Origin of the sequence: Pseudolactococcus raffinolactis NBRC 100932 (assembly GCF_001591765.1) — a bacterium.
Taxonomy (GTDB): domain Bacteria; phylum Bacillota; class Bacilli; order Lactobacillales; family Streptococcaceae; genus Pseudolactococcus; species Pseudolactococcus raffinolactis.
Map to the genome: position 1 here is coordinate 1 of NZ_BCVN01000013.1, position 42,446 is coordinate 42,446.

The following is a 42,446-nucleotide window of genomic DNA, read 5'->3' on the forward strand; positions in this document are numbered from 1 at the left end:
TTGGGTGGCTAACTTGGACTTGCAATTTGCCATCTTTTTTTGATCTATTTTTTTATTATTTTTTAAAAGTTTTTTTCAAACAAAAAGATATTATTTGTTATCTTAAAGATACAAAAAAACGACAAAGTCTTGCAATAGAAAGCTTTATCGTCTTATAGCAGTTATTCTTATTTTTAGCATAACTTATATTATATTTTTTTGACAACTTCTGCCAAACGCATAGAGTTACTGCCTTTTAGCAAGATTTGATCCATTGGTTTCAGGTCATCAAGCAGGGCTTGTGACAGATTTTCAAGTTCATCTTTTTCATCATCTTTTCGGAAATATTTAACCCTTTCAGGCGGGAAAATTTCCTGAGCCAACTGCGATAATGGTAACATATCTTGACCATAAAGATAGAGTAAATCCAACTTTTCAGGATTGAGTGCCGTGATCATGGCCGCATGGAGTCGGGCTGATTGCTCGCCCAGTTCTTTCATATCTGCCAAGACTGCAATTTTACGACCTTCAGGGTTGCGTTCAATCGTTTGGAAAGTTTCCAAAATCAGTCGCATGGCTGTTGGGTTGGCATTGTAGACATCTGATAAAATATCTGCTCCATTGCTTGCTTTAAGCCACTCTACTCGATTTTTGGTCAGGTTGAGACTAGCAAGCGCTACCTTAATATTTTTGGGTGACACCCCTTCTAAAGTCCCGATATAGGCTGCAATCATAGCATTAGTAGCATTAAATTTCCCAGGTACTGGGATTGTCAAGGTTTCATCTAGAAAATTAACCGTGAAGCTCAGGTGGTCTTTATGCTCATAAAGGGCTGTCAAATGAAGATCTGCGTCTGCACCGAAGCGCGTGATTTTCTGATTTTCAGGTAAATAGGCGTTGATAATTTTATCAGCTGGTGCAATGAGTTCACCGCCATTGACCAAGCCGTCGATAATCTGCATCTTGCCTTCAGCGATTTTCTCACGCGTGCCGAAAAACTCGAGGTGACTTTCGCCAATCAGCGTGATGACCGCCAGTTTTGGTTTGGCGAGGGTAGATAACAAGTGGATGTCGCCCATGTGATCCTGCCCCATTTCGAGCACCAGTTTTTCAGTGTCGTCGGGCATGTGGAGAACGGTGTAGGGCAGGCCAATTTCATTGTTGTAGTTGCCCTGAGTTTTGTAAGTTTTGTAGGTCGTCGCAAGAATTTGCGCAGTCATGTCTTTGGTCGTCGTCTTACCGTTGCTACCGGTGATCGCAATGACGTCGACCGCAGTTTTAGCCAGATAATAACGAGCCAAATCTTGAAAAGCCTGCTCTGTGTTGTCGACTAAAATGTGAGGAACAGCCACTTCTTGCTCTGAGAGCGTCACAACAGCACCATTTTCGAAAGCCGTCGGGATAAAATCGTGGCCATCACGCGCCCCCTTTAGGGGCAGGAAAATGTCGCCAGGCTGGATGAGTCGGCTGTCAAACTCGATATTGCCAAGCACATGATCCTCATATTTTGAGATGTCGTTTTGCGCCTTGACGGCATTTGCTACTTCATGTAGGGTTAAGTTCATAATTGCACCTGATTCTTTTTCATATCTATTATTTTATCAAAAAAATGCCGAGATTACTCGACATTTATCGTGTCAATATAAACCTGCTAGACAAAAGCTTTATTTTTTTGCATGATGTCTTTTGCCACTTCCAAACTAGGCATTTCAGCCAACTTAGAAGCGTTTAACAGATAGATTTTATCCGAATATTGATACACTTCTTCTAAGATGTGGCTGGTCAGCAAAACAATTTTTTCTTGGGAGATTGATTTTAGGTAGCCAAAAGCAAGTTTTCGCATGCCATAATCCATCCCGTTCATCAATTCATCGACGATGACTAAATCACTTGATATAGACAATGTCATGATAAAAGCGAAAATTTCTTTCATGCCAAGTGAATAGGTTTTGATTTTTTTATTGACAAAACTGTTTGCAGCAAAATCCTGAATCATTGCTGTCGCTTTTTCTTGCTCATCTTTTGACAAGGTTAAGATGTAGTCTTGTGCTGTCAAATTTTCATCAAAAATAGCTAGATTTGGTACATAAGCACTGCGATTAAACCCTGATATTTTCCCAGATTTCAACTTCATTTCACCATTGATAAGTGTAAATAGCGTCGATTTCCCTGCACCATTGCGCCCAATGATACCATACAATCCTTTTCTAGTGATGTCAAAGCTCAGATTTTCTAAATTACCGGCAACGATGTTGGAAAGTTTCATTTCTGTCATATTATTTTGTCCTATATAGCCATTTTTGATACAAAAGGTTTGTCAGTAGGTAGAAGATAAGGCTACAAATCAAGAGGTAGCCAGCACCGATCAACATACTATTAGTCCCAAATAAATATTTTTCATCTGGAAAAACAACGCTCACCCCAAACAAGTACTCAAAAGGCAAAAATTTGATAAAAGGTTTAAAAAGGTCTTTTTGATGGAGAAAATCATAGCCCACAATTAAAAGTAGCTCAATACCTACCACAACTAACGTTTTTTTGAAAATCACGGCAAGCAGTTGGCTAAGGGTAATGATAAAAAGGAGTGTCAAAACTAGAAAACCTAATGCCCATAAGTCAACTTGCCAATAAGGCGTTACCACTTGACTGAGTTGCCCGTAAGGATAGATCAAACTGCCCCAATTCCCACTCGTAATCCCTAGTACTAGATAATTGGCAATAATCGTAAGGAGAAGAAAACTTAAACTGATTAGAAAAGGGATGAGCAGATGATTTAAAGGTGTGCGAGATTTTGCTTGTCGAATCAACCGATAATAGCGAATTTTTTCTGTCTCAAATTTTTGGGCAAAAAAGTCACCAAACAATATGACTAGCAAAGACAAGGTCACGACAGATGTGAAGGAAACAAATGTCAAACTCATTTTTTCAAACGCACCCTCAACAGTAACGGCAGTCATTGGAAATGCTAACTTATGTTTCCTAAAATAGTCATAATATTTTTTTTGACCTTTCGCTGCTTGATAAAAATCCAGATTCTATTCCTTAAAGTCTTCAGAAATATTACCAACTTGCTCAATCTTCTTTTCCCAATACGTTTGATAATCTTTGTTAACGAAAGCATTTTTTTCAGCTTTTATGATCGCTAACTGCTTTTGATTAAAAGCTTGAAATGCCATATCTTTCGGATTATTTTTCAACTCTATTTCAAGTCTTCCGATGTCTTTTTCTAGTGAGTCCAAAGTTATTTGGTATTGAAACTCTCGCTTGAAATTAGTATTAAACATAGCAATCACAACAACAATCAAACCACAAACAATCAGATTCTTTTTATTAGCTATAAAACTCTTAAATTCTAATGTCATCATCCAATATTCCTTTTTCTAATCAGTCAATGCAACACCCTTACATCGTATCTCCCTAAAGTAAAGAATGTAGATATTTCATAGTATACCAAAAAATATTTATGTTTAGCTTTATTCTCTCATATTTCTCATTTTAAATAATTGTGAAATAGTATAATCTATGATTTTCAGATGACTTTAAATAATTTACAGAAAATATACATATTTTTTACATAACTATTCTTTCAATCATGTTAAACTATAAACAAGACGGCCATCTTAACCTATTCGAATGATCCAGGACAAAAAGGAGAATGCCAAATGGCAACTGATAAGACACGCACTGATGAACTTTCACAACAAGGTTTTAAACCAGAACAAATTGTTTTGACCATTATTATCCTACTTCTATTAATTGGTGCATTTTTCGATCGACCAATTTCACAAACCATCATGAATCAAGGATCTATTTTTGGCACCATTTTTCAAAACTATGGCCTTATTTTTCCAAGCATCGTTATTTTTATGGCATCACAAGTTTTCTTTTACCGCATTCAAAAAATTGAGACTAACATATTCGGCAAGTTTTCTGTCATGTTTTTAGCGCTAGTTGCCTGCATTTATGAAACTTGGCAAGCTGTTAAAATAGCATTGTTTTACACTGTTTCTTCACTTAATAATATCAAAAATAAAGCGCCAATCGGTGCAGCCAATAATGATGGTGGCGGTAAAGTGACTTTGCCAACTTGGTATATACCGACGCTATTTATCCTGACCATTATATTAGTTGCAATTGGCTGTGCGCTTTGTTATCAATGGCTTGCAACAAAAGACGAGATTGAAATGAAACATCTGACTTATGTTGCGTTAGCAGGTATTGTCGCTGTCTTTGCATCTGATACCTTGGTCAATAGTATGAAAGCTTTTTGGGGCCGTATGCGTCCTTACGAGATGAATGAAACTTGGTCAAATTTTACGTCTTGGCTACAAATCAACGGTGTTAATGGCCATAAGTCATTTCCTTCAGGACATTCTCAGGAAGGTTGGGTGGCACTTGTTTTGCCTTTGTTTGTCTCACCTCAACGTCCTACTAAACGCCGCAATACTTTCATTTTTGCAGTAGCATTTGGCTCATTAATGGCCTTATCTCGCGTAAGAGTCGGCGCCCATTTCCTAAGTGATGTCACCATGGGTTCTTTTATCTCTATTCTTGTGATCTATGTTCTTGCCCGCCTTTTGAACGAAAAATTAATGGGCGAATTCTTAACTTAAGACACACATCATCATCAAAAAAACCATTGCCAAAATGACAATGGTTTTTTATTTTCATGACGTGATACTCTGTGCTCTTGACAATACTTCCCATTTACGTTTAATCACTTTTTGATACCAATCAAAAGAGTCTATCTTGTTAGTAAGGAATTCCTTGCAAAAGGTTATTGCAAGAGACTCAAATCATCACCATTACTTGCGATAACGTCTTTGTACCAGTAGTAAGAATCTTTCGGGATGCGTTTCAATGAGCCTGTCATCGTTTCATCTTGGTCGACATAAACAAAGCCGTAGCGTTTTTGGTAGCCGTTGAGCCAGCTTAGGAGGTCTGTATAGCTCCAAGTGGTGTAACCGATGACGTCGACACCGTCAGAAATCGCTTCTTTGATGGCTAGGACGTGTTTTCTCAAGAAGTCGATACGATAATCATCGTGGACTTGACCGGCTTCTAGTTTGTCATATTCACCTAAGCCATTTTCCGTGATGAGAATTGGCAAGCGATAACGTGAGGCGATGCGGCGCAAGGCGATTCTTAACCCCACAGGGTCAATGGCCCAGTCCCAGTTTGTCGTTTCAAGAAAAGGATTGGTCACGCTTTTTTGTAGGCCAAGAATACCTGACGCTTTAGCCGTCCCTTTTTTCCCTGTCGTGTTCATTTGGTAGCTGTCTTTATTTTCAACACCACCATCAATCGGGTTCCAAGTATTCGTTCCGCTTTGATAGTAGTTCAAGCCCATAAAGTCAGGTTTGGCAGATTTGAGTAATTCAGCATCACCAGGTGCAAACTTAGGCGCCAGACCTCTTGCTTTCAAGTAATTCCAAGCAACGATTGGGTATTCACCGTAGGCATAAACGTCCATCCAGAAGTGTGCGCCCATTTCTTCAGCGTTTTCTGCTGCCAAAACATTTAAAGGATTTGAATCAAAAGCATACTGTGGTGAGTAGGCAAATGATGGGCCAATTTTACCAGCAATATTCATGTCATGGAATTTATTAATGACTGCCGCATTAGCTAAATTCGCATGGTGGTTGACTTGATAAAAGAGTTTCGGATCCTTTTTACCAGGTGGATGTGTGGCGATTTGCCACCCCATATGCGTAAAAATATTTTGCTCATTCAATGACACCCAATACTTCACGCGATCACCATAGGCTTTAAACAAAGTCTCAGCATAGTTCACAAAATCTGGAATGATTTGACGTGATTCCCAGCCACCATAGGCGTCCTGAAGGGCTTGCGGGAGATCCCAATGATAAATGGTCACCAAGGGTTCAATGCCATTGGCTAATAGATCGTCAATCAAATCGCTGTAGAATTTCAGACCTGCTTCATTGACTTGGCCTGTGCCGTTTGGAAAAATACGTGTCCAAGCGATCGAAAAACGATAAGCTTTCATGCCCATTTCAGCCATGAGCTTGACGTCTTCTTGATAACGGTGGTAATGGTCAACGGCAACATCGCCATTGGTGCCTTTAAAAGTCTTGCCTGGGATGCGAACAAAATCATCCCAGACTGATAAGCCTTTCCCGTCTTCATCGTAAGCGCCCTCTACTTGATAGGCTGCTGATGCACTTCCCCAAAGAAAGTCTTTGGGAAATGTGGCTAAATTTTTATGTTCCATGTAACTCCTTCGACATGCTTTGCAATTTAGAGATATAGTGATTTAAAGAAAAAGTCAATGATTTCATGACTTTTTCTGTAGCTTTCAATGTGTTGTATCCTATTATGATTCAATTGAGAATCGTGACGCTTAAACTTCTTCTTTTAAGCTGTTTGCTGCAACGACAAATGGGAACCAAATGGCGAATGTTGCTGCAAATGAGACAGCTGTTACAAGAATCGCACGCCAGTCAAAACCTGTCGCCATGAAAGCATTAAGAAATGGTGGTGTTACCCATGGCACTGACAAGACAACTGGTGAAACCAAGTGTAAGACTGTCGCAACATATCCGATCGTTACTGACACCATTGGTGCTAATAAAATTGGAATGAAGAAAAGTGAATTTAAGACCAATGGCATCCCGAACATAACAGGTTCATTGATATTGAAGATACCTGGTGCAACAGATAGTTTGGCAACTGTTTTATAGTCGTCACGTTTAGAGAACCAAAGGATGGCAACGATCAATGACAAAGTACCACACGTTCCACCGAAACTTGAATAAGCATCCCATGACCCGCGTACCCAAAGCGTCAGGAAATTTCCGTCGATCGCATGTGCTTTATCGATTGCACCTTTAGCCACAAGGTCATTAACACCTTGTAAGCCAACTTTATTGTAAACTTCCATATTGGCAAGTTGAAGTGGTCCCCAGATACTATCAAGTACAGGGCCTAGTACATTTGTACCATGAATACCAAAGAACCAGAAGAGTGAGACAAAGAAGGTAACAATTAATACTGAAACAAGTGATTGTGATAAGGCTTGGAATGGTTCAGCGATATATTTGCTGATCAAGAAGATCATATCGTTTCCAGTCCAGACTTTGATAAAGTAGTAAATGATTGAGACAGCATAAACTGAAACAATTGTTGGGACGATAGCCAAGAAAGCTTTAGATACTGCTGGTGGTACTGAATCAGGCATTTTAATTGTGATATCAGCAAGCATGAGTTTGGCGTAAATAACGACACCAAGCCCGCCCATAAGGATGACCGCAAAGTAGGCGCCTGAATCCATATGAGCGACTGAAATGCCCATTTTCCATGTTGCAATACCTTGTGCTGCAATATTATTGTTAACTGTTGTCATCGCTTTTTCAGAAAGACCCGCAGTTGCTAACGACAGAATATTGGGCAGACCTGAAATTAATGCGGCAACCCCAACGATCCCACCAGCAAGTTCATTGACTTTGTACGCTTTTGAAAGGTTGTAACCCCATGAAAAGGCAAAAATAAGACCGATAACTGTTAAAGTTCCCTGACTGACGACATTCGAGATGCCAGCAAGTTGTTCAAAGACTGGTGTATGTGAAAGTGTCCATGAGCCGTCAGATGCGCCACGTTGCACAAATTGTTGGACTGCAGCCGGTACTGTGCCAATCAGAACCGATACTAATGTTGCCATCGCCCCCACCATCGTCGCTGGCATCATACCAACGAATGAGTCACGTAGAGCAACTAAATGTTTTTGCGAACCGATTTTTGCCGCGACTGGAACGAGATGCTTCTCCAACCAATATTGTAATGCATTCATAAACTATTCTCCTTTTATTTCATCAACTGACTTGCTTTACATTTAAAAATGAACGAGTAGTCATCGTTTTCAAAGAAAAAACTAGAAGTATTTGGCAGCTCTGCCTTAACCACTACCGTTTTAAACCTTTAATCATTTTGTACGATTCAATGATTGCTTTCTCAAAATCAGCAAAAGAAAATACCATCATCAAATGGTCTTAGACGTGAACCATCATCTCCTACAGGAAATTCTAAAAAATATGACAGTAAGCGCTTACTTGTTCCTAGTATAAACTAGACGATGACAAAATGATATAGTTTTTAACCATGAAGAAACTTGTTACATAAGTTGAAACAAAATGGTTACTCCCCTCTAGAACTTGATTAACGATGTCGATAATTGTCACTGTTTTTACTAGAAATCGACAACATTTCAAAAAGCACATAAAAAAACGATCACACCCTTGAAATTCACATTCCCTAAGGTTTGTTATCGTTTATCTATCTAGTCTAAAATAATTATTGTGCCACCCGCACATGATGCGCCAAAATTTCAATCAATGCTAAAACAGGTAACTGTGTCGTCAAGATTAACTTGTTAATCGACTTGTTACTAGCATACTCGTCAATCATATAGTAGGAAAAATTTAAGTCTGACAACTTTGAAATCGTCGCGTTTTCATCATTTGTAATCGAAATAATTTTCACACCATTTTGCTTAAACTGCAGTACTCGTTCCATAATACCTTTATTCTCACCTGTAACAGATAAAACAATGAGGCAGGCATTTTGATAGGCACCATCCACAATAGGAAAATAAGGGTCCGTAATGGCGATTGCCTGAATACCAACGCTATTAAAATACCGATAACCATACTTGGTCAAAGCGCCACTGGTGCCAGCTCCCATAAATACTGTATAGGCACAGTCCTCAATCATCTGACATGCTTGCGCTAATTTTTTCTGAAAGGCCTCACCCGTCAAGCCTTTCAAAAAGGAATTAAGCTCCAAAAAATTAGCATAATAGCTCTCCAAAGAGGGTTCATAGTGATCAGCCTGCGTCATGTGGAATTTGAGTTCTGAAAAACCCGCAAATCCCAGATGCCGACAAAATCTAACGATGGTTGCTGCTGACACGTGCGTCATTTGAGCCAATTCCCGAATCGTCATCTTGCTGACTTCAGCCACATGGTCCATCAAAAAATTGTAAATTTGAAATTCTGTCTCGTTAAGTTTCTTAATTTTTTCAATATCAAACATGATATGTCCTTTCGCTCTTTCTTATAGGGACATATAAGACATCGTCTAAAATCCGCTTAATCGGCCAGCTTACTCTCCCGAATGTCAAAGGCTTCAAGCGCTAAGGCGACCAATTTTTCAATCAGATCAGAGTAAGCTAAGCCCATGTTTTCCCACAAGAGGGGGTACATCGAGAACTGCGTGAAACCTGGAATGGCATTAATTTCATTGAGGTAAATCTGTTGATCAGCCGTCATGAAGAAGTCACAGCGTGACAGGCCCATCCCAGCAACTGCTCGGTAGGCGATCTCCGCGTACTTTCGCATCGCAACCATGGTTTCTTCAGGAATACTAGCAGGAATCGCCATGGTAATCTGATTGTCGATATATTTGGCATTGTAATCATAAAAGGCCACATCTTTAACGACTTCACCCGGCAAGGTCGTCATTACATCAGAATTCCCGAGCACTGCCACTTCGATTTCACGCGCATCAAGTCCTTGCTCGATGAGAATGCGGCTGTCGAATTTTAGTGCTGCTTCTATGGCAGAACGTAAGTCAGATTCTGACGCGACCTTGGAGATGCCGACAGACGACCCCATATTGGCCGGTTTAACGAAGACTGGATAAGTCAAAGTCTCAGTCACTGCGGCAATTTTAGCGTCAAGTTCAGCTAAATCCGTTAAGGCAACATACGGTACTTGTGGTACACCGACAGACTCAAAGACATGTTTGGCCATGATTTTATCCATGGTCACACTCGCTGAAGTGATGTTCGGCCCCACATAAGGCATTTTGAGCACCTCAATAAACCCTTGGATTGATCCATCTTCTCCCATAGGACCGTGGAGGACAGGAAAGACAACCGCTCCCGTTTCATAAATACTGGCAGGTGATACGATATCAGCCGCAACAATCGTTGCGTTAGTCATCAACTTCGTTCCCTGAGCAGGCATCTCAGTGAAAACTTGCGTTTTGACAAACTCACCCGTTTGCGTGATGAAAAACGTCTTCACTACAAACTTATCGTAGTTGACCGCAAACATTACACTCTCCGCTGATAAAACCGATACCTCACGCTCAGCACTACGACCGCCATATAATAAAATCAAACTTTGTTTTGACATCTTGTCTCCTTGAAATAATGTAGTCAAATTTATTATATCACAAAAGCGATGGTGCGATTTAATAAAAATTTGAGATTAATGCGCTGAAAATGTCAGAACGATGATGACAGAGTAGCATAATTTTATAGGTGATCATCCTGATATGATAAAGACAGTATGTTAAACATTGTGGCAAAAAGAACAGTATGAAAAATAAAAAAAGCAAACCGTTTGCTTTTTTTATTTAGTGACTGAGAACTTTTGTTCCATCCACGTTTTTATATCGATTTTGTTTTTAGATTTCCTGCCGATTTTCGACAGCCTTACTGAGCGTGACTTCATCAGCATATTCGATATCACTGCCAACAGCAAGACCACGTGCTAGACGCGTCACCTTAATCCCAGCAGGCTTGATGATCCGTGCCAAATACATGGCAGTCGCTTCTCCATCACTTGTCGCATTGGTGGCGATAATCACCTCAGCGACCTGACTATCCATCAATCTGGTAATTAAGGTTTTAACATTGATATCATCTGGGCTGACACCATTCATGGGACTGATTGTCCCATGAAGGACATGGTAGAGACCGTTATATTCTCGGATCTTCTCCATCGCAAGGACATCCTTTGATTCCTCAACCACAAAGATGGTCGTTCGATCGCGCGATTCATCACTACAGATATTACAAGGATCCGCATCCGTCAGATTCCCGCAGATACTACAGAAATGGAGATCTCGTTTAGCCGACAAAAGATTAGCCGCAAACTGATTGACATCATCATCCGACATGCCAATCGTATAAAAGGCAAGTCGTGTTGCCGTTTTTTGACCAATTCCGGGTAATTTTGCATAAGACTCGATCAGCTTGGCAATTGGTTCTGGATAATAAGCCATATTTGAGCCTTTCATTTTAAAGGTTTATTTAAAACCGTACATTGAATGATAGAGATTAACAATATCTCTTGTGATATTCTGATTGGCATGCGTTGTTGTGCCGTCTGGTTTAATAACCGTATCCGGTACCATAACACCAATCGCGATTTGTGGGTTTTCAGATGGTGCATAAGCCACGACATTATTTACTGACAGATAAATTTGGTTGCCATTGGCATCGAGTTTATACGTCTCTGATGTTCCGGTTTTCGCATTAATGTTAACACTCGCATTGACCATAATATCTTTACCTGTGGCCATGCTACCGCCATGTGTTACTTGATACATCCCTTGTTGGAGCAAGCTTACATTCTCTAATGAAATATCTACAGTATTGAGAGACTTAGTCTCAATCGATTTAGTGAGTCCACCTAGAGAACCATCTGTATTACTATCATAGATGCCTTCCACCAAATACGGTGCAACACGTTTACCATCATTGGCAATGGTTGCGGCATATTGAGCCAACTGCAAGGGTGTATAGTTATCATACTGACCGAAACTTTCATCCAAGTAGTTGGCTGCCGTTTCGTCTTCACCTTTAAAACCTGGAACTTCACCAGGAATATCTAGCCCGGTCATAACGCCTAGACCAAACTCCCCATAGGTTTTACGGAATTTTTTAAAGGAATCCTCAAGTTTTGAGGTGTAGATTGTCATATTTGGATGGTAAGGTTGTCCCATAACATCTAAAGCAGTCTGAATCATATAGGTATTGGATGAATATTCCAAGGCCTGAACAGCAGAAATTGGCGTTGACATACCATTCGTAAACCAAGACTGCTTGACTTGTGAGCCTAGAATTTGAATCGGTTGATCATTCAAAACTTGGTTGCCAGATAATACACCATTTTGCCAACCAGCTGCAATCGTCCCCATTTTGACCACAGACCCTGGGATGAAGACGTTTTGAATCGTCCCCAATGCATCATCTGTTATTGCACCCGTTTTGAGATCATAGTTAATCCCACCAAGAGCATAAATGGCACCTGTGGTTGGATTCATAACAACGGCGTAAGCTCCTTCTGAATGACCACCAAAGCCTTCGGCTTGGAGTGCCGCAAAGTTATTCCTCAAAATATCCTGCACACCTTGCTGAAATTTTGAGTCAATGGTCAATTTCAAGTTCTTACCTTTTTCACCTGGTTTCAGGACTTTCTCACCAGTCACTTTACCATTTTTATCGACCATCACTTGTTTGACCGCATTGCTACCATGAAGCTCATCTTCATAGCCTTTTTCCAGATAAGAGGTGCCAACACGGTCATTACGGGAATAGCCTTTTTTCAGGTAGTCATCAAGATCTTCTGCAGGAATACCCGTTTTTTCACTGGTCACTGTCCCTAAAATACTGGTCAAAGGCGAGGCAACGTACTCACGTTCCCAAGTCGTACCGACAGAAATCCCTTTAAATGAACGTTCATTTTCGGCAATGGTCGCCTGTTGCTCAGCGGTGAAATTTCCTGAGGCAATAATTGTCGTTGCAAAATTAGACGTGGCATTCATCCGTTTGTAAAGCTTGGCAGCTAATTCTGTATCCGCATCATAGGTAATCTCTTCATCCGTCACTTTTTTGACGTATTTGGCATAGAGATCACCTTCAGATAATTTCTCACCCGTTTTCGAATTGATGCGTTCTTTGGCAGACAGGCGTTCTTGGACCTTGGCTAAATTCTCATGATCAGCTAAGAAAAAATCCTTTTTATCGCGCTCAGTTAAGGTATCAGTCTTGACAGATTCTGGAATCACACTGACAAGTTTAATCGCCACTTGGCGCATCTCTTCAGCTGTCATCGTATTACTGCGCGCAAAATTAATGGTCTGTACCGCCTGGTTAGATACCAAAGGTAGACCCTGAGCATCATAAATTTGGCCGCGCGCTGTGCCTTCAGTAACTGTTGACAAAGAACCTGATGTCGCTAATTTTTTATCATAAAAGCTTTTATTTGCAATTTGCATGTGATAAAGCCTGCCGACTAGAATCAAGAACAAGGCAAAAATAAAGAAAAACAAGACATTGACACGTTTTAAAATGGCTTTTGATGGATTCTCTAAGACTTTAGGAGATTTATTTTTTGAACTACTATTTTTCGATTTCATTACTTACCATTATACGATACTTTTGCCTAAAAAAAAACTGCCAACCTTGTTAAAAGTTGAGAGCTAATATTTACTTAAGTTGCAGCATGAGACTAGCCTTATTTAAATCAAAAAAAACACAGCATTTATACCGTGTTTTTAGAATAATTATTTGTCTTCTAAATAGTATTGAGCTGTTTTATTCAAGTTATCGTCGAATTCGAATACCAATGGTGGGAAGTTTGGAATTTCGAATTTCAAGATTTCTTCAGCGCTCATTTTGTTGATATGTTTTACAAGGGCACGGATTGAGTTACCGTGTGCACCAACGAAAACGTTTTTGCCGTCTTTAAGTGCTGGTGCAATTTTGTCTTCCCAGAAAGGCAAAGCACGTTCAAGTGTCAACTCAAGGTTTTCAGCATCTGGCACGATTGAATCTTCAAGATGTGAATAACGACGGTCACCGTGTGATGTGAATTCAGCATCATGCGCCATTGGATCTGGGCTCACGTTGTATGAACGACGCCAGATAAGGACTTGATCATCACCATATTGAACAGCTGCATCAGCTTTGTTAAGACCTGTCAAAGCACCGTAGTGGCGCTCGTTCAAACGCCAAGATTTTTCAACTGGTACCCAAAGTTGATCAGAATATTCAAGGACATAGTTAGTTGTTTTGATTGCACGTTTAAGAACTGACGTGAAAGCGATATCGAATTCGATACCAGCATTTTTAATCAATTCACCAGCTTTTTTAGCTTCTGCAACACCTTGCTCAGCAAGATCTACGTCAGCCCAACCAGTAAAGAGGTTCTTTTCGTTCCATTCAGACAAGCCGTGGCGTGCGAATACTAATTTTACCATGTTTTTAATTTCTCCTGTAAGATTTTGAGTTTTAGTCCTGTAGGGCTCTACCAAATTGTACTGATCTGACGATAAGACGTCTCAATACAAAGCAGCTACAGCAAACTAAAATTCAAATTATTTTAAAACAATACCCTATTATTTTACACTATTTTTGTGTGATTTACCACTATTTTTAAGTGCATTTTCATGATTTTTTCAACTTCTATCTCAAAACTTATTCTGTTCAAAATAATTTTCAAGACTGCGCTTATATGATTTGGCAACTTCTGACAAAAGCTGACCTTTTTTCTTGATAAAAATCAGTGTGTTGGCATTACCATCTTCTAATGGAATAACTCGGATACCGTGGACACTTTCTTTATCAATAAAGCCAGAACCTGTAGCATAGGCATCTGTACGTTCCAAAATACCATTGAGCGACGCACGATCTGTTACATTAAAGATCTTTGTATTTTCAAAGGTTTCAACCAAATCTTCTGAGTAGTAGAGAAACTGTTCATTTTCTTGCGTAAATCGCGCACGACTTAAATGTCTCAAGTCATCATTAGTCACAAAATCTTTAGTTGCTAAGGGATGAGATTGCCGGAGATAGATGTGCGTTTTAAAGGTCATCAACTCTTCAAACTCAAGATCCAGCTTATCTAACATCCGTGTAATGCCTAGGCGATTGTGATTATTTAAGTAAGCAATCCCAACATCGGACAGGCCATCTGAGACCTCACTTAAGATATTATAAGTTGTTGATTCAAAAAGTCGAATGTTTTTGATCTCTGGATTTTTTTCAGAAAACTCGACAGAGACGGGTGCCAAAAAATCATAATGCTGACTGGCAACAGAAAAACTGTGTTGCATGGTTGTTGGTGCTAGATACTTGGCTTCAAAGGTATCAAAATCACGTAGCACACTTTGAGCTTGTTCATAAAAACGCTCACCAGAAATCGTCAAACTAACTCCTGTATTCAAGCGCTCAAAAATCTTGAAGCCCAATTCAGTTTCAAGATCCTTAACAGCGATAGACATTGATGGTTGGCTGACATAGAGCTGTTCACTGGCTTCTCGAAAGGTACCCGTATTAGCGATTGCGACGACATATCTTAATTGCTTAATGTTCATTTTTACTCCAATAAAAAGTGTATAACATACATTATACACTTTTTTTTCATATTTATCTGACGAATCTGATGTATCAAAGGCATTAGCTAGTAGTTGTATCTGATGCTAGTTCAGCGATTTCTCTTTGTCTCTTCTTTGTCATTGCCTGTAAAATCAGTTGGTAAGATTTTTGGATCATGGTTTTGATCGTCTCATCGGACACTTGACCAGCTAGGTCAATCGAGTTCCAATGCACTTTATTCATATAATAGCCTGGTACGATTTCAGCATATTGTTCCCTTAACAATTCACCATCCTCTGGTTTTAATTTAACGGTTAATATTCGTTTGCCAGACTTATCTTGTCCTAACATCCCAAACATTTTATCATCTAGTAATAAACGCGTCGCACCCCACTCTGCTTTAAAATCTGTATGAGCCGACGAAAACGTCTCCGCATAAGTACAAATATCAGTTTCTTTCATCTTACCAAATTCCCTTCACCTTATTTTACGAAGTAGGGGTTTTTTGTTTCTGATTTTGCCATAGCTCACAGCTATATTTTTCACACCAGAGTTCAAAATCTGCTTCGTCAGACTTGGTTTTCTTGATGAAAATCTCATCCACTTCAACATTTAAAGCTTTGGCAATTTTAAATGCCAAATCTAGAGATGGATCATATTTATTATTTTCCACTGCATTAATTGACTGCCGAGTAGAGTGCGTCAAACGCGCCAAGTCTTCCTGAGAAAATTTCATCGCCTTGCGCAATTTCTTGATATTATTCTCCATGGAACCTCCTTCTTAAATCTATTTTTCGATGTGTCTTGTCAAACGACCTTTACATATTTTCATTGTAGTATAAATTCATGTTTTTGACAAGAAATTCAGTTTCATTTAGTAAAGCTATCAAAAAATAGATATTTCAGGCACTAGCCTGATTAATGTTCAAATAAAGCTAGATACTCTGGATAACCTTCTTGAACCAGTTCTGATTTCGGAATGAAACGAAGTGCTGCAGAGTTAATACAATAGCGCAAGCCACCAGCCTCTTTAGGGCCATCTTCAAAGACATGCCCAAGATGTGAATCTGCATCAGCAGATCTAACTTCTGTTCTAGGCATTCCGATAATAGAACGATCTAGTTTTTCTATGATTTCTAAGGCATCAATTGGTTGAGTAAAAGCAGGCCAGCCACAGCCAGCATCATATTTATCTGTTGATGAGAACAAGGGTTTGCCCGAAACGACATCAACAAAGATACCATCCTGCCACCAATCATCATACTTGCCAGTAAACGCACGTTCAGTTGCGGACTCCTGTGTGACAGCGTATTCCTCTTGTGTTAAGCGTTTCTTGAGTTCTTTTTGATCGTATTTTGACATATTGATACCCCTTTTCTACGATGTCACTTCAATTTAAATTCGTATAAAAATTAACGGCCTTTAGAGGCGGCTTTTACTGCCAAATTACCTAGGACTTGGCTGATGAAAACAATCACCAAAACAAAGACGAGTGATAAGAAAGTGATATCGCCACGCCCCCGCTGGTAACCTTGTTGCAAGGCCATAGAACCTAGTCCACCACCGCCGACTGTACCAGCCATGGCAGTTAAGCCGATGAGGTTGATCACCGTAAAGCTAGATGCTCGAATAATTGAGACGAGGCCTTCTTTTAAGTAAACACGGTATATAATGCCAAAATTTCCGACACCCATGGCACGCGCAGCTTCGACCACACCTGGGTCAACTTCGAGCAAGGCGTTTTGAATCTGACGGGCAAAAAACGGAATCGTACCAAGTACCAATGGTACTGTAACGGCCGCTGTCCCAACTGACGTTCCAACGATAAAACGTGTCACTGGCATAATTACAGCCAGTAAAATGATAAAAGGAATGGACCGGCCAATATTCACAAGCTTATCAAGAATCGAATAAATCAAACGTTGCGGCGTCAAACCATCCTCATCAGTCATCAATAAAATCACACCTAAAATCAATCCCAGAATACCGGCAATGATTCCTGTAACAAAGGTCATTTGAAGTGTTTCAAGCGTTGCTGTCCAAAAATCAGGCCACAACTCAGCTGCATTTGGAAAAAGTTGATTGATCATTTTGGCACCTCTGTTTCTTTTACTTCTGTGCGTTTGATTTCAGAAATTCGCACTTGTCGTTCTGCTAGGTAGGCAGTAATATCCTCAAGATCTGGCTCACTACCATTATCGCCTTCCAGCGTCACAATCATCGTTCCAATCGGTACATTTTGCAAAAATTCAATATTGCCATAGAGTATATCAGCAGTTACCGCAAAACGCTTGTAAAGTTCGATAATAACCGGTTCCGTCGCATTTGAAAATTTAAGCTCATAAACAGGTTGATCCGTATGCGCCAGAAGTTTTTTCTCAGCTTGCTCAACATGCGTCGCCGTTCTGATGAAATCACGTGTTAAATCAGCTTTAGGTTCATTGAAAATATCAATCACATCACCACGTTCAATGACACGACCATTTTCCATGACTGCCACTTTATTACAAATTTCCTTCACCACTTGCATTTCATGGGTAATGATGACAATGGTGATGCCAAGTTTTTGGTTTACTTCTTGGAGCAACTCTAGGATCGACAACGTTGTCTTTGGATCTAGGGCAGACGTTGCTTCATCGCAAAGCAAAATTTTGGGGTCATTTGCAAGCGCCCGAGCAATCGCCATACGCTGCTTTTGACCACCTGATAATTGACTTGGGTAGGCATCTTTTTTATCTAAAATGCCAACAAGTGCCAACAAGTGAGCTACTTTAACTTCAATTTCTTGTTTCGTTAAGCCTGACCCTTTTAAAGGAAAGGCAACGTTATCAGCAATCGTCCGTGATGCCATCAAATTGAAATGTTGGAAAATCATCCCAATCTTTTTTCGTTCTTCCCGTAAAGCACGGTTAGATAAGGCAACAAGATTTTTACCCTCGATGCTCACCTCGCCATGCGTTGGCTTTTGGAGTAGGTTGATCACCCGAACAAGTGTTGATTTCCCTGCACCAGAATAACCGACAATTCCATAGATATCTCCTTTGTCGACTTTCAGTGAGACATTATCAACCGCAACAACTTCACGATCTTTTTGTGTGAATTTTACACTAATATCATTTAAATTTATCATATCCATTATTTTACCATTTTCTGAGTGAATCTGTCGCCCTTTTTGATAGATGATTCCCTATTAATAACCTAGCAAAAAAGCCTGAGTATAAAACTCAAGCCTTAAGCATTAAAGGTGTAACAGTTTTACACGTTTTATTTTGCGCCTTCCCAAGCTGGGTAATCGTTTGTTTTTTCAATCAATTTCGCAATTTCTGGTGTTTGATAAGCTTTGACAATTTTCTTAAAGTCTTCTTTGTTTTTATCTTCTTTGCGAACAGCGATGATATTTTTGTAGAGATCACTTACTTTATCCAAGTGGTCAGTATCAATATAGATGGCTGATTTTTTAGGCGTTGTGTGTAGTTGGTCTGTCACATAGTTGGTATTGATGAAAGCTGCTGTCACATCTGGCAATGTTGCAACCAATTGATCTGCTTGAATTGGTTTGATCTCGATTTTAGTCTTGTAAGACTCGATATCTTTCACCTCAGGAGAATCAGGCGCATCTTTTTTGAGTTTGATGATATCAAGTGCTTCAAGCGCTTGAAGTGCACGACCGCCATTTGTTGGGTCATTTGGAATGGCAACTGTATCGCCATCTTTCAAGTCTTTTGGATCCTTAAGTTTTTCAGAATATAGACCAAATGGTGAAATCAAAGTATAACCAATATAAGTCAAATCTTTTTTGTTTTCTTTATTGTAGTTGTTCAAATAAGCCACATGTTGAAAGCTGTTCAAGTCAAGTGAGCCATCTGCAAGCGCTGGGTTTTCTTCTGTATAACCGCTAAATAATTTCACGTCAATTTTAATCTTATCAGCTTTCAATGAATCGCTGACTTTTTCCCAGATTTCTTTTTGTTGGTCACTTGCAACACCGACAACATAAGTTTTGACGCCATCTTTACTTGCGCCATCTTTTTTCGCACCACAGGCTGCGAGTGTTCCTATTGCAAAGACAGCGACAAGTCCTGTCAATACTTTTGTCCATTTTTTCATGTATCATTCCTCCAAAATTTGTTATTCAATTAGTTAACTAAAACTAGTATAACACTAACTTAGACATCTTCGTCTTACCAAATTTTTATAACAGACTTCAATTTTTTCTATATCAAATCTCTAAATAATTTCTCTTTATGGTTTGGATACTCTGAGTTAATCTGTCGGTTTCCAAGTTATTTAATGACGGTAAAACACGTTGCACAACACCATTTTCCAAAGTAAGTTCTGTTAATGTCGCATAATAACAGTTTTCTACTTCATCATAAGATGAAACTGGTAACAACTCTCTCGTGTCTGTTTTTAAAACACGAATGATGCGGGCTACGCTTGATGCAATGCCAAAAGCAGTATGATGTTTGGCTGCATAAATCTCCCAGCCTGTGCCTGTTGCTTGTTTTTCAATATCAGGCGTCACATTGAGGGCAACTTGGCTTTCCCCATGCTCGCCAATGACCAGGACATCTTCGCGTCCTGCTCTGTTCTTCAAACGATTGGTATCAATCAAAGTCCCACTTCCGATGACCTTTGCTTTATCAAAGCCAGTCAAATTAGCAAAGTAGAGGGCGATCACATCACAGGGGTTGGTGATAGAGATGACGAGGCCAGAAAAACCAGAGGCCTGTAATTTTGGGGCAATTGCCGCGACAATCTTCGAGGTCACGCGCAATTCCGCCAGGCGATCTGTTGCCGTTTCCAAGACGGTAATATCTCCTGCACAGAAAACGACGAGCGCTGCATCTACAAGTGCAGCATAGTCATTTTTCACTAGCTTAACGTCATGATCCAGATTTTTCACCGCATCGGATAACTCCAGATACTCCGCCTGAACCTTTGCTTCGTTGGTATCAATCAAGATTAGCGTCTCAGCTAACCCTTGCAAACAAAGCGTATAGGCTAGCGTTGCGCCAACATGACCCATTCCGATAATGCCTATTTTCATCTTATTTCCCCACTTTCATTCTATGCGCTCTAATATGCTCAATAATAGCGCTTGCATTTACCTTAGTATCATGATAAACTAATGATGTAAAAAATACAAACACAAGGGGTACCGCAAACGCGGTTGAGATTTACCCTCAGAACCTGATGCGGTTAATACCGCCGTAGGGATGTGTCAATTTGATGAAATGATCGAATGACTTCTGATGACCCCTCCTTGTGAAACTATAAGGAGATTTTTTTATGTCACAAACTCAAGTTTTCAGCATTCGCACCTTGGCTGAGGTAGCGATTGTCGCTGCGCTAGCTATGGCGCTCTCGCTCATCCCACTCCAAGTGGCCTGGTTCGAAATCAGCTTAGGGACGACGCTCATCGTCTTGATTTCACTCCGTCATGGGACACTGGTTGGTCTGATGACCGGCCTCATCTGGGGCTTGCTTCATTTCGCCCTCGGTACAGCTTACTTTCTCAGTGTGCCACAAGTCCTGATTGAGTACGTCCTAGCCTTCACTTTTGCAGGATTCGCAGGATTGGTACAGAAGCCTTTTGCCAAAACAGGTAAGAATCGCTATCTCATTTTCGCAGTTCTCATTGCTGCCTTTGCCAAATACTTTTGGCACTTTGTAGCCGGTGTTATCTTCTGGAGTGACTATGCTTGGAAAGGTTGGGGAGCGGTCAGCTACTCCTTGATCATTAACGGCGTCAGTGGTCTTTTGACAGCACTTGCTGCGATCATTATCCTCATTGCTGTTAAGAAAGCCTATCCTAAATTATTCAACTTCTAATCGAAAAGCGCTGCTCAGGCGCTTTTTTTATAGGCTTTTTTGTTATAATGGAAAGATACAAACTAAATTTAAGGTGGTAAACCATAACATGTCATGGATTATTAGACTCATTAAAGGTGTTGTCATAGCACTTGGCTTCATCTTACCTGGTGTTTCAGGTGGTGTCCTCGCAGCTATTTTAGGCATTTACGAACGGATGCTGTCCTTCCTCGCCCATATTCGCCGAAATTTCAAGGCAGATTTTCTTTATTTCCTACCTGTTGGAATCGGTGGGATTCTAGGGATTGGTCTGCTGTCTCGCCCGCTTGAATTTTTACTAGCTCACTACCAAGTCATCGTCCTTTGGGGCTTTGCTGGAGCTATCGTTGGGAGCTTACCTGCCCTTTGGCAGGAAGCTGAAAGCCGTTCTAAACGTGATAAGGTTGACTGGACTTGGTTGATTGGCACTTTTGTCATTAGCTTGATCATTTTATATACCTTACCCTATATCTTTGGAACTCTCCCTGCTAATTTTGCAACCTTTATCCTTGCAGGTGCATTGATCGCCTTGGGTGTCTTAGTGCCTGGCCTTTCGCCATCCAACCTACTCTTAATTCTAGGGCTTTACTCACCGATGTTGACGGGCTTCAAAAACTTTGATTTGGTCAATGTTTTCCTCCCGATTGCAATCGGCGGTATCCTTGCCATGCTGCTTTTTGCCAAAACCATGGAGCATCTCCTCGAGACTCAACATTCACGGGTCTTTCATTTCATTTTAGGAATTGTCGCCGCCTCTACCGTCCTCATCCTCGTGCCAAATCACCAGAGTGCTGAAAGTATCAGCTATGCCGGAAGTGGCGTACTGACTTTCGTGCTAGCAGCCATTTTCACAGTCCTCGGGCTGTGGTTAGGCCTATGGATGAGCCGACTTGAGGAGCGTTATAAATGAAAAAAGGAAAGTTGAAGAAAACTCTGGTCGAACAGATCTTGGATAAGGCAGGAATCGTGCATGAGCCACTTGCCTTAAATGCTTTAAAAGACGAGCTGCCGGATGGGATTTCTAAAGCGGATATTTATAAGACTTTAGCCTTGACCGGTAATAACGGGCCAGTGATCGGGATTCTCCCACTGACACAACATTTGTCCGAGAAGAAGCTGGCTAAAGTTTCTGGCAATAAAAAAGTCAGCATGATTGCTCAGAAAGACTTACAGAAAACGACTGGTTATATCCACGGCGCTAACAACCCTGTCGGTATTCACCAAAAGCACGCTTTCCCGATTTTTATTGATGAGGTTGCATTGAGCAAGTCATTCATGATCGTTTCTGCCGGTGAAGTCGGGCGGAGTATTCGGATTCAGCCACAAGTTTTAGCTGACTTTGTTCATGCAAGTTTTGTGGACATTTCAGAGTGAAGGCCAAGCCTTTTGACAAATGTTTTGAGGATTGCTATAATGACAATAGAAAACGAACATGTGCTGATTACACATGCTCCCAGTAGAACCGTTTAAGACGGTAGGCTGGTTTAAGTTGAGAATAACTGTCTAACCTGCTAAAGTTAAAAGACAGTTATTTTTTCTTGTCATTTTTATCCAGTTTCACAACCAAAGCGATCAATTCGATGGTATATAAATCAAAATCAATGATGATTTGAATCGCTTCAAACGCTGACAAATAGGCATCTCCTCTCCATAGATTTGCGTGCTTACTTGCATAAGCATCACCTCCATTCAAAGATAGCCACCATCTTAACTTTTCTACACTTTAATTGTCACATAAATAAGATTACGATACAAGCGCTAACATCCGTCAACTGTCATTGCCGACTTGTCAAATGACAGTTATTATTGTATACTTGAAAAATAGTTTAAGTTTACATTAAAATCTACTCTCCCATTATAGAAAGGAAGATGTCTCAAATGCTCATCATTTTTGGACATCAAACAACAAGCTATGACAAACAACAAAGTTCAACGTTTGGCGATTATCGCCATTTCGACTGCCTTCCTCGCAGTCGCAAGCCAATTGACTATTCCACTACCACTTGTCCCACTAACCCTTCAAACCCTTGCTGTTGGCATTATCGCTACACTCCTTAAACCTTTAGACAGCATTTTAGCGATCTGCCTTTATCTCGTTCTTGGCGCGATTGGTGTCCCTGTTTTTGCCGGTGGTGCTGCTGGTTTTGGTGTCATCCTTGGACCAACAGGTGGCTTCTTGATTGGCTTCTTGCTCCAATCCCAACAAGTTTCACTATTGGGTCAAACAGCTTTCATGGTGAAAAGCACACGAGGCAAACTCATTTTATATAGTGCTGCGAACATCATAGGCGCTGCTTGGTGTTTAGCTTTAGGAACAATCTGGCTATCACTCGTTGCTCGCCTATCCCTTCAAGTTGCCTTCAAATCTGGTTTCTTACCTTTCATCATCCCTGGACTTGTTAAAGCAATATTAGCAGCCTTTATCGGTTATGCCCTCCGTCGTGCCTTGAAAACCAATACCTATTTTGCGACTGCAACACCTGATAAATCATCAGATACTAAAGAACAAGCTTAAGTTCATTTTTCGTCAAATCCGTCATCGAGTTGTATTTTCAGATTAAAAAAGTTAAAATAGTCATATGCTTATGAAACTATTGATTACGCTTTATCCAATCTTAATATTTACAGTTGTTGCGATCTTTTTTAACTTTTTTCGAATCCGAAAACATCTGCCTTTGAATGTTCCCGATGTCGTGACTTTCTTCTTGATTTTTGGGCTCCATTATTTTTCACGCCAGGTGACACATGTCAGTATCCTACCTTACTACTTACTGCTTATTTCAGCCATGGCCCTCATCTTGCTCTTACTCGATTTATTTTATTACCGAGAGTTTCGGGCTAAAAAGTTCCTCTATTTTTTCTGGCGAGCGACCTTTTTTATCACCTTACTTCTCTATATTTGTATGGTTTTCATCATCTTTACATCTTAAAAATGGGACTGGAGCAAAATCTACTAAACTATAAGCTATGAACGTTTTTGGATGCCAATCAAAATCGCTCATAGCCTATTTTTGTATCACTTTTTTATAAATTATAAAGTAGATTGCTCAATCGTAAGCAACAATACAAAATTCGGTTAAAAAAACGATTGATTTGATAACAAATCGGTATTCTTTCTAGGAAACAATACCAAATTGGTCACATTAGTTTTCCTGTGATATTGAGATTGCTTTGAACTTGAGCATGAATAGTCGGACGTAATAAAAAAACAGCCTGTTAATCCAAGATTTTGATTAACAGGCTGCTTTTTTTCATTTCCGAGAAATTTTATCTCTGGCACGTTTTTTATTTCTTGAGTTCATCCACTAACTTTTGGAATTCTTCATTGGTTAAGGTGATGCCTTTACCCATTTTTGTATAATCTGGTGACCATTGACGGAGGTCAAATTTTGCTGGTGCACCATTCCAAGAAACGCGGGTCAACTCTTTTTTCCACCCTTTTTCGTTTTCTGACAGAACAATCAAGTGTTCTTCTATTTCAAATTTAAATTCACTCATCAGTTATTTCTCTCCTTTGTTTTAGCCTCTATCTTATTATACGAAATCTCGGACAATTTATCTCAAAATATGGTATAATTTTTTTATGAAAAATATATTTAAGGGGATTCGTAACTTCTTTTCTGGAAAATTTACGCATCAAAAACAGGATGATCATGCGGTTAATCTTGAAGTGCTAGCCAATCTCGAACTTGCCCACTCCTTTAATCACGCCGTATATCTTCATTTTAATGAAAAAAATGGTACCCTTGTTAGTTTCATAGGTAGCATTTCAAGTATTACCGAACGACAAGTTGTCGTCAAAGATCTAAAATCCAATCAAATTAGGATTATTTTCTTGAGTAAAATCAAAAAAGTGACTTTTGTGCCAGAGAATGTCAAAAAATCCATCATAGATAAGAAAAACGCTTAGAACTTAGGATTCTAGGCGTTTTATTTCGACTCCAGTCTGTGCTTTAACAGCATCAATGGCATGATGATAGCGGCTGAGATACCCGCCCTGATCACGGCCATCGCCTGTATCATCTAACATGACAACTTTTGCCATTAAGTCAAACTCAGCTAACTGACGCATTAACTCGTCATGAAAAGCTTGCCTGGATGCTTCCCAGGCCATATTGCGAAAGCCATCATTAACATAGGTTGTAATTGGCGGAATGACCAAAATCAAATCCATCTGCTCATTTTGAATGGTTTGTTGGAACAGAGGCTCCAGTTGTTCCTGCGCCGCCGTACTCAGATAGAGTTTAGCATAAACACGCGTGACAATGGCATCCGTGTCTAGAAAGACAATGCCTTGGTTTGCCGGTGAATTAATCTCGTGCGAATTTGCATCATACTGACCCGTAATCAAGCGGGCATAGTCATCCATCCCTAACTCATCATCATCAAGATTCGCCTGCTCTTCATAAATTCTCGCGTATTCTTCAGAAAATGGGGCGTTGATGGAGCGCGCCAACCTGCGGACGAGAGTAGATTTACCTGTTGAGGCCGAGCCCATGATGGTGACAACTTTTGAAAATTGTCGACGAAAAACTCGGTTAATCTCCTGCCAGTAAGCTTGTGGGTTTTGCCGGATCATGGTGGCTGAAATCTGGATGTCCCTGCGATCAGCAATCTCGACAGCATAGCTGTTCCCATCATTTTGAGGGAAACGTTTGTTTAGCTCAGTGACATACTCCGCTTCACCCACGTAGAAAGTGACTGACAGATTTTCTGACGTGGTGTTGGCACGAATCAAATCAAAAAGACGATTTGACCACTCATCCCAGCCGTGTGGCATTTCAGGAATACCATTTTCATCAAGTTTTGCGACTTTAATCGCAGGCTCGTCATTGAAAGCTTCTCGCAAATAGCGAAAACGCTTCTCCAAATGAAGACCAATTTGCGAGCCACGATCTCCGTCATAGCCTGAGACAATCAATAAAACACCCTCATTTTGAGCGGCCGTTTTATAGATCTGCTGCTGATGACCAGTGTGTAATGGCGCGAAGGTACCAAAATAAACCCCGATTTTCTTTCCGTTTAATTTGCCTTTTGAGATGTTGTTTGTAATCATATCTGCTCTTTTTTAGTGATATATTTTAAATTTATCCGTTGCTAATTTGGTTTGAAAAAGTTGGCGTAACTCTTCTGGTGTGCCTTGTGTAAAATCAGATTTTGGAAGTAAGTAGGCAGTTAGATTTGAGTTATACAAATAAAAGCTGTCTTTGGTTTCATAGACGTTGAAAAAAATATCATAGCTGAATTCTATCGTACCATTTTGCAATTCTCCCGATGTTTCAATGTTTATCCTCTCATCATCAAAAGAAAAAATATCTATCGCATCCGCAGCCATAGGATTATTTTGGGGAAAATTTTTGACCATACGACTGATACTGACAATATAAATAGACAACATCAATGCCGCCGCGATAATATCTGTCACAATAGCTTGTATGAGTGAACCTATATCAGTAGAAAATACCCCAAGTATCAGGCATGCAAACATAGGACAAATACTATTCTGTTTATTTTACGATTGTGATATCTGACCCCGAACCAGCAAAAACGTCGGTAAATCGCTGGGGTAATGTGGGTTTTTACCTCTATCATCTTTATGCCTCATTTAGATCATTTTACGCTCTAACCGTTTTAGCTGTCCCATTTTTTTCATATAAATTAATCAAGCCTGAGCCGTTTTTACGGATCATGTCACCTGGCTCTACTATTGTTGGCACAGTCATGGTCAAGAGTTCCATTGGGTTTGGTGCGCGGTCGATGCGCTCACCCTCTTCATTTTTAAGGTCTTTGACTGTGGCAGTGAAATGGCGAAAACCTGGACCGTAAAATTCGATTTCGTCACCTTCTGTGATCACATTACGTTGACGGACGGTTGCGGTCATGGTCTGACCATCAAAAGCAACAACTTCACCGACAAATTTATATTGTGGAATTTTCCGGCGAGCGCCAAATAACTGCTCATTTTCACTTGGTGTTTGATAGTAAAAACCTGTCGCCAATTCGCGTTGGGCAACTTTCCAAAGCTCATCCACCAAGGCTGGTTTGATAGTTTCAAAGGCTTCTGGACTTTCCAAGTAAGCATCAACTGCTTTTTTATAGACGTTGCTGACAGTTGAGACATAGTGAATAGACTTCATCCGACCTTCGATTTTAAAGGAGTTGACCCCATTTTCAATCAAATCTGGTACGTGTTCAATCATGCTCATATCAACCGCACTCATTGAGAAATCTTCAGGGATTTCACCTTGAACTGAACGGCGCTCAGCCCCAAATGGCATATCATAGAGGTCGTATTTCCAGCGGCAAGACTGTGAACAGCCGCCACGGTTGGCATCCCGATGACTCATGTAGTTTGAAAGTACGCAGCGACCAGAGTAGGAAATACACATGGCACCGTGGACAAAGGCTTCGATTTCTACATCTGTATGTTTACGAATTTCTGCCAGTTCCACCATTGAAACTTCACGCGCCAAAACGACACGTTCCAGTCCGAGATTTTTCCAAAATTCTAATGTTTCATAGTTGGTTGCACTGGCCTGTGTTGACAGATGGATCGGCAAACCTGGCGCTTCGCTAGCTGCGATAGCAATCAGTGCTGGATCACTGACGATAACAGCTGAAATCCCCAAATCACGCAGGGTGCGAAACCACTCGCCTGCACCGACTTCATTACCTTCATGCGTGACCATATTGGCTGCGACATAGACTTTTGCGTCATGTGCTTTGGCAAAAGCGACGCCTTCTCGCATTTCATCAAAGCTGAAATTTCCAGCTCTCGAACGTAACCCATAGGCATCACCGCCGATATAGACAGCATCTGCCCCATAACTAATGGCAACCTTTAATTTTTCTAATGTCCCGGCAGGTGCCAATACCTCAGGACGTGTGAGTTGTTTGTGTGACATTAAATGTTTCTCCTATTTTCAAGATAGTGAGTAAGTTGAAAAGATCTCAATGCTCATTTTTTATTGTCATAAATCAGGAACAAATAAGACCAAAACTGTTACTTTAACTTCATCATTATACCATAAATCTAAGTGAGGTGTGGGTCAAAACTGGGAGGGTGACTATTGATACCATTTCAGGTCAACAAAAAACATCTGGTATTTCTCGCAAGATGTTTTGAGTTTATGTCACTAATCGTTTACTGAATATCATCTGGATCTAGGTCATAGAAACCATGTCCCAAGGTCCGGCCCGTTGGATGGAGGCGACGGATTTCTTCGTCGAGGGCAAAGGCTTGAATGGGTGTCAGCTCACTTTCCTCCAGCAATTTTCTCGCTTGAACAAAGCATTCAGCGATCTTGACAAAGGTATCGCCTGGTGTGTAGATACCGTCTAATTTCCAGTGGGTGTAGTTAAGGTCAGAAAAGGTAGCGAGTTCGCTCATCATGTCAACATCGTCAGAGGCGAAAATGTGCGTCCCATGGCTGTCTTCGTAGATCGAATAATGCGTGGCTTCGTCCTTGGGCTCGCTCAAGAATAAATTGCGTTCCTTAGATTTTTCTTCATCAGTTTTGATAAAGTTGTAGTAATTTTCCAGAAGTGGCCGTTTAGATTGATGAATGATCGTTGCGCCATAGACCAAAATTTCACCGAAGATGTTGAGGTTTGATGCCATTTTGATCAACTCTTCTTTGGGTAATTCACGTGATAAAACAGCACCAATCGCGCCTTGTTGCCCCCAGAAATTGACTTGACGACTGCTGGTCACCATGGTCGAGGCATCATAGATGTAAGGAAGTTGATACTTATCTCGGTTTAAGACGAAAATCACACCAGTATCGCCAACTGCGATTTGATCGACTTTGATTTCTTGTAAAAAATCAAGATAAGACTTGATGGTTGCCATTTTTTCAGGGTGCATGATGGCATTGACCGCCACTGTCACTTGTGCACCTGCGTCGTGCGCCAATTCAGTGAGTTCACGGATTTCATCCCAGGTAAAAGCGTGAGGCAGTCGAAGGCCATAGTCGCTTTCTCCGATATAGAGGCTATCAATCCCCAAATCGAGTAAGGCTTTGGCTTGTACTAGATTTTCTGCTGTTGCTGTGATCTTAATTTTCTTAGTCATACCTATTATTATATCAATAAAAGACATTTTCGTCTGTCATTTTTTCATCTAAATTAATGCTAATAAGCCTTCTATATTTTTAAATAATCAGAATTTTTATAAATAACACAACATCGTAACCAAAACGTAATATTTTAATTGAATTGTAAAGTCTATTTTTGATTTTGCATGGTATTATAAGAAAGTACGATAAGGGAGACAGTATGGAAGCACCTAAATACGATGAGGATTTAACTTACTGGCAAGCGCCTACGCGTGAGTATTACAGAGAAGAAAAGGCATCTGATGATATGATGATGGCTGAAAGATTTAACGAGATTGCCTTTTTCTTCAATATTGCTGTTTTTTCAATCTTCATGATTTTGAGTTGTGCCATCCTGTCGGCATTCATGTCGACTTTCCTGAGCGTATGCTTATCGATTGCATTATCCTTCACTATGTTACAAGTTTCAAAAAAAGCAATCAAAACCTTTCTACGGATTATAAAAAAATAAGCCTTCTGGCTTATTTTTTTGCTTTATAAACCAATTTGAACAGTCTAAATTTCTTAACTTAACAAAAAAAGCCTCAGTAAACTGAGACTTTTGATATGATTTATATGGCTTATTTAACGAAGTCCAAAAGTGCCAAGAAGCTTTCAGCTTCAAGTGATGCACCACCAACAAGGGCACCATCAACGTTTTCTTTGCTCATGTACTCAGCAACGTTTTCAGGTTTAACTGAACCACCGTATTGGATACGAACAGCTTCAGAAACGTTTTTACCGTAAAGTTTTTCAACTGTTGCACGAACAACGCCACAAGTTTCATCAGCAGTGTTAGCATCAGCTGATTTACCAGTACCGATCGCCCAGATTGGTTCGTAAGCGATGACAAGGTTAGAAACTTGTTCAGGTGTAAGATCTTTCAAAGCTGCAGTGATTTGACCTTCTACCCATTCAGCTGTTTTGCCAGCTTCGTAAGTTTCAAGTGTTTCACCACAACAGATGATTGGTGTCACGCCGTTTGCGATGATTGCTTTTGCTTTTTTGTTGATGTCTTCATCAGTTTCGTGGAAGTATTCACGACGTTCAGAGTGACCGATGATGATGTATTCGATACCAAGATCAGCAATTGCTGCTGGTGAGTTTTCACCAGTGAAAGCACCTGCATTTTCGAAGTAAGAATTTTGTGCAGCCAATTGGATGACATCATCTTTCAAGTTGTAAGCAAGTGGTGCAAGGAACAATGCTGGGCTACCGATAACAGTATCCACAAGGTCAGCAGATGGTGCTTTTCCTTTAACTGCTTCAGCGAAAGCTTGTGCTTCAGCCAAAGTTTTATTCATTTTCCAGTTACCAGCGATAATCGGTTTACGTGACATGAGTCCACCTCTAAAATTTTATTATTTGGAACTATACTTGACTTGTGTCAAGATAAAATCCATGCACTATTATTTTAACACAAAAAGCGATAATATTCACAATAAAGTGCAAAATGCCCGAAAATATCCTGAAAATTTACCAAAAAATCTCGCCAGCAACGAGATTTTTTGCTTGTTCTCATTTTACAAGGCTTCTACAGCCTTTTTTATCGCTGTTACTAACTTGATATCTTCTAGTCCCGTAACAGATTTGATCACGTCAGTCAGGTCATCTGTCGCCAAACGTTTTTGGAGTTCAACCGCTTGAGCATCCGTCTCATCTCTATATTTGAAGATTTTAGCGACGGTTGATAAATGAGTCGCAAAGGACAAATTTCGGTCATTTAATTCTCGGATGGGCCGAATGAAACGCTCATTATAGCCTAGTTTGCGAATGGGTGTCCGGGCAACCCGTGAGATATCATCAGACAAGTGCGGGTTAACGAAACGACCCCGAATCTTCTCGTGATAAGCGACCAACTCAGCTTCGTCGAACAGGTCCCACTTGGCCAACAAAAGGTCACGCGTTTCTTTTTGTGTTGCCACAAGCGCAGTCATCACGCGCTCGTCCTGCAAAGCCGCATCTATCGTGGCATGACCATAGTAAAAACCGTTATAGGCCACCGTGGCATGACCGGTATTCACTGAGAACAGCTTACGCTCGATAAATGGCTCCAGATCTGTCGCATAGTGAACACCTGTCAAATGAATCAGAGTATTTCGGATTTGACTTTGGTCTATAACCCATTCGCTAAAAGGTTCCACGACAACGAACAATGGATCAGCATGGGTTTGACCGGGTACGATGCGGTCAACAGCAGCATTTGGAAACCCAATATAAGTTTCGGCGTATGCTTTATTTTCTTCTGTCAGAAAAGTATCTACCTTCGTTTTCAAAAATTCAGACCCGCCGATCATATTTTCACAGGCGATAAAGTCCAGAGGTGCCATGATCTTAGCAGCTTGACGAGCTTGAATGCCTTTGGCGATAAGTTCTGCGATAAAAGGTAGGATATTAGGCCCGATAGCCGTCGTCACGATATTGGCATGCTTAATAGCTTCGATGACTGCTTGAGGTTGTTTGGCGTTGTTGAGACCTGACACATGGTTGATTGGCATCCGTGTCGCAGCATCTTCTGCTAGCTCAATTTCGTAACTCCCTCTTTCATTCAAGGCATCGATAATTGTCTCATTGACATCGACAAAAACGACTTCAAAATCATTATTGTGTAGAATTTCTCCTATAAACCCACGGCCAATGTTTCCTGCGCCAAAATGTACTGCTTTTTTCATGATATATCCCCTTCTTTTTGTGATTAATTTCACAAGTAAAATTTAAATAAAACAACTTTCCAGTGACTCTAAAGTTGCCATATTTTCAACTTAATGCCGATTCATATACGACTTAAACTTCTACTGAGTTGAGCAAGTCTGCGATTTCTTCTACTGCCTTGGCATCCGCTAGTTTAACGACATTATCGACATCAGCACAAAAAATTGAAATTTTTTGAATCAAGTCCAGATGCTCATTACCAACACCTGCAATCCCAAAAAGTACCGTTGCGATTTTAGGATCTAACGCATCTCCAAAATTCACACCACGCGGGACTTGCACGATGGTAATGCCTGTTTTTATGACTTCTTTTTTAGCGGCATCCGTCCCATGTGGAATCGCGATGAAGTTCCCCATATAGACTGAAAGTTCCCGATTACGTTCTAACATAGCTGGCACGTAGTCTGATGTGACATAACCACCCGCTAACAGTTGTTCCCCACAAAATGTGATGGCCTCTTCTTGTGTTTCAAAAGCTTGGCCTAGTTTGATTAAATTCGTTTGTATCTCCATTTTCACCACCTCTTTCACTTTTGTTTCCCTCTTGATACCTTAATTGTAACCGCTTCCGAAACGGGCGTAAATAAAAGCCTTGTCACAAAAACTTGTGCCAAGACTTCATTTCTATTTAAGATGATTTATCAGTCTTCCGACGTGTACTTAGTGAAACTTTCTCCGATAATTTTACTGAGGAGTTCGTAGATGATGTCGTAATTACCTGAGCTATAAATAGTGGTGTAAAGTGTGTTTTCGATGATGGAACTTGAAATTTTCCCCAAAATATAATTATAGATTTCATCGATTGACTGAGGTGCTGTCAGAAACAAAATCCGATTGGCTGACATCGGTTCTTTATCCATCCCTACTACTTCAATTTCTTGTGTTAAATCAAAGATTTTAAATTCGGGACGTGGTACAACTTGGGAAATGCCATGAATCAAAGCCAGATTTGTCTTAGGAATCCCAAAAGCGGTCCTTTTGAAGCGTTCTAATAGATCCCAATCAATTAAATTATCGGCACGCATGAGGTCATAAATCGTTTCATTAAAATCCGCAATATTAGTCAACTCAGAGATACTGAAATTCTGTAAAATAACCTGACTTTTCAAAAAGAAATCTTGAAAATCAAGTGGATTTTCAACCGTTGTTTCTGTTTGCGGGCGTGGTGTTCGATTAACCCTAAGCTTACGAATCTCTTGAGTGATTTCTGATATATTGGACAGGGCGATACTTGGACTAATCTGGATAAATGTCTCAGCCGAGTAATCATCGTTGTCATCTTCGATCTTTTCAGTCGTAAAAACAATGTCAAAATGTGTCAAATCTTCCTGTCCCATCTGGCTGACCTGAATAATTTTAACTGATGTGATAAAAGGAAACTGCGTTTGTAAATTACGCGCTAGAAAAGCCATTGATACACGCCCACGACTGGTAATCAGAAGTGCCGTCATCGGAAAAACACGGCTAGACCGCTCAAGTGTCGCTAAAAAATGTAAGGCGATGAGGGCAACTTCATGTTTAGAGAATTTCTTGTCGAAAACGTCATCCAAACTGCGACTGATGACTTTGAACAGTGCGGGATGTTCTCCTTGCACACTCACAACCAAATCATTTTTATCATCGGAGAAAAGTTGCGGCAAAGTAAAGCTACTGCGCAAATGTGTGTTCAACAAGGTAAAAATCTTTTCATCTCGACTAAAATTCAGACCTGTGGTCACCCCAACTGTTTCAATAAACTGACGGACTTTATAAGAAAAACTGGTATCATACTTTTCGTTAAAAAGGAAATTCCCCCCTTTATCAAAATGCAAGACGTCTACCATGTGAGACAAATACATGATTTCAGGAAGATTAACTCTAAAATTTGGTAAGTTTTGGACAATTTTGGTCACAAAATCTAACGCTTTTTTCGAAGGTCTAAAGTGATAATGATTTTCAATTAAATGGTTCTGCCCAAGTCGCTCTAAAGTCACAATGAAAAATAGTCGTAAAATGCCTTGGGTGCGATCCGAAATATTGTTAATTTTAGAACGCTCAAAAGCTGTGGTCACACTGTCAAAATAAGCCTGTTGAAAGAGCTGTACCATTTTATTCTCTTGATAGATGGTTGCACTGAAATTAAAAATATCACGTGTTGATAAGTTGCTAACAAGACAGGATACGAGGAGTGTTCGTTTGCTATACTCGCTCGCAATGACTTCTAACCCGCCCTCCCGAACAAGACCATTGCCTGCAAAGGTGAGATTTTATTCGATGATTTTAAGATCTCCTGTAGCGGTGGGCTGGCTGATGGCAAAGCGATTCATAAAGTCCGCTAGTTTAGCCTGCTCGAAAATCAGCAAAATCAGTTCCATAAAGTGGCGTTCGTTTTGGCTGTATTCTTCGACCACGCGTTTATCAGTGAGATTGCTCAGTTCACCTTTTAAGGTATAGTATTGATCTATTTTGATCAAGTTGACCTGGTATTTGGGCAGAAAATCTTGTAAATTTTGTAAGTCTCGGTAAAGCGTTCTGCGACTCACACCGACAACATCAAGCAAGTCAGCAATACTGACCTGTCCCTTCTTGACAATTTCATCGATGATCTGCTGTTCGCGTTTCGTGACAAGCATGACGCCTCCTTTAATGTCTGAAATAGTGGTTAAAAACGATAGCCTAGACGGATCAATCTAGACCACAAAAACCCGGCTTGCGGGCTTTGTGTTTTAAAATTTTCTGACTATTTCTGCATTCGTGCTACCATTCTATCATACTCAGGTGTGGTTATCAAACTGTCAACACTGAGATGTTGGGCATTGGGTGCATGATGCTGAGCGATTTCGGTATTATCTTTTATCGTCACAACAACAATATTTGGTGCATTGTAAGCAGCCAGTGCCAAAAACTCAACATCTGAAACTGGAATCTTCACATTATGATTTCTGAAAATGGCTTGAATCGTTTCTTGCCCCATGGTGGCGCTGCCGACAGAAGCTGCATCGTGAGCAAAGACGACCTCATCAATCAGGTTCAAGTCAATTTCACCAACCTCTTCAATGACAGCTTTTTCTGCAAGTGCAGAGGCTACTGCATTTCTTCCGGTCAAGCTAGCAATAATTTCATCATATTTCGGTGAATTTAGGAAATTAGATACCGCAACGCGTGTTGAACTAGGTGCCATTTGAGTAGCACGTGCTGCCAGCTCTTCTTGTGTCACGACAAGTGTGTCGGCTGCATCAGACAAATTAGCAATCGCACGATTAGTCACATCAATGCTGAGACCAGCTTTTTTGACCTTATCCCGAAGAATTGACGCTCCCATGGCAGATGAGCCCATGCCTGCATCGCAGGCAAAGATGATATGCTTGATATCGCCGATATTTGCTAGTGTTGCAACGGCAGATGATGTTTGCGCTTGGCCTTTGGCAACAGCTTTATTCGCTGCAAGGTCAGCTTGTGCAGTTTCGAGTGCTGAATCGTCTACCATTGATTTATCGTTTTTAAGAATAACAGCAGCAACTAAAAATGAAACAGCTGCAGCAGCAAGAACGCCAAGGAAAACAGTCACGTGTGGCCAGATCCCTTTTGGTGCCATGGCTTCAATGGCGATGATTGATCCAGGTGATGCAGGTGATGTCAACGCTGAACCAAGGATTGAATTGGTGAAAGTCCCTGTCACACCACCTGCAATTACTGCAAGGAAAAGCGCTGGTTTCATCATGACATATGGGAAATATATTTCATGAATCCCACCCAAGAAATGGATGATGATAGCACCAGGCGCCGTTGCTTTAGCTGATCCTTTACCAAAGAACATAAAGGCTAGCAAGAGACCAAGACCTGGGCCAGGGTTTGCTTCTAGTAAGAATAGAATTGATTTACCAGTCGCAGCGACCTGTTCTGTTCCGATTGGGGTTAAGATACCATGGTTAATGGCATTATTCAAGAAAAGTATTTTAGCTGGTTCAATAAAGATATTAGCAAGTGGTAAGAGATGGGCATTGATTATCGTCTCAACGCCTTTAGCCATGACATGTGTCAAAGCCTCAACGATTGGCCCAATCAAAGTATAGCCAAATAGTGCTAAAATGAACCCTAGGATACCTGCTGAGAAGTTATTCACTAGCATTTCAAAGCCGGCTTTGATTTTAGGTTGGACTGTTTGGTCAAATTTTTTCATCAACCAACCAGCAAGTGGTCCCATAGCCATGGCCCCGATAAACATAGGGATGTCGGTTCCGACGATAACACCCATGGCTGCAATCGCCCCAACGACACCACCACGCCCATCGCCATAGATGTTTCTACCACCTGTATAGGCGATTAATAATGGTAAAAGATACGTGAGCATAGGACCGACTAGCTCGGCAAAGTTTTTATTAGGTAGATAACCCGTTGGAATAAAAAGTGCTGTGATGATCCCCCAAGCGATAAACCCACCTATATTTGGCATGACCATGCCTGAGAGTGCCGTCCCCAAACGCTGGACTGCAACTTTTAAGTTGAATTGTGACTCGTTCATAATATTCTCCTTGTGCGTAAACACGATATTTAAGTCTGATGCTGAAACAAACGAACATGTTCAATAAAAAAATAGCATTTTGTTTCAGGTATCGGTTACTTACACATTTATTGTAACCGTTTACAAGTTTTAGGTAAATAAAAGTCTTGACACAATAATCTGTGTCAAGACTTATAACCTTGTAAAATTTGAACGTGAATCGTTGCTTTTTTTGGCGGGTTTTTAGCAATTTCTAGCTTGTCTGTCTCAGAAATTCGCCATTCTAAGGGACTCATGGATAAAAAATCTTGTCGCTGTTGTTCTGGCAAGTCAAATTCATAGTGGATTTCCTTTTGCGTAAAGTCTGGGAAATTTTCTGAAAATTTTGCTAGAACATCACCATTATCGTAATCTACGGGTAAACCAAAAGCTGAGCGCAGTTCCTGTAGATAATAACGGTCTGGGATGACCTTAATCACCTGACCACCATGTGACAAAACGCGATCGAACTCTCGATAGTTAGACGGTGTGAAGATGTTCAGCACAGTCGCCATACTTTGATCGGCAAAGGGAAGGTTGGTCAGATCCGACAGGCTAAAGAAGGCCTGCAACTCGGTCAAATCCGTGGCCATGTTGACACCGTCTAGGGCGATGTCGAAACCGAATTTATGGCCAGAGACGTCCAGCAGCTCTAGAAAACTCCCCTCGCCACTGCCGACATCGAGCAGATTGCCAGGTGTGAGCTGATGCTGAATGGCGTTTAGGACGGGTGCGTACATGCCGGCTTGGATCAGATTGCGACGTGGTTCAAACATCTTGCGCGTGTAGTGGGTGGTATCTGGTTTGATCGTCAGGAAATTCACCACGCCTTTTTTGCTGAGATTGTAGGTGTGGCGATTGTCACAGATTAGGGCGTATCCATCTAGTCGAAAAGAGGTGTGACACAGGGGACATCTTAGTAGATCTATATTTTGCGCCAAATATTGGGCGGCTTTATCAATTTTCTTTAACATATTCTTTTCTAGTATATTCCAATCGTTTCATTAATTTATCACGAAGTAATGGTAGTGTATGAGACAGCATCAGGATTTCCGGACTAACCGTCTCAATGATATCTCCAAGTTTAAAGTGCTGAACTTCATAGGTAATAAAAGTACGAAATTGATCAACTGATGTCCAGTCTACCTCTGGAAAGGCGGCTTTTGTTTCCTCTGATATGTCATCTAAATTATAGGCGATATGCTCCAGAAATACCAGATAGTCAATATCTATCTTTTGCCCCTGTGTTTTTTTAACTAGCTGAATATGGTCTAGCATCAAATTTGCCATATATAAATCAGCCTTCAAATAATTATACAACTAAAAACACCTTTTCTTTTCACTATACTTTCTTCTTATAATATTATAGCATACGATAACTTTTCTTTAACCCTAGAATAAATACGATATCGTTAGAAAAAGACTACCCATATGAGTTAGCCTTTTCCTTTTTATTTTTTAGTAAGGTTCGATACTATGATACCTTTACATTTCGTGTTTAAATGTTTTTTTATTTGCTTTATGCTTAATTCTTGTCAAAATCCCTACCAAAGAAACGATTAAACTCAAGAAGAAACCTATAGCGATCTGAGTTTCTCCTGTCATTGGCAGTGGCCGTCTTGGGTAGCCATCTGTTGATGGTAACTTAGGCTTATCTTCAAAATGAACAGTTTGGCCTTTATCATTAATATCTCTATGTGCTGCAACTTCCTTATCAGCAACCGTTTCTTTTAGCAATTCAAAAACAACAACATCTTTGTTAGCCAAATGAGTTGCATCTAGGGTGAAATCCAAACCAATACTACCCTTAGTTGTCACAGGCGTGAAAGACTTAGTTACCAAGACATCGTGACCAGTCACATCTTTCAAAGGCTGACCCGTTGCTTTATTCATTAAAGTACCAGTTAAAGTGTACTGTCTATCTGTAAAGAGATTTTCATAAGCTACTTCATCATGAACGGTGACTTCTTTTTCTAGAGAAAGTTGTTTATCCCCGTCCTCTGCATCTGTTGCAGTTGTTCCAATTTTAGGAGGGTTTAACCGATTTAAGATTTCTCCCAAAACAACTTTATTACCGTTTGCATCTTTCTGATAGAGATCCACTGCCACTACAGAATCATTGTTTGTATCTGCTACTCTAAAATAGTAGTGTGTCGTGTCTAGAGCAAAATTTTCACCTGCGTTGCTTTCTTGGAAATAATATTCTCCTGCAGGTAATTTTTGATTGAGCTCGATCAGACCAGCCGCATTTGTCGTATAGTGTCTGATTAAGCTATTAGGTTTTAGAATAACTCCTAGACCTTGATTCGGTAAAAGTGGATTTCTTCCTTTTGGATAACCCATAATCGGGTCATTATTATAAAGACCAAATGTTTTATTCGCACCTGGTTGTTTGCCAATCACAGGTTTATTATCGCTATCAAGGCCTGTGACGAGCTCCTCTAATTTTGGCAGAACGACTTTCACTGTTTGGCGATTATTATCAAATCTGTCAACCATTCCTGGTGTCCCAATATAGTCTTTGCCATTAAATGAAATTGACACAGGAATTTTCACATTTGAATCAAAGTATTGTCCAGCTGGTGCTTTCCTTTCAACGAGATAATAATCCCCAACATAGAGCGTACTTGTTGTCTGTGCCACACCAAGGGCATCTGTAGAAACGGTTGCTACTTTAGTGTCTTTACTGAATCTAGTCCCATCTGGTGCGACACGAATTGTTTTGCCATCTGCCTCAGTTATGTCCTTGTCAACGTAAACATCAAATGTTGCACCTTCCCAACCTCTAATATGGTTCCAGATGAAATTCCAATTTCCTTCTTCGCCTTCAATCCCCATCAAACTTTCAAAATATTTGGTTAATTGGATATATGATTTAGCAGGCTTATCATTAAATTGAACGGTGACAACAGGTACTTTATTGCCACCAATTGTTTCATGGACAATCGTACTTTCATCAACTGAAAAAACTAAGTCATTTAGGTTTATTTCGTAATTTTCAGGTGCAGTTACTTCTGATATACGGTATCTATTCTTACCATAGGTCAATTCTTTCTGTAAGAAAATTTCTCCGCTAGCATCCGTTTTGAAGGTCGTCGTTAATTGAGCAGTATTTTCTGGATCAACTTGTGTCACGTATTTGCCTTCTTGGATATCCCAAATTTTAAATTGAACACCTGCTAAAGGTATTTTCTTACCTGTTTCGGCATCCTTCTTCTCCAAACGGAGCTTGGCTTTAATAAGTGGATCTTCCACATTTATTACATTGGGCATAAGTATTGGTTTAGGCATGGCATTAATGTCTGACTGACTATAATCCGCTTCATGATAGATATACCCTGTGACACTGTCTACTATTTTGACATGAACATTCGCACCATCATCAGTCATTGTGATGTCAATTGGATTGATATCGTAATAGCCTTCTTTACCTTTGGTTTCTGTTAACGTATAGTTACCATAAGGCATGTCAAAAGAAAAATAACCTTCTTGTTTGTCATAAGTTGCAGTTACCGTTTTTTGAACAGGTGCATTTGTACCAGCTTTCGGTGTCAAGGTAAACTCTATCCCGTTGGCATTATTTTGATTCATCACAGTTTCATTCTGTGCTTTCTCAAGTTCTTTTTTCCCTCTTATTTTGAGTTTGATAACTTTTTCTTGACTCGTTGTCTGCGAAACAACGACAGATGTGTTTTGATCTGCATAAGCCAAATTGACTGGATGTTTCGTTGTATCTATCTGCATGCCTTCCGGCGCTTCTATCTCTTGCCAATAGTAGTCACCCAAAGCAAGATGTCCGACACCAACTTTATAACGATCATCAGTATCTTTGGATGTTTCAAGAACTATAGAATCATCAGTCGTTGTCACCTTTGTCCCATTGAGCAATGTTGGCGCAAATTTTGCATGCCAGAGGACTTTTGTTCCATCTGCATAATAAAGACTATACTTTGCACCTTTTAAACTTGCTTTCCCTTGGGGAATACTACCATTCTCATCATCAACTTTATTTAAAATTGTATTGCCAAAAACTTCTGTATCTGTTACTGACTGATTAACATCAAATACTGATGTGGTTTGATCTGTTGATTTAAGTTCAACTTTATAAACTGTCGGATCAATCAAAAAACCGTTTGGTGCCTTTGTTTCTTTGACATAATAAGTACCTAGGAGCAACTCACTAGAAACCGCATGCTCATCGCTTGTAGTCGTTTTAGCTTAACAAGATTATTTCCCTTGTCTTTAGCTTGTATTGATGCATTCGCATCAGTATAAACTGTATACTCTGCACCAACTAGTGAATAGTTAGCATTAAATACCTTATCTCCTGCAAGCGAAGCATGCTTGGCTTGCTTGTCAATTGAAATTCTACCATACTGTTCATTATCTGGGTATTCTGTCATTACGACTGTATTGGTACCTGTCGAAGGTGGTAGTAAAACTTCTTTGATATCATCAGACAGTTTGTGTCCTTTAGGAGCGACAAGCTCTCGGATATAATAAGTTTTACCAGATACTAATTCGTTAGATTCTGGTGTCTCACCAGTTGCACCGGTTGTTAAAACTTGTAGAACATTCGCTTTATTTTGAGCATCTACTTTTGAAGCATAGATACCGAACTGCGCCCCTTGATAGGTTTACTCACCGTTGTACGGTGTTAATGTATCAACTCCCACTTTTTTAATCTTTAGCTTACCCGTTAGTACAACATCTGTACTAGTTGCACCAGATAAACTATCTCCGTTTGGCCCTTTTGTAACCATTGTTTGAGTAGACCCATCATAGTAGCGATAAAGTGCCGTGCTCGGGAATCTCGTCGTTTTTAGACTTGCAGAAACCTTTCCGTTTCCTGTCAAAGTTAATGGACCAAATGACGTACCAACATTTACAGTCTTGGTTTTACTACCATCAGCAAAAGTTGCTGGACCGCTAAGTGTTGCTGTAATTTGTTCTCGATCTGTCACATAATTCGTTGCTTTATTGCCTTGATTCCATACTCTATAAGAAAAATTAGCAACCGCTGTATTACCGACTTGCACAATCGGATTCACAACTAGACCATATGGTCCTTTATTTGCTTCTCCTAATGCATCTAGTTGTGCGTATAGCCCCGTCCTATCTTTTTCATTTGCATATATACCTGCAGCAGATAGTTTTTTAATACTATTATCTGTCTCCCAAGTATTGCTTTGATATAACTTATACTGATTATTATGATAGGTTATATCAGTACGAAACGGATTCATCTCAAGCTCTGAATCGTGTACAATGATGCCAAGAGCACCTGCACGTCTTGCTCTCAAATCTCCTTCAGGTGTTTCTCCAACATAATCCATAAGCCACGCCACTTTAGCAATACTTGTTAAATAAGTATCTTCTGGATTATAGTCAGAAAGCGTCACCGTGTTCATGTTTCCTCTATACTTACGAATACTTATTGTATCACCATCTTTAATCAGTTGGGCAGGTACATTCATATCCTGCGGATACTCTCCAATTGCTCTGCCAGACCACGTACAATATGAACGGGGATCATTGAGTGAACCAGAGTAATAAGCACCCAATGTGGTGCGTGTTGGTGCCACACTTGAGCGATCATATCGAATCCCGTCATATAAGATTTCTTTTCCAACTCCTTTAGTCGTGTTCCCCGAATAAAAATCCGCTTGTGTATTACCAGCAGAATCACCAAAATCTCCTAGGGACGTAGTATTATTCGTTTCAGCCACTACCTTTGATAGCGGACCTACTAAAGCCAACATCAAATTGAACAAAATAGTAACGAGCATTACCCCGTTGATTACCTTGTTCTTGTAATTATACATTTTTAACATTTTTCCCCTCTCGCTGAATGCGGTAGTGTTGTCAGTTTTCAGAGCACAATCGTTAAATTTGTAATGCGTTGTAAATTAACTTTTTCTCAAGCACACAACAAAGCAAGCGCTTTCAACTTTGTCTTGTTACTTAAGATAAAACAAATTAATTTCTAATAGGCAAATTTACATTTTTATTGAAGATACTGGATTGATACTGATAACCTTGTTATCTCACATGTTATATTTTATTTTTTATAACAATAGTCACATAACATGGATATTATAGCATAAAATCCAACTTTTTTCCTTTTTTTTTATAAAAAAAGTAATTTAAATGAAAA

The 42,446-nt window shown here is 40.2% G+C and carries 44 protein-coding genes, 1 pseudogene and 1 riboswitch; of the genes and pseudogenes, 8 read left to right on the plus strand and 37 right to left on the minus strand.

Translation table 11 applies throughout. The annotated features are described in order from the left end of the window. Positions 1-188: 188 nt before the first annotated feature. The 4 genes from LRA01S_RS05440 to LRA01S_RS05455 all read right to left on the minus strand — a co-directional run bounded on the left by LRA01S_RS05440 (position 189) and on the right by LRA01S_RS05455 (position 3,344). The gene (locus tag LRA01S_RS05440) at positions 189-1,544 is read right to left on the minus strand and encodes a UDP-N-acetylmuramoyl-tripeptide--D-alanyl-D-alanine ligase (RefSeq protein ID WP_061774603.1); all 1,356 of its coding nucleotides are present in this window, start codon (positions 1,542-1,544) and stop codon (positions 189-191) included. An 86-nt stretch (positions 1,545-1,630) separates the two neighbouring features. Continuing rightward, positions 1,631-2,254, minus strand: a complete 624-nt coding sequence (locus LRA01S_RS05445) for an ATP-binding cassette domain-containing protein (RefSeq protein ID WP_061774604.1) — start codon at positions 2,252-2,254, stop codon at positions 1,631-1,633. Position 2,255: 1 nt separating this feature from the next. Next, positions 2,256-2,936 (minus strand): hypothetical protein, encoded by a 681-nt coding sequence (locus LRA01S_RS05450; protein ID WP_061774605.1) that lies wholly within the window; start codon positions 2,934-2,936, stop codon positions 2,256-2,258. 78 nt (positions 2,937-3,014) lie between these two features. Then, positions 3,015-3,344, minus strand: coding sequence for a hypothetical protein (locus tag LRA01S_RS05455; RefSeq protein WP_061774606.1), 330 nt, complete (start codon positions 3,342-3,344; stop codon positions 3,015-3,017). A 297-nt stretch (positions 3,345-3,641) separates the two neighbouring features. On the opposite strand from LRA01S_RS05455, the gene LRA01S_RS05460 reads away from it, so the two are divergent. Then, entirely contained in the window at positions 3,642-4,592 is a 951-nt protein-coding gene (locus tag LRA01S_RS05460; RefSeq protein WP_061774607.1) for a phosphatase PAP2 family protein, read from the plus strand. 164 nt (positions 4,593-4,756) lie between these two features. Here LRA01S_RS05460 and LRA01S_RS05465 read toward each other — a convergent pair whose 3' ends face one another. The 15 genes from LRA01S_RS05465 to LRA01S_RS05535 all read right to left on the minus strand — a co-directional run bounded on the left by LRA01S_RS05465 (position 4,757) and on the right by LRA01S_RS05535 (position 20,159). Then, positions 4,757-6,214, minus strand: a complete 1,458-nt coding sequence (locus tag LRA01S_RS05465) for a glycoside hydrolase family 1 protein (RefSeq protein ID WP_061774608.1) — start codon at positions 6,212-6,214, stop codon at positions 4,757-4,759. A gap of 129 nt (positions 6,215-6,343) precedes the next feature. Then, positions 6,344-7,789, minus strand: coding sequence for a PTS sugar transporter subunit IIC (locus tag LRA01S_RS05470; RefSeq protein ID WP_061774609.1), 1,446 nt, complete (start codon positions 7,787-7,789; stop codon positions 6,344-6,346). Positions 7,790-8,289: 500 nt separating this feature from the next. Continuing rightward, positions 8,290-9,030, minus strand: coding sequence for a MurR/RpiR family transcriptional regulator (locus tag LRA01S_RS05475; protein WP_061774610.1), 741 nt, complete (start codon positions 9,028-9,030; stop codon positions 8,290-8,292). A gap of 56 nt (positions 9,031-9,086) precedes the next feature. Beyond that, the gene (locus LRA01S_RS05480) at positions 9,087-10,136 is read right to left on the minus strand and encodes a D-alanine--D-alanine ligase (RefSeq protein WP_061774611.1); all 1,050 of its coding nucleotides are present in this window, start codon (positions 10,134-10,136) and stop codon (positions 9,087-9,089) included. Between the two features lie 274 nt (positions 10,137-10,410). Next, on the minus strand, positions 10,411-11,010 hold the full coding sequence (gene recR, locus LRA01S_RS05485; protein ID WP_031366547.1) for a recombination mediator RecR: 600 nt from the start codon (positions 11,008-11,010) through the stop codon (positions 10,411-10,413). 24 nt (positions 11,011-11,034) lie between these two features. Then, a complete protein-coding gene (locus tag LRA01S_RS05490) occupies positions 11,035-13,149 on the minus strand; it encodes a penicillin-binding transpeptidase domain-containing protein (RefSeq protein ID WP_061774612.1) in 2,115 nt (704 codons plus the stop codon). A gap of 147 nt (positions 13,150-13,296) precedes the next feature. Continuing rightward, on the minus strand, positions 13,297-13,992 hold the full coding sequence (locus LRA01S_RS05495; RefSeq protein WP_061774613.1) for a phosphoglycerate mutase: 696 nt from the start codon (positions 13,990-13,992) through the stop codon (positions 13,297-13,299). A 210-nt stretch (positions 13,993-14,202) separates the two neighbouring features. Further along, the gene (locus LRA01S_RS05500) at positions 14,203-15,108 is read right to left on the minus strand and encodes a LysR family transcriptional regulator (RefSeq protein WP_061774614.1); all 906 of its coding nucleotides are present in this window, start codon (positions 15,106-15,108) and stop codon (positions 14,203-14,205) included. An 82-nt stretch (positions 15,109-15,190) separates the two neighbouring features. Continuing rightward, positions 15,191-15,571 carry an MmcQ/YjbR family DNA-binding protein gene (locus LRA01S_RS05505; RefSeq protein ID WP_061774615.1) on the minus strand — a complete coding sequence of 127 codons (381 nt, stop codon included), beginning with the start codon at positions 15,569-15,571 and terminating at the stop codon, positions 15,191-15,193. 25 nt (positions 15,572-15,596) lie between these two features. Then, entirely contained in the window at positions 15,597-15,878 is a 282-nt protein-coding gene (locus tag LRA01S_RS05510) for a helix-turn-helix transcriptional regulator (RefSeq protein ID WP_061774616.1), read from the minus strand. A 149-nt stretch (positions 15,879-16,027) separates the two neighbouring features. After that, a complete protein-coding gene (gene msrB / locus LRA01S_RS05515) occupies positions 16,028-16,471 on the minus strand; it encodes a peptide-methionine (R)-S-oxide reductase MsrB (RefSeq protein ID WP_061774617.1) in 444 nt (147 codons plus the stop codon). Positions 16,472-16,521: 50 nt separating this feature from the next. Further along, a complete protein-coding gene (locus tag LRA01S_RS05520) occupies positions 16,522-17,199 on the minus strand; it encodes a methionine ABC transporter permease (RefSeq protein ID WP_061774618.1) in 678 nt (225 codons plus the stop codon). Then, entirely contained in the window at positions 17,196-18,239 is a 1,044-nt protein-coding gene (locus LRA01S_RS05525) for a methionine ABC transporter ATP-binding protein (protein WP_061774644.1), read from the minus strand. Before LRA01S_RS05525 ends, LRA01S_RS05520 begins: the two co-directional genes overlap by 4 nt. A gap of 134 nt (positions 18,240-18,373) precedes the next feature. Beyond that, positions 18,374-19,216, minus strand: coding sequence for a MetQ/NlpA family ABC transporter substrate-binding protein (locus tag LRA01S_RS05530; protein ID WP_061774619.1), 843 nt, complete (start codon positions 19,214-19,216; stop codon positions 18,374-18,376). Between the two features lie 112 nt (positions 19,217-19,328). Beyond that, positions 19,329-20,159: a lactate/malate family dehydrogenase gene (locus LRA01S_RS05535; protein WP_061774620.1), complete on the minus strand. Its 831-nt coding sequence runs from the start codon at positions 20,157-20,159 to the stop codon at positions 19,329-19,331. A 94-nt stretch (positions 20,160-20,253) separates the two neighbouring features. Next, a riboswitch (TPP riboswitch) is annotated at positions 20,254-20,346 on the plus strand. Between the two features lie 55 nt (positions 20,347-20,401). Between LRA01S_RS05535 and thiT the strand changes: the two genes are divergently transcribed. Genes thiT through LRA01S_RS05550 form a run of 3 tightly spaced genes read left to right on the plus strand, consistent with a single transcriptional unit; the run spans position 20,402 to position 22,336 of the window. Then, positions 20,402-20,944 (plus strand): energy-coupled thiamine transporter ThiT, encoded by a 543-nt coding sequence (gene thiT / locus LRA01S_RS05540; RefSeq protein ID WP_061774621.1) that lies wholly within the window; start codon positions 20,402-20,404, stop codon positions 20,942-20,944. A gap of 55 nt (positions 20,945-20,999) precedes the next feature. Then, the gene (locus LRA01S_RS05545; RefSeq protein ID WP_278215114.1) at positions 21,000-21,872 is read left to right on the plus strand and encodes a DUF368 domain-containing protein; all 873 of its coding nucleotides are present in this window, start codon (positions 21,000-21,002) and stop codon (positions 21,870-21,872) included. Further along, complete coding sequence (locus LRA01S_RS05550; RefSeq protein ID WP_061774623.1) at positions 21,869-22,336, plus strand: aminoacyl-tRNA deacylase; 468 nt, start codon at positions 21,869-21,871, stop codon at positions 22,334-22,336. Before LRA01S_RS05545 ends, LRA01S_RS05550 begins: the two co-directional genes overlap by 4 nt. A 154-nt stretch (positions 22,337-22,490) precedes the next feature. Here LRA01S_RS05550 and LRA01S_RS11275 read toward each other — a convergent pair whose 3' ends face one another. Beyond that, on the minus strand, positions 22,491-22,655 hold the full coding sequence (locus LRA01S_RS11275; protein ID WP_082785400.1) for a putative holin-like toxin: 165 nt from the start codon (positions 22,653-22,655) through the stop codon (positions 22,491-22,493). 219 nt (positions 22,656-22,874) lie between these two features. Between LRA01S_RS11275 and LRA01S_RS05555 the strand changes: the two genes are divergently transcribed. After that, a complete protein-coding gene (locus tag LRA01S_RS05555) occupies positions 22,875-23,477 on the plus strand; it encodes a biotin transporter BioY (RefSeq protein WP_138492092.1) in 603 nt (200 codons plus the stop codon). A 64-nt stretch (positions 23,478-23,541) separates the two neighbouring features. After that, entirely contained in the window at positions 23,542-23,892 is a 351-nt protein-coding gene (locus LRA01S_RS05560; RefSeq protein WP_061774625.1) for a DUF3397 domain-containing protein, read from the plus strand. Positions 23,893-24,247: 355 nt separating this feature from the next. Here the strand turns inward: LRA01S_RS05560 and LRA01S_RS05565 are convergent, their stop codons facing one another. Further along, on the minus strand, positions 24,248-24,460 hold the full coding sequence (locus tag LRA01S_RS05565) for a YdbC family protein (protein ID WP_061774626.1): 213 nt from the start codon (positions 24,458-24,460) through the stop codon (positions 24,248-24,250). A gap of 85 nt (positions 24,461-24,545) precedes the next feature. Here LRA01S_RS05565 and LRA01S_RS05570 point away from each other — a divergent pair, with 85 nt between their 5' ends. Continuing rightward, positions 24,546-24,872, plus strand: coding sequence for a hypothetical protein (locus LRA01S_RS05570; RefSeq protein WP_061774627.1), 327 nt, complete (start codon positions 24,546-24,548; stop codon positions 24,870-24,872). A gap of 3 nt (positions 24,873-24,875) precedes the next feature. Here the strand turns inward: LRA01S_RS05570 and LRA01S_RS05575 are convergent, their stop codons facing one another. From LRA01S_RS05575 to LRA01S_RS05590, 4 genes are all read right to left on the minus strand, one after another. Further along, entirely contained in the window at positions 24,876-26,018 is a 1,143-nt protein-coding gene (locus LRA01S_RS05575; protein ID WP_061774628.1) for a nicotinamide-nucleotide adenylyltransferase, read from the minus strand. A 12-nt stretch (positions 26,019-26,030) separates the two neighbouring features. Beyond that, positions 26,031-26,387 (minus strand): YcxB family protein, encoded by a 357-nt coding sequence (locus LRA01S_RS05580; protein ID WP_163604798.1) that lies wholly within the window; start codon positions 26,385-26,387, stop codon positions 26,031-26,033. Positions 26,388-26,577: 190 nt separating this feature from the next. Then, positions 26,578-27,867: a peptidase U32 family protein gene (locus LRA01S_RS05585; protein WP_061774630.1), complete on the minus strand. Its 1,290-nt coding sequence runs from the start codon at positions 27,865-27,867 to the stop codon at positions 26,578-26,580. 239 nt (positions 27,868-28,106) lie between these two features. Next, complete coding sequence (locus LRA01S_RS05590) at positions 28,107-29,036, minus strand: peptidase U32 family protein (RefSeq protein ID WP_061774631.1); 930 nt, start codon at positions 29,034-29,036, stop codon at positions 28,107-28,109. Between the two features lie 203 nt (positions 29,037-29,239). Here LRA01S_RS05590 and LRA01S_RS05595 point away from each other — a divergent pair, with 203 nt between their 5' ends. Then, a complete protein-coding gene (locus LRA01S_RS05595; RefSeq protein WP_061774632.1) occupies positions 29,240-29,530 on the plus strand; it encodes a DUF3270 family protein in 291 nt (96 codons plus the stop codon). Between the two features lie 109 nt (positions 29,531-29,639). Here the strand turns inward: LRA01S_RS05595 and tpiA are convergent, their stop codons facing one another. From tpiA to LRA01S_RS05650, 12 genes and pseudogenes are all read right to left on the minus strand, one after another. Then, the gene (gene tpiA / locus LRA01S_RS05600; RefSeq protein ID WP_061774633.1) at positions 29,640-30,398 is read right to left on the minus strand and encodes a triose-phosphate isomerase; all 759 of its coding nucleotides are present in this window, start codon (positions 30,396-30,398) and stop codon (positions 29,640-29,642) included. 183 nt (positions 30,399-30,581) lie between these two features. After that, positions 30,582-31,730 carry a mannitol-1-phosphate 5-dehydrogenase gene (locus LRA01S_RS05605; RefSeq protein ID WP_061774634.1) on the minus strand — a complete coding sequence of 383 codons (1,149 nt, stop codon included), beginning with the start codon at positions 31,728-31,730 and terminating at the stop codon, positions 30,582-30,584. Positions 31,731-31,842: 112 nt separating this feature from the next. Then, positions 31,843-32,283 carry a PTS mannitol transporter subunit IIA gene (locus LRA01S_RS05610; RefSeq protein WP_061774635.1) on the minus strand — a complete coding sequence of 147 codons (441 nt, stop codon included), beginning with the start codon at positions 32,281-32,283 and terminating at the stop codon, positions 31,843-31,845. Between the two features lie 128 nt (positions 32,284-32,411). After that, the gene (locus LRA01S_RS05615; protein WP_061774636.1) at positions 32,412-33,857 is read right to left on the minus strand and encodes a PRD domain-containing protein; all 1,446 of its coding nucleotides are present in this window, start codon (positions 33,855-33,857) and stop codon (positions 32,412-32,414) included. Between the two features lie 159 nt (positions 33,858-34,016). Beyond that, positions 34,017-34,382 (minus strand): helix-turn-helix domain-containing protein, encoded by a 366-nt coding sequence (locus LRA01S_RS05620; protein WP_061774637.1) that lies wholly within the window; start codon positions 34,380-34,382, stop codon positions 34,017-34,019. A 107-nt stretch (positions 34,383-34,489) separates the two neighbouring features. After that, positions 34,490-36,271, minus strand: a complete 1,782-nt coding sequence (locus tag LRA01S_RS05625; RefSeq protein ID WP_061774638.1) for a PTS mannitol transporter subunit IIBC — start codon at positions 36,269-36,271, stop codon at positions 34,490-34,492. Between the two features lie 164 nt (positions 36,272-36,435). Further along, positions 36,436-37,263, minus strand: a complete 828-nt coding sequence (locus LRA01S_RS05630) for a putative RNA methyltransferase (protein WP_061774639.1) — start codon at positions 37,261-37,263, stop codon at positions 36,436-36,438. Next, complete coding sequence (locus tag LRA01S_RS05635) at positions 37,247-37,609, minus strand: hypothetical protein (protein WP_138492085.1); 363 nt, start codon at positions 37,607-37,609, stop codon at positions 37,247-37,249. The genes LRA01S_RS05630 and LRA01S_RS05635 overlap by 17 nt, the downstream gene beginning before the upstream one ends. A gap of 165 nt (positions 37,610-37,774) precedes the next feature. Continuing rightward, complete coding sequence (locus tag LRA01S_RS05640) at positions 37,775-40,465, minus strand: SpaA isopeptide-forming pilin-related protein (RefSeq protein WP_061774641.1); 2,691 nt, start codon at positions 40,463-40,465, stop codon at positions 37,775-37,777. Continuing rightward, entirely contained in the window at positions 40,456-40,692 is a 237-nt protein-coding gene (locus LRA01S_RS11280) for a hypothetical protein (RefSeq protein WP_061774642.1), read from the minus strand. Before LRA01S_RS11280 ends, LRA01S_RS05640 begins: the two co-directional genes overlap by 10 nt. A 3-nt stretch (positions 40,693-40,695) precedes the next feature. Further along, a pseudogene (locus tag LRA01S_RS11410) lies at positions 40,696-40,908 on the minus strand (SpaA isopeptide-forming pilin-related protein); the annotation flags it as partial. Between the two features lie 18 nt (positions 40,909-40,926). After that, positions 40,927-42,078, minus strand: coding sequence for a hypothetical protein (locus LRA01S_RS05650; protein WP_144259884.1), 1,152 nt, complete (start codon positions 42,076-42,078; stop codon positions 40,927-40,929). Positions 42,079-42,446: the final 368 nt, after the last annotated feature.

Coding starts and splice junctions, on each gene's coding strand:
- LRA01S_RS05440 (WP_061774603.1), bottom strand. CDS start 1,544: ATGAACTTAACCCTACATGAAGTAGCAAATGCCGTCAAGGCGCAAAAC.
- LRA01S_RS05445 (WP_061774604.1), bottom strand. CDS start 2,254: ATGACAGAAATGAAACTTTCCAACATCGTTGCCGGTAATTTAGAAAAT.
- LRA01S_RS05450 (WP_061774605.1), bottom strand. CDS start 2,936: ATGACTGCCGTTACTGTTGAGGGTGCGTTTGAAAAAATGAGTTTGACA.
- LRA01S_RS05455 (WP_061774606.1), bottom strand. CDS start 3,344: ATGATGACATTAGAATTTAAGAGTTTTATAGCTAATAAAAAGAATCTG.
- LRA01S_RS05460 (WP_061774607.1), top strand. CDS start 3,642: ATGGCAACTGATAAGACACGCACTGATGAACTTTCACAACAAGGTTTT.
- LRA01S_RS05465 (WP_061774608.1), bottom strand. CDS start 6,214: ATGGAACATAAAAATTTAGCCACATTTCCCAAAGACTTTCTTTGGGGA.
- LRA01S_RS05470 (WP_061774609.1), bottom strand. CDS start 7,789: ATGAATGCATTACAATATTGGTTGGAGAAGCATCTCGTTCCAGTCGCG.
- LRA01S_RS05475 (WP_061774610.1), bottom strand. CDS start 9,030: ATGTTTGATATTGAAAAAATTAAGAAACTTAACGAGACAGAATTTCAA.
- LRA01S_RS05480 (WP_061774611.1), bottom strand. CDS start 10,136: ATGTCAAAACAAAGTTTGATTTTATTATATGGCGGTCGTAGTGCTGAG.
- recR (WP_031366547.1), bottom strand. CDS start 11,010: ATGGCTTATTATCCAGAACCAATTGCCAAGCTGATCGAGTCTTATGCA.
- LRA01S_RS05490 (WP_061774612.1), bottom strand. CDS start 13,149: ATGAAATCGAAAAATAGTAGTTCAAAAAATAAATCTCCTAAAGTCTTA.
- LRA01S_RS05495 (WP_061774613.1), bottom strand. CDS start 13,992: ATGGTAAAATTAGTATTCGCACGCCACGGCTTGTCTGAATGGAACGAA.
- LRA01S_RS05500 (WP_061774614.1), bottom strand. CDS start 15,108: ATGAACATTAAGCAATTAAGATATGTCGTCGCAATCGCTAATACGGGT.
- LRA01S_RS05505 (WP_061774615.1), bottom strand. CDS start 15,571: ATGAAAGAAACTGATATTTGTACTTATGCGGAGACGTTTTCGTCGGCT.
- LRA01S_RS05510 (WP_061774616.1), bottom strand. CDS start 15,878: ATGGAGAATAATATCAAGAAATTGCGCAAGGCGATGAAATTTTCTCAG.
- msrB (WP_061774617.1), bottom strand. CDS start 16,471: ATGTCAAAATACGATCAAAAAGAACTCAAGAAACGCTTAACACAAGAG.
- LRA01S_RS05520 (WP_061774618.1), bottom strand. CDS start 17,199: ATGATCAATCAACTTTTTCCAAATGCAGCTGAGTTGTGGCCTGATTTT.
- LRA01S_RS05525 (WP_061774644.1), bottom strand. CDS start 18,239: ATGATAAATTTAAATGATATTAGTGTAAAATTCACACAAAAAGATCGT.
- LRA01S_RS05530 (WP_061774619.1), bottom strand. CDS start 19,216: ATGAAAAAATGGACAAAAGTATTGACAGGACTTGTCGCTGTCTTTGCA.
- LRA01S_RS05535 (WP_061774620.1), bottom strand. CDS start 20,159: ATGAAAATAGGCATTATCGGAATGGGTCATGTTGGCGCAACGCTAGCC.
- thiT (WP_061774621.1), top strand. CDS start 20,402: ATGTCACAAACTCAAGTTTTCAGCATTCGCACCTTGGCTGAGGTAGCG.
- LRA01S_RS05550 (WP_061774623.1), top strand. CDS start 21,869: ATGAAAAAAGGAAAGTTGAAGAAAACTCTGGTCGAACAGATCTTGGAT.
- LRA01S_RS05555 (WP_138492092.1), top strand. CDS start 22,875: ATGACAAACAACAAAGTTCAACGTTTGGCGATTATCGCCATTTCGACT.
- LRA01S_RS05560 (WP_061774625.1), top strand. CDS start 23,542: ATGCTTATGAAACTATTGATTACGCTTTATCCAATCTTAATATTTACA.
- LRA01S_RS05565 (WP_061774626.1), bottom strand. CDS start 24,460: ATGAGTGAATTTAAATTTGAAATAGAAGAACACTTGATTGTTCTGTCA.
- LRA01S_RS05570 (WP_061774627.1), top strand. CDS start 24,546: ATGAAAAATATATTTAAGGGGATTCGTAACTTCTTTTCTGGAAAATTT.
- LRA01S_RS05575 (WP_061774628.1), bottom strand. CDS start 26,018: ATGATTACAAACAACATCTCAAAAGGCAAATTAAACGGAAAGAAAATC.
- LRA01S_RS05585 (WP_061774630.1), bottom strand. CDS start 27,867: ATGTCACACAAACAACTCACACGTCCTGAGGTATTGGCACCTGCCGGG.
- LRA01S_RS05590 (WP_061774631.1), bottom strand. CDS start 29,036: ATGACTAAGAAAATTAAGATCACAGCAACAGCAGAAAATCTAGTACAA.
- LRA01S_RS05595 (WP_061774632.1), top strand. CDS start 29,240: ATGGAAGCACCTAAATACGATGAGGATTTAACTTACTGGCAAGCGCCT.
- tpiA (WP_061774633.1), bottom strand. CDS start 30,398: ATGTCACGTAAACCGATTATCGCTGGTAACTGGAAAATGAATAAAACT.
- LRA01S_RS05605 (WP_061774634.1), bottom strand. CDS start 31,730: ATGAAAAAAGCAGTACATTTTGGCGCAGGAAACATTGGCCGTGGGTTT.
- LRA01S_RS05610 (WP_061774635.1), bottom strand. CDS start 32,283: ATGGAGATACAAACGAATTTAATCAAACTAGGCCAAGCTTTTGAAACA.
- LRA01S_RS05615 (WP_061774636.1), bottom strand. CDS start 33,857: ATGGTACAGCTCTTTCAACAGGCTTATTTTGACAGTGTGACCACAGCT.
- LRA01S_RS05620 (WP_061774637.1), bottom strand. CDS start 34,382: ATGCTTGTCACGAAACGCGAACAGCAGATCATCGATGAAATTGTCAAG.
- LRA01S_RS05625 (WP_061774638.1), bottom strand. CDS start 36,271: ATGAACGAGTCACAATTCAACTTAAAAGTTGCAGTCCAGCGTTTGGGG.
- LRA01S_RS05630 (WP_061774639.1), bottom strand. CDS start 37,263: ATGTTAAAGAAAATTGATAAAGCCGCCCAATATTTGGCGCAAAATATA.
- LRA01S_RS11280 (WP_061774642.1), bottom strand. CDS start 40,692: ATGACAGAATACCCAGATAATGAACAGTATGGTAGAATTTCAATTGAC.
- LRA01S_RS05650 (WP_144259884.1), bottom strand. CDS start 42,078: ATGCTCGTTACTATTTTGTTCAATTTGATGTTGGCTTTAGTAGGTCCG.